Consider the following 57,671-nt stretch of genomic DNA (forward strand, 5'->3'; position numbering starts at 1 on the left):
CCGCTACGAACGCAAGCCCGAGCACTTCCTGGCCTTCGTCGGCATCGCCGCCACCCTCATCTGTCACCGCCGACTCGCCAAATGAGATGACGTCTAAACCGCCAGGCCGGAGCCCCATGAGGCTCGCCTTCGTGAAAAATGTTGCGCCGCCCTGCCTCATTGTTCGTCGGCCTGGAATCCTTGGTGGATTTCCTGGCATTCAATGCATTCGGGATCGCCCGCGTGTGCTGGGTTGACGAAATGCCCGGTGTCGGCGTGATGCTGGTCCCGACGCATGCACACCAGGTCGTGGTGGGTCAGCCCGGTGCGGGTGCCGTCGCGCAGGAACGCGCGCAGCGCCTCAATGAGCTTGGGGACGCTGCGGTCTGGCACATTGCAGACCGGCCCTGCGTAGTCGCCGTCGGGGTCGATCAGTTCAACGCCCCAGCCGTGGTTGCTGTCGCCCAGCGGTCCGTGCATGTCCCCGACCGACAGAACGCCCATCCCTTCGATCGGGACGTAGATGGAGAAGCAGCCGCCACCGGTGTGCTCGACGTAGGCAGTTCCGAACGCCTCGCGCAGTGCCGCCACGGCCTCATCCACGCCCGGCCATTGCTCGTGGCTCATGGCGGGTCCAGCGTGTCCAGGGGCCGCCAGTGCCGGTACCGGACCACCGTCCCGGGCGTCGGCTTGGCCCAGTGGTCATCGGTGCCGCGCAGCTCTGGGTTGAGGACGTGGAACCAGTCCCCGAAGTATTCGGCGACCGGTTCGCCGCAGCCGCACACCGCGACGGCGGTCTGCCCAGCGGTGACATGGTCCAGGTGAGCGCCCGCCAGACACACTGCCGCACGGCAGCGCCAACCGGCCAAGCGTTCGCCATCCCAGACCATCCGTAGCAGCGGACTCAAGGTCGCTCGAAGACTCGTTCGCAACGTCGACAGAAACATGATTGATCGCCTCCAGCGGGGCAACGATGTCGTTCAGGCGGTCAGGAGGAGCCACGCCGGAAACCACTCGATTCACGGAGCGATACCGGGTGGCTGAAGTGCGTGCCCGGCGCTCGGCTTTCAGCTCTTCGCCTGGCTATGAACCGCCTTGGTGGCCGAGCCGTCGAGCCGCGAGCTCTTGCGGCATTCACCGGACGCGCACCAGCGTGGAGGCGTCGAAGATGGCGGGAGAGGCTCCATCATCGGAGACGTGGTAGAGGTAGATCTCGTCGCCGTGCTGGACAGGGTCTTCCAGCAGTTCTTGCCAAGCGCCGGGACCATCCATGTACCAGGGCGCGTAGCTGTCGCCAGCGGTCAAATCGGAAACGAAAGCGCTAGGCTGGTCGTCGTTTTCTCCGAGCGTGATCGTCCGCACAGTGGCCTCCTTTCACATATCGCAGGAGCCGGATTGGGCGGTCAAGCGGTGAGAGCGTATTTGATGCGCTCGCCCGCCCATTCGGCGATGTTCGAGGGGACGGCGTTGCCAGTGAGTAGCCCATCTGGCGTGGCACCGTGGGGGACTTTGTCCCGGTCGGCCCTGGGAAACCGGGTGACGAACTTCCAGCTGTCAGGGAACCGTTGGGCGTATGCCTTTTCCGGGGTGGTGAACATCCGCACCCGGCAGCCATCGATGGTCCGGTCGTCGCCGGGCTGGACCAGCATGTGGTGGGTGCCCGCGGCGGTGATCGTGGCGACCGGGCCGTCCAGCGATTCCGACATTTTGTGCCGCCGCAGGATCGCCACGAAGGGGCGACCGTCCCAGCGGGTCAGGCCGTGCCGGATCCGGGCTCGGGTGGCGGGAGCATACAGTCCGCGCCGGTGCCCGTCGGCGACCAGCCGCATCGGCAGCGACCAGTCGATCCCCGGGGCCATCGCGGTCGTGGCTGGTTCGACCCGGCCATGTCCGGCCGGGCAGAGGTAGTAGTAGGCGCCGTGCCTGCCGGTGCCGGGGTCGTAGTCGCCGATCAGGTGGCCAGCGATCATGGTCGCGGTCGGTTTCCAGCACCGCACGCCCTGCACGGGCCCGCACACGCGGCACCTCGCTGCGGGGCGCACCTCCAGATCGACCTCGATACCGCGCTGGGCCAGCACGAACACCAGGCGTTCGCGCACTTGTGGGGCGGCCGGGTTGCCGGGCGAGGAGATGTGCGCGGCGTTGACCGGGACGATCCGGGCGGTGTAGTTCATCGCCTCGAACACCTTCAGCCACGGCTCGAACAGGTCCCAGCGCGCGAACCGCAGGACGTTCTCTCCGACGATCACGGCCGGACGGTGGATCTCGGCGTAGCGGATCAGGCACCACGCTGTCGCCCGCGTCGCCGCCCACGGCTGCTGGCGCTGCTGGCGGACGGCGTTGCCGCCGGCAGGCGCCGCCTCAGTGCAGATCGGGCTGGCGACCAGCACATCGGCGCCCGGCAGGCTCAGCATGTCCAGCCGCGAGACGTCCTCGACAATGCCGTTCCCCGGCCGGTTGAGCAGAACTGTTTGCACTGCGGCCTGGAGATGGTTGACCGCCGCCAGCGTGTCGTAACCGGCCAGCGCGAACCCGGCCAGATCACCTCCACCACCGGCCATCAAGTGCACCGATGTCAGCACGCTGTCCTCCCCCGAGTACACAAAAGGCTCCGCACCGGCATCCCGCGCGGCGCGAATTGGTTGGGTCTGTCATCTCAGGTAGCGCGACCGCATTCACGCAGAGCGCCGCACCTTCCAGCTAGCGTGAGTCGGTGCCGCTTTAGCACGGTCGGCTTCCCCCGTCGTGGTTGGAAGACTCGGCGTCTTCCAACCTCTGTGAGGTGCGGTAGTGGGCCGGGTCCCCGTCGTCAGCTAGGCGATTTGGGCGATGATCGGTTGGCCGCACAAGTCGCAGATTAAGTCGTCTTCGGCGGTGCCGTCGGGGATGGTCCAGGGGTAGACCTCACCGATCACGTCAGCCCATTCGGGGAACCGATCCGACAGTTCCAGCCCGGTGCCGATCGGCATGCATGACACGCAGATCAGCTGTCCGGCCTGCCATTGCCAGGCGACGAGGTGTTTGATGGTGTCGCCGTTAGTGGACTGCCAACCCGATGCCGCAGGCCAGCCGAGGGTCATTAGCGCCTTCCTCCTTTCGTACGTTGCCGTTCGTGGCCGCGCGGACCGACCTGCGTCCCGACGCGATCAGGATCTCCACGGTTGGGTGCCATGCTCGCCCTCGTGGGTGGCGGTGATGTCGTTAGGGTGGTGATCGGTGATGGGCTGCCAGCCAGCCGGTTCGCACGACAACCACAGCAGCCCGATCTTGACCAGGTCTCCGACGCTGAGTTCCCTTGCAGGTTCAGGCGTGTTGCTCGATCACTGTCGGTAGTCGGACTTCTACGGTTGGGGGGTGGTCGTTTCCGGGGGTCTCGTCGGTGGATCCGCCGCGTTGGCCGGTGAGTGGTCGTTGTACTGGACCGCTCGGGAGGTCGAGGCGCCGGAGGGGTGTGGCGATCTGCTGCGGGAGTGGGCGGACATCGACGGGCGGGAACGGCGGCTGGGGATCGAGCGGGGCATGCCGATCCTGATCGACCCGGTGTGCAGGGTCGATCCTCGGTTGGCGGCGTTCTTCCGGCGGTCGCGGTTCGCGTTTCTGGCCGGGGAGAGCCAGAAGTCGTATGTCAAGGACTACCGGTTGTGGTTCACCTTCTTGTGGCATCGGGGCCTGTACTGGGACGAGGCTGACTGTGATGACCTGGACGACTATGAGGCGTGGCGGCGTCGGTCGCCGGACAATCCGCGGCGGATCGGCGGGGCGAAGTGGGCGCGGGAGCTTGCGGCGTTCAAGCTGCTGTATGACTGGGCGGTGGCCAGGGGCCACCTTGAGCGCAGCCCGGTGGCCACGTGCACGGTCGCTCGGCGGGACGGCACTCGGCTGGAGGTGGCGGCCAACCGGCCGAAGGATGTGCGGGCGTCGAACGTCAAGTGGGTGACGCCGCGGACGTTTCGGTTATGGCGGGATATCGGGCTGCGCGGGTATGACGCTCGGGGGTTGCCGGATCCGGGCTGGCGGGGTCGGAACGACGGCAGGAACTCGGCGTTCGCTGACCTGTTGTTCGACAGCGGGCTGCGGTTGCGTGAGGCGGGGTGTCTGCTGACGTTGGAGGTTCCGGAGGCGATGGCCGGTGCGTCCTTCTGTGAGGGGACGGTGGCGGCCGCGATCGCCAAGCGTCGCGAGCGGATGTTCTATGTGTCGGTCAGCGCGGTGGCCGCGGTGGCGGCCTACATGGCCACCGGTCGCCGGGCGGCTGTCGGCCGGGCGCAGCGTGCCGGCCGCTATGAGGCGCTGCGGGGGAAGCTGGTCATCACCAGGATCTCGTCGGGGCGGCAGCGCCGGGTGCATTTCGAGGATGCGTTGGGCAGGGCGGCCGATGCTCCGATCAACGAGTTGGATGCCGAGGAGCGACGTCGGTTGTTTCTGCGCGGCGGCGATGGGCTGGAACCGGTGCAGCTGTGGTTGACCGAGGGCGGGATGCCGATGGACTACACCTCGTGGGAGGCGGTGTTCGCGGCGGGCAGCGAGCGGTGCGCCCGGTTCGGCAAGCCGGTGTGGATCTCGCCGCACACCTGTCGGCACTCGTTCGCGTTGAAGATGCTGGTGACGCTGCACCGTGCGCTGGACCGGCGGTTCGGCTTGTCCCAGGGTGAACGCGACCATGTCCGGCGTGTCTACGGGGACGCGTTTCACCTGGTGAAGGACCTGCTTGGGCATCGCAGCGAGCAGACGACACGCATGATCTACTTGGAGCCGCTGAACGGCCTGCGGCTGGTGTCGATCCTGGACGACCCCGAAGCCGACGGGCTGGAGGCGGTGCTGGCACGGGTCGCCAGTGCGAGTCGTCTGGTGATGGACCTCGACCCCGGCCAGGCTGCCGTGGGCCATGTCGAGGATGACGCTGTCGGCGCTTTGAGCGGCAGTCCCTGGGGCGAGGAGTAACCCAGGTGGGGTCGGGGCGTGGGCAGCGCAAGGCCGCTTTGCCGCCCGGCGGTTATGTCCGCCCGGCCGCATTCGATGAGGGCGGCCTGGTGGTGACGGTGTTCGGCGAGTCCGGCGGTGTCGAAGGGCGCTATGACTTTTCGGTGCTTCCCGGTTCCCGGGACCTGCTGAGGGCGTGCGCTGCGGGGTTCGAGCGGCTGGCCGGGCCGGATCGCAACTGGCGGGCTGCGGCCACATGCCGAACCGGCTACAAGGTGATTCGCGCCTTTCTGCGCCACGTGGCCGACCTGGACCATCCCCCGGAGAAGGCGGGTGAGATCACGCCAGCGGTCTGGGCGAGCTGGCGATTGTCGCGACCCGACACCGTCCATGGGCGTGTGGGCATCAGCGTCACGCGCCAGTGGCTTCCCCACGTTCCGGGGATTGCGGCCGAGACCATCGCTGTCGCGGGCCGTCGCATTCCCAAGAGACCCGACCCGACCGAAGCCGCCTACACCCGCGAGGAGTTCGAGCGGATCCGGGCGGTCGCGGCGGTCACCTTCAACAGCGCGCTGACGCGCATCCGGCAGGGCCGCGCGCATCTGGGCCGTTGGCATGCGGGCGAGTTCGCGCCGCGCAGCGCCGATTGGTTGATCGGTGAGGCCCTCGACAGCGTGTTGCGGACCGGGGACGTGCCGCGAGGGCGAAGGCAGCAGCGCACCGTGCTGGCCCGTTATGTCCGCGCCTGCGGTGGGCGGGCGGCGGAGCAGACCTGGGGCCGGTTGTTGCTGACACTGCAGGAGGCGTATGCGCTGGCGGTGCTGTTGATCTGCGATCAGGGCTGGAACCGGGCCGTGCTGGACCAGATGCCAGTGCCCGACGACGCCCCCGGTATGGGCGAGAACGGCCTGGAGATCTACCGGACCGAGATCTACAAGCGCCGGCGCCCGGCCCATCTGCGCTACTCCTCGGCCAACCTCGTCGACCATGGCCCGGGCTCGGCTGGTCGGCTGATGCGCCAGGCGATCGAGGCGACCGAGCCGGCCCGGCTCACGCTGGAGCTGCTGGGCAGGCCGACCGACCGGCTGCTGATCAGCCGCCGCGCCACCGACGCCGGTCCCGGCAAGGGGGTGTTCCACCTCGGCGTGCCCAACCAGTTGGTCCAGCGACAGTGGGCCACCCGCTCTGGTCTGGTTGAGGACCTGTCGGACGGGACCGCTGCGTTCACGGTCAGCCTGCGCCGCCTGCGCCGGACCGTGCAGGTGCTGGTGCGCCGGGAACCCGCCCAGAACACCCCGGCCACCCACGAATCGGTCTACCTGTTGCGTGATCCCGCCGTCCGAGACGAGCTTGAGCAGATCGTCGTTCGCGGGTTGACGGACGCGGCCGCGCACGCCGCCGCCACCGTCCAGATGCGGATCCATCTGGGCGCCTCCGCCGACGAACTCACCGACGTCATCGACGACCCGGCCAAGCTCCGCGCAGTCGCCGAGGGGGCATTGGACACCGCGACCGGCGCCTGCCTGGACTTCACGGCCAGCCCCTTCAGCGAACCCGGCCAGCCCTGCACGGCCTCGTTCCTGATCTGCCTGGCCTGCCGCAACGCGGTCGCCACCCGCCGCCACCTGCCCCGGCTGGCCTACCTGCACCAAGCGCTGGAAGCGCTGCGCGCCATCGTGCAGGCTCCGGTCTGGGAACAGGACTGGAAGATCCACTACCTCCGGCTCAGCCACCTGCTGAACGGCCACACCACCGCGGCGGAACGCGCCGAGGCGACCCGCCGTATCAGCGAAGACGACCGGCTCCTGATCGACCGGCTGCTTCGCCGCGGATACGACGCGTCATGACCTCTGGCACCACGCCACAGACGGCGCACACCGAGATGAACACCGAGATGAACACCGAGATGAACACCGAGATGAACACCGAGATGAACACGGGGGTGCGCGCCGGGGGCCGGGCCGCTGAGATCCAGCCCGCCGACCATGAACCCTTCGCCACCCCACAGCGGCTCCCGGCGAGTATCAGTGTCGCGATCTCCCGGTTCGGCGAGGACGTGTGGGACCTGGCGCCCCTCAGTAACCGCCACCACGAAACCGGACGCAGCCTCAACTGGTGCACCTTCCCCGAGCCGCTGCGCCTAGCCTTCAAACGCGCCGGATGGGCGTTGGTGAACCTGCCCACCCCACCGGAGTTGCTGGAGCGTGCGGCGAGGTCCCGCGCCGAGCAGCCCAGCGCCGCCACGATCGCGGCCACGGTCGAAGCGTGGCGACGCTACGCCCGCTGGCTCGCCGAGCGAGGCGTGATCCGCCTGGCCGACGTCGATGACGACTGTCACCAGGACTACGCCCTGCACATCGCGGGCTTGGCGGTCTCGCAAGGCACACGCGTGCGCGCCCTGTATTCGGTGAGCCTGCTCTGGGGTTTCGCTCCCCGCCTGCCACGCACGGACCGGGTGGTGATGCCGCCATGGGAGACCCAGGGCATGCGGGACTTCCTGCCCACCGACTCAGGCGTTAACGAGAACACCACGCCACCGATCCACCCTGCGGTCATGTCACCGCTGCTGATCTGGGCACAGCGGTTCGTCCAGGACTTCGCCCCTGACATCCTGGCCGCGCTCGCCGAACAACAACGTCTCCAAGCAAACATCGGCGCCCGAACCACTCCCGCGGCCGGGGCCCGCCTGCGCGCACTGTTGGATGAGCACACGCGCACCGGTACGCCTCTGCCCGGCGAGATCGTCAAAGGCCGCCGATCAATCGCCAAGTCCTACCTGGCCGGTCTGACCGGCGCCAGCCTCGCCCAGGTCAACAACATGATCCGCCGCCACGTCCAGAGGCGAGATCTACTGAAAGTGGCCGACAGCGCACCCCTGAACGTCCCGATCACCGCCCTGCTGCACGGCGTCCCCTGGGCGACCGGCATCAGCTACAACGAGGCACGTTTGCTGGCCACCCGGCTGGCTACCGCGGCGATGATCATCGTTGCTTACCTCAGCGGCGTTCGTCCTGCCGAAGTCCTGCATTTGCGAGTCGGCTGCTGCCCCGCCCCCGACCCTGGCAGTGGCCCTGGCTGCGGCCCTGGCGGCGACGGGGTCGTGCGGTTCCGGCTCCACGGCGAGCAGTTCAAAGGCACCTGCACCAGCAGCGGCACTCCCGCGCCCGAAGGACGACCGCGCCAGTGGACCGTCTTGCCGATCGTTCACACCGCCATCGCCATCCTGGAACAGCTCACCACGATCGGCTTCCTGTTCCCGCTGAGCCCCCACTGGCTCAGCGGCCCACCCACCGTCCGCGGACACGGCCGTACTAACACCAGCGGCCCACCTGCCAACGCCGACCCCGGGCCCAACGGACCCCATGGTCGGCGCCGCCGCACCGGCCAGGTCATCACCGCCAAGACCGCCGGCCAGCGGATCGCCCAGTTCATCACCTGGGTCAACGACTACGCCCAACAGCGAGGCCTGGTCGCCGAGGCCATCCCGGCCGACCCCGAGGGCCCCATCGGACTGTCCCGGTTTCGGCGCACCCTGGCCTGGCACATCGCCCGCCTCCCCGGCGGCCGCCTGGCCCTGGCGACCCAGTACGGACATCTGCGCCCCTGGGCCTCGACCATCACCGACGGCTACTGCGGCCAGGCCCGGCACGGCCTACGCCGAATCCTCGACATCGAAACCGCCCGCACCATGGCCGACTACCTCAGCGACCTCGCCGACCGCCTCCAGCACGGTGAAGGCATCTCCGGCCCGGCCGCACACCAGATGCTCACCGCCGCCACCGACGGCGCAGCCCGCTTCGAAGGCATGTTCCTCACCCCCAAACAAGCCAACACTCTGCTCGCCGAACCACGCTTCAACGTCTACGACAACCCCGAAGCGTTCCTGACCTGCAACAACGATCCATCCAAAGCGTTGTGCCACCCCGACCGGGCCCGCAACACCAGCCGTGACCTACCACCGGCGATCGACCGATGCGACCCGGCCTGCTCCAACATCGCCCGCACCGACACCCACATGGCGGGCATCCGCGAGGAGATCGACCAACTCACCGAGGAAGTCACGAACCCGTTGACCCCCATCCCACTTCGTGACCGGCTCCGCCAGAGGATCTCCGCTCTCCAAGCGATCATCGACCGGCACGAACAGACCCGGATCGTTTCCACCACTCCGGAAGTGCAGCGATGACCCACGACGAAGAGCGAGAAGCCATCACCGCCGCCATGCACCGCCTCCTCGCCGGAAAGCCCCTGAGGTCCTCGGGCGAGCTGACCATCGTCGCCCTTGCCGCCGAAGCCGGGCTGAAACGCAACAAACTGACCCACAAACATGTCGATCTCAAGGATCTCTTCAACGCCGAACGCCGCGCACGTCTCGGCATCCCAGACTCTGAGCTGAAACTCCACGAACAGATCGATCGTCTGAAGGCCAAAGTCGCAGCACTACGCACCGAACGCGACGACTACCGGACCGCGAGCGAAACCTTCGCCCGCGCCATCCACGTCCTCACCGTCGAGAACGACAATCTCCGCAAGGAGATACGCAAACACGAGGCACCGAAGGTCACCTGCCTGCCGTCTCGGTGAGCGAGGTACTGTCGGCGGCGCGTTGATTCCACAGCTTGCGGGCCCAACGTTCAGCGAGCCATCGTCGGCTGCCACGCTTGGCTTCCCAGCCGGCGACTGGCGGCGCGTTACCAGTGCAGGCCCGATGCCACTCGATGAGACGCCGCTCCAGCGTGAGCGCGTCCCGATGGCTCACAGTTGGAACCCACTCGACCGTCGCATCGAAGCGTTTGAGCTGGTGAATGACGGTGACCTCCCACTCATTGTCTGGATCATGCCCGTCGATCAAACCCTGTTCCTTTGCTAGGCGCACGGCGAGAGACTTCGCCGAACCGATATAGAGCATCCGACCTATTGACGACCATACATAAACGCCAGGGTCAGTGGGTGGTTCACCAGAAAGCAGGTGTCGTTTCGTCCCGAAGTGGTTGTCGAAGGCCGGTCTCAGTTCATCGACCAGCAGGACAAGGTATGGGAGTTCAACCGGCATGGCCACACTATAGGTCGAAGCACCGACGTTTCTCCCTGGACGACATCTCATTTGGTGAACTGGCGGCAGCCGGCGCTCGCAGGGATGGTCGAAAGATCAATTGAATTCAAGGCGGTAGATTTCAGCCTCAAGGCCGCCTCACCTCCGTCGTGTGGTGATCTGGTGACCTTTGTTGAATTTGATGAAGCTGGGTCTCAAGCCATCGGCTGAGATCGGCCTCATAGACGCGAGTTTCGGCTTCGAGTGTCCGCTCGACGAGATCTTCGAGCATCTCGGTTCGGCGGCTATGGAGCATGCGAGTATACGCCTCAAGGCCGCTGTTCTCCATGAGGCCGATATCCTGTTGGCTGCGCAACTGGTCCTGGAGCAGGTGCCAGTTCATCTCGCGGTGCTTTTCCAGCGCGTAGTCATACGCGCTGGGCGGACCAAACAGTTGTAGGGCCTTCATGATGACCGGTAGGCATCCGAGGATGGTGATGAACAAGAACAGCAAGAGCCGGGCCCACTGCAGCCGGCTGTCTCCCTCGGATGCCTTGTCCAGTCCCTTGAGCCGGATCAGCAGGCCCGAATCACCGCTGTTGGCGCGCTCGAACACCTCTTGTTGGTCCTTTTGCGCTGCGCGTAGGCGTTGCAGTTCGCCTTGCACTCCAGACAGAGTCTGCTTCGCTTCCTGGACTTGCCCGGGTCGATTGCCCGCCGTGATCTTGGCCCGCAGGTCGCCCTCCTGCCGTTCCAACACGCGTATGCGCTGACCGCTGGGGCTGTCGGCCAGCTCTTTCTGGAATCGGAGGGAAGCGTCAGCCTGTAGCTCACTCACCGCCACCTGGACTTCCCTGTCGAACACCTGGAGCACCAGTGGGGCGGACATAACCGCGCCGATCAACAGTGCCAGAAATACGCGGGGCAGCATTCCGAGCAGCGTTCTTGGTGTGCTCTGGCTACGTTGCAGCGAGACCACTAGATATCGGTCCAGGTTCACCATGATGAGGAACCAAACCGCTGAGAGGATGACCGCGGCCCAGACCGGCGTACCCCCCGCCATGCGCAAGGCGAGGAACATCGAGGCGGTGACGAGGGTCCCAGCAGTCAGAATGGCACCGCCAATGCCAACATATTTCGCGCGGTCGGCCGGGGCGTGTTCAAGAATCCCCGCTTCTGTGCCCGAGAGCCAGATCAGGAAGTCGCTGGGAACTGTGTGTCCGGCTGACCACCTTGAGTGCCGCCGCCCACCGGGTGCCCGCCCGGGGAAGCGGGCGGGCGGATGCATGGCGGCAACCGGCGGGTCGGGGGCCCGTTGGCCTCCCGTGTCCATTGGCAGATCGACACCGGGTGTCTCAGGGGGAGGCTCACCCTGCGGTGGTGTCTCGCTGGTGGCCGCTTCGTGCTCAGCCTGACCTGCCAACGCGTGGTCGACGGCATCGACGATGTCCTGGATACGCTGGTCTTCTGCTGGATCGTGGGAGAGTCGTTCAGTTGCGTGGCGAAGCCGCCGAGCTTCGTGCTCGGCGTCGTATCGATCGTCGAACTGGTCCCGAAGGAGGGACTCAAACTCATCACTCATCACCGTCTCCCCCCTTGCTTTCCCGTTCCATGCGAGGAGGGTCCTTTCGCGCGTGGAGGAGCTCTTCAGCCCGCCGCTGAACCTGACCGCGTGCGTTGGACAGGTGGGATCGGACCGTCGCCGGTCTCTTACCCAAGGTCTGCGCGATCTCGGCTGGTTCCAACTGCGCGAACACCGCAAGCTCGTACACCTCGCGCAGATGGCCGGGGAGTTCATCGAATGCCTGAGTGGCGGCCTCCAGCATTGCTTGCTTCGCTGGCAACCGTGGCTTGGCGGTGTTCGCTTGCGGGATCACGTCCAGTGACCCCGAAGCCGAACTGTCCAACGTCGTAATGTCTAGGGGTGTCTCACCGAGCCTGGCCACCCGGCGGGAATGATCGATGATCTGATGTTTCACGATCGTGCAAAAGTAGCCCAGCTGATTCTTCACTGGCCCCTTGCTGATCAGGCGCTTCCGCAGTGCGAGCAGGCTGTCCTGGAGGATCCCTAGGGCATCGTCGTGGCACAGTCCCTGGCTGCGGGCCAGTCGATAGAATCCGTCCCCCCGTTGCTGTTGGAACACTTCGATCTCCCGGTCAACCTGTCGGATCCGCTCGGGATCCTCGTCGGGTCCGGCGGGTGCAGCCACGGCCTGGCTCCAGTTCGGCTCCGGAGGAGAACTTGCACGCGAATTGCTCGATGTGAACCTCCCATCGGGCCGTGCTGTCCGTCCAGAGATTGGGCAATCTGGTTGGGATCACGGCTGTGCTGACGGGATGGCCGACCGGGTGACCGGAATCGGAGACTCGGTCGCAGGTTGGTCTCCAGGCTTGGCCGTCCAGAGGAACCCCAGCACCACGAGAGACAAGGTGACGACTGCAACGAAGGTCATACCTCCATTCCGGACAGCACAGAAGTACGACGCTTGCTCTGCATACGTCAGGATGAAGGCCAAGAGCGCGATGATGGTGCTGATCGCGCTGGCCAGCAGTACGAGCAGGACCGCTACCCCCATGGCGAGCTCCCTTGTTCCAGCGATTGGTAATGACCCTTCGCTGAGTTGACGAACACCCGTTGGGTCGCAGGTCAGCCAGGTGGCCACCCCTACACGCCGGAATCAGAGTGTCGCGGGGGATTCGCCGGTAGATCCGGGAGGAGCATGCCGGGCCAAATCTTGAGGAACTCGCGTAGCCTGCCGTTGACATCAGCCTGGTCATCGTCCAGACAACGCACTCACCGAGGAAGACTGCCGAGTTTCGTGGTTGGTGCCAACACTGCGACTGCCGCAACCGAGCAGCGAATACCCGCACGCTGCTTGACGCTAGAGGCAGCCGCCGGGGAGGTCGTCCGCTGAGGAGGAGGATCTGCGGGCCGACGCCGCTGTCCGAGCGGCGCGCGCCGAGCGGTAGCGGCTCCTGGACGGCATTCCCGGCACATCCCGCTTCGTGCCGTGCCCGCGGTTGCGGCAGGTCGGCAAGCCACCAGCAGCCATGATCACCACGCCGAAGATGCCACACACTATTAGTCAGCAGCGACCTCACCCGCCGACAACACCTGACCTTCACGCAGGCAACATCACCTGCTGCAACACGCTGAGCTTCTGGGGAAGCTGAGCGAGCGAAGGCGGCGGCGGTAATAGTCCGCGCTCAGTTCGTGGAGCTCGTTGCCGATCTGGAACGCTGTCTCGGCGAAGCGAACCGGCTTAGTGGCTTCGTTGGCTTCCATTGGGAATTCGAAAACCTTCACCACAGGATGGCCTTGCTGGTAGCCGTCGAAACCCAGATGTCTCCCCGCTGCATCCTTCGATACGTTATGAAAAACCTCGACCGTCACGGTGACATTCACAATTTCCCCTTTTCTGAAGCGGTAACTCCCGACGGCAATACAGAGCGTCACCGGGCTGCGTCTTTTTGTGGCCACATGCTCGGGAGGGGGCCGCGATCTCGGCCTATCTGGTCTGCCTTGGCGACGCCCGGCTCGGCTCGCCACCGCCTCCATGCGGGCGGTGCATTGCGCGGGTTACAGCGGGGGCAGGGAGGTGACGATGGCCTTCGGATGGGCGGCCCGCGCCCGCTCTAGGCAGGGAGCGCAGAACGCTGCGTCCGTTAGGGCGGGCTGTGCGTCGGGCCTGCTCTGGTCGAGCTCAGCCCAGGTGAGGATTGCCACTGGTGTGGCCAGGTCATCGGGCTCACCGGGGTGTGTGTCGCCCTGGCACCACACTTCCGACCAGGTCCATGCCTTCCACCCGATCGCGTACATGCCGTCGTGGTCGGGTTCGATCCGTTCGGGCTCGTACCCTTCCTGGCTTTGGGTTCCCGGGACCCGGCAGATGATCACGTCACCGTCCCAGAACAACTCCTCGGCGTCGTCGTAGGACTCTCGCTGCTTGGTTTTGGTGACGGCTTCGACGACTCGTTCGGCGACCTGTCGGGTGAAGCGCGGGCATGCGGCGCCGTTCCCCGACGTCCAGGTCGCCACTTCGGCGGGGAAGACATCGTGACCATCGATCGTCACATATGCCTTGGCCCAATTGCTCATGACGTCACTCCTCTCTGCTCTCTCCAATCGGCTGAATACGGTTGATCGACATGTCGCTGAGACGCCACCGCACGGGTAACCCGAAACGGGCGCACATGCGCCCTCAAAGCGTTGATTTGCCGCCGCGTAATTCGTAGCGCTTATTCTTTCGCATCAGGGTGCTGGCTGTTGTTACGCGGCTTCGGATCGGTGGGGCGCCGTGTCAGGCACGGCGCCCCACCGAGACCCGCGCTGGCCGAGAAGCTAGGCCGCCAGGAGCGCCGGGTCGTTCTGCACGGTGGCCAGGGTGTGCAGGGTGGTGTGGTCCAGCTCGTCGACGCCGCCGGTGACGGCGCGAAGCATGTTCCGTTCGGCGCGTTCCGCGCCGCGGACGGTCTGCTCATGGTGGGTGTAGGTGTTGACCGCTTGGACCACGCCCCAGGCGGTGCCCTTCCAGGGCGCGACGCGGTTGTCGTGGTTCCACAGCCGGGCGAGGGTGTCGCGCTTGTTCTCGGCCAGGGTGCGCGAGCGGCCCGGCTCGTCGGGCATCGGCACGTGAGCGTCCAGGAACGCCGCCCATTCGGCGTCGCTGACGCGGGTGTTGCACAGCGCGGTGACCTCGGCGGCGAAGTCGTCGGCGACCTGGTAGATGATGTTGAGCGCCTCGCGGGCCTCGCCGATGCGCAGCTTGGAGTGCCGCGAGTGCTTGATCTTGATCTGCTGGCCGGCCTCGCCGAGCCCGGCGGCCATGGTGTTGTCGCACACGATGCTGGTCACGGCCCGCTTAAACGTGGTGGCCAGCGACCCATCGAAGGACGTCGCGCCGAACAGGTGGGGACGGAACTCCACGCCTTCGGGGGTGGTGACGTTGTCGGGGACCTCGACCGACACCCATGCGACCGCGCCGTTCTTGAGCAGCCCGGCGGACCCAATCGACAGGTCGTCGTCCAGCAGCGTGGCGATGGTGTTGATCAGCCACTCGTTGTATTCGTGCGGCTGGTAGGAATCGGTGAAGATCCCCATGGTGTGGCCGGTGTCGGAGCGCTGGATTGCCTTGCGATCCGGGAGGGGGGCCAGCTTGAGCACGCCGGTGTCGGTGACCGCTTCCACCGTGCCGGGGATCGGGACGTGCCCGTTAGGGGTCCACTCCATCCCCGAGGAGGGGACGTAGATTGGCTGCTCGACCGGTTCCCAGTGGAACAGACGACGGCTGACGTCGCCGACCGGGATGGCGCCCGGGTAGTGGTTGGGTTCGGTGCCTTGCAGGTCGGCCCGGTAGTGCCAGGCCGTGCCGCGCTTGTCGGTGAATCCGATCAGCGTGTTCTGGTTCAGCCATTGCAAGGTCTCTTTGGACATGCGGGACTCTCCCCTTTCTGCGGGAACGGCCCGGGGCGCCGCTGACCCAGCGTGGGCAGCCCAGCAAGGGGCGGGCGGGTTGCGTGGGCGGCCCGTGTGCGGGCAGCGGCGCCCCGGGGGAACAAGCACGCCCCCGTGGGCCCAGCCCTCGGGGCGTTAGCAGTCAGCCGGTGCGGCGCAGGGCGGGTTATTCGCGCCGCTGGGCCGCACGTGTGGACGCGCGGTCAGGAATGGAATTGCCAGATGCCCGGGTGGGGCGCGTCCAGCGGGTAGGACGGTGTATGGTCGCCGTCCGGGCAGACCGGGTCATCGCGCAGGTAGGTCCAGGCGTGACCGTCGTCGTTGATCACCGCGCGGCACCCGTCCCGGGTTCACCGGCGCTGCACCGGGTGGAAGACGATGCCGTAAAGGAACCCGGGCTCGCAGCGCACCAGCAGCGACAGCTGACCGTCGCGGGTGACGTAGGTCCGGGCACCCAAGCCCATTGCGAACAGCCGGGACAGGCCGTGCTGCCAGGACGTGACCGCCTCCCGGTATTCCGGCGAGCCGACGCCGAAAGCGGCGCCGAGCCGGTCACAGTGCGCGCTGGCGGCGGCGATGACGTCGGTGGCTTCCCGCGCGACGGTTAGCACATGCTCATAGGGGCGTTGATCGACCCGCTCTACCGGTGGGACGGGCGCGTCCGGGTCCGGATAGGTGCACGGCATTACGTCGATCAGCTCCAACGCCAGCAGGGCACGGGCGGCGAAGGCGTCAGCCCGGTTCAGCGCCGCGTCGCTGATCGCCTCCCATTGCGTCTGTGGGAGGGCGAACTGGCCGGGGATGAGCTGGCGGTCGCGGTTGTAGTCGTCCAGTGACTCGCCCAGCGGCGCCAGCAATACGGTGAACACCGCGCGCACCACCGTGGCGACGATCTCCGCAGGACTACCGGCGGCCTCGATTTGTTTCCTGATTGCGGTCAGCTCGTCACCGGTCAGGGCCCGCTGTGCGCGATAGGTCGTGGTTGAAGGCATTGGCACTCCCTTCCGGAGCTTGGGACCGAAAACGGTCCATGGCTGGTCATTCGCAGAGTCGGCGCGACGGGAGGAGTCGCCTCCCGTCAGCGCGATCTCCCGCCCCGCCATGTCCACACCTGGTGAGCGGTCACCGGCTCCGATTCGCCCTGGCGGCGAGCCGTGCCGGTGGGCATGAGAAGGGCCAGCAGGCGTGTGGCTTTGGGTCTCGGCCTATTCGCGGACCTCGTCCGGGCAGCCGGTGACGATGCAGGCAGTGCGGGACCGCCCCTCAGGTCGAGATGGGATACAGACATCCACGACGTGACACCGAGCGCTTGTGGGTGGCAGTGCAGCGCGGCCTTGGCCGTCATGCCCGCGTCCGGACCAGGGCGATTCACGGCGAGCAAGGGACCTTGTCGCCGCCGAAGATCCGCACCTGGTATTCCTGGTCTTCATCCAGGACCACGATCGGCAGCTCCGTGACTCCGTCGCGCTGAGCGCGGGCGACGCGATGCCACCCGTCGATGATCATTGCTGAGCCGTCGGCCTCGCGGAGCCGCACCGCGATGAGCGGGCGATCCAGATCCACGGCGGGGATGTGGTCCTCGTCCAGGGCGATCGCGGCGAGCCAGCCGAACCACGGCCGTGGGTCGAACCGGTGGACCGGCAGGTCGGCTGCGATCTGCTGGGCCTTGGTGATGTCCCACCGGAAGGCCAGAAACTGAAACACTTCGCGATCGCTCATCGGGTCCCTCCGTTTGTCTGTTGGCGATCGATAGCGGCGTCTCCTGGACGCTCGCCGGGGCATGGATGCGCCCGACGTCACGCGGGCTGTGGCCGAACAAGGGGCCACCAGGTCTGATCGGTCACGGTGTCTGGCTGGTCAGGGGGGACCAGCGGTGGCCGTCCCAGATCTCCCAGCGGGCGCCGTCGGGCACGGGCACGTCGGCAAGATGGGCGATCAGGGCAGCGCGCTGGGCATCTGTTGCCGGCGGGTCGACCTCAACCACGTTGGTCGGGTAGCGGTCCATGACGACCGCGCGGATCAGGGTCCGCCCCAGCTCTGCCGCGGTGGCGAGGCGCCGGGCGAGGTCGTACTCATCGACGAGGCAGTCCAGCAGCCCACCGACGTCCACCGGTTCGCCGCCGTGTCGGCACTGCGCGGCGAAGGCTTCCATGTCCCGCCACGTGAAGACGTTGCCTGCTCCGGGCTGGAAGATCGTTGGACCGCCGCGACCGTCGTTCTCGGCGACGCCGACGACTCGCTGGCCTACTGCCAGCACGGCGGTGAAGGAAACGCCGTAGGAGTGCATGGCCTCACGAAGGCTGATGACATGCAGGTCGGTATGCGGCACGCTCAGGCCGCTGTGCGGTAGTTCGATCATCAACAGTCACCTCCTGTCCTGGGGTGTGCGGTCGGCTCGTGCCAGGGGGTCGGTTGGTTCAGCTTCACCAGAACCAGCGGTTGACGCCGGGCACGGTCATGGCGACGGTGGCGCGGCAGTTGCGGGCCTGGCGGGCGGTCATCGCGTTCCGGAACCGCCGGGCGGCGACCCGTTCTGCCTCACAGGCGCACGCGGCGCTCTCGACCGGGTGATGTATCTCCACGCATAGCCCGACGGCTCCTCAGCGACGTTCAGCGTCACGGTGTACTCGTTCACGGATCCCGTCTTCCCTGCGTGCGGTAAGCGCGTTGCGTAGGGACGGGGGGGAGTTGAACCCCACCTTTCTGGGCTTCCGCCCAGGACCACGTTCCCGACAGCGGCTTTCGCCCCTTCGAGTTCCGTCCCCACGGGGCACTCCACCGAGGGAGCGCGCCCGCTCGGCCAGGAAGGCCGGGTTAGATCCGCACCTCGGCGGTCAGCGGGGCTTGGCAGCGCGGGCAGAACAGCCCGTCGCGCGCCCATCCGTCATCGTCGGCGCGGGTCAGGTCGGTCCAGGGGATGCGGTCGTGTCCGGTGTCCAGGGTGAAGTCGCAGGCGGTGCAGGCGATATTGACCTCGGTGGAGTTGACCGCGATGACGTAGGCCGGTTCCTCGCACGTGATCGCGCGCACCTCGACGGCGGCTTTCATGAACCCGCGCTCGCCGGACTCGATGGTCAGGAACCGGCGTCCGTCGGCGACATCCCACAGGGTGCCGCCGAGGTCTTCGGACAGATGGTTCTCCCAGTTACAGGTGCAGAACGAGTAGTCGGTGGACACCTCGTCGGCGTCGATGCCCAGCGCGGTCGCCAGCGCGTGGTGCAGCACCTTCTGTGAGTCGCGTTCGTGGAGCAGGCTGTACCACCGTTCGGACTGGTAGTAGGCGTGCTCGTCGACGTAGGCGTCCAGCGCCTCGTTCAGCGCGTCCTCGACCTTGCGGTCGACCGGCCCGATCGACTCCAGGAACTCGCCGGTGTCCACCGTGAAGGTCACATCGTCGAGGCGGTGGACGTCAATGCTCACCTCGATCGTGGTCATGTAATCCCTCCCGCAGATGGGAGGTCCCGCAGGCCCCGTCCCCCCTGTCGGGACCTGCGGGACCGGATCGGAAAGAGTGGGTTCGCGGGCTTGCGGCAGCAGTGGCCCGGTGTAGGACCCGACGTTGCGGGCTCAGGAAGCGTCCGCCTGTGCGAGCGCACCAGCGCGGGAGCTCATGCGAAGCCGGGTTCGATCAGGTCGCCGTAGAGGCACGGCGGTTCGTGATCGTCGTAGTCGAAGGCCGTGATGAATTCGGTGACCGGCTCCGGAACCGTCGCGCTGACCGACCGGTAGCCGTCACCGCTTGGCGCATCGATGTCGACGAACACCTTGTCGGTGACGGTGACCAGCACCGGGCCGGACGGAACATGCACACGGACCCGGGCCAGGACGTAGCGCGCGATGGGGCACGCGCACGGGTCTCCCGGGCGGCCGGTGACCTGCGCCGCGCGCAGCCTGGCAGCGACGGCTGAGTGAGTGTTTCCCAGCTTGCTCAGCACCTGCGCCAGCCACCGATCAGTGATCGCATCGTTGATGGGCACTCAAGAAACCCCCATTTCGTCCAGGCCGGCGGCGCGGCCAGAGCTGAGCGTTGGTGCACCGATCGGCCGGGTCCCGCAGGTCCCCACCCCCTCGCCAGGGACCTGCGGGACGATCAGACCGGCTCGTACCGCGCCCGCGCGGGCGCATGAGCCGGAACCTTCGGGAGTAGCTGTCGGCGTCAGGCGGCTGCCCGGTCGACCAGGTCGAGGTAGTAGCCGCCGTCGAACGCCTGCACGAACCGCTTCACGGCCTCGGACTGCTCCACGCCGACCTCGCGGTACCCGCCGGTGTCGGATTCCTCGATCTCCACGACGACTGCACCCTCGTAGACCCGGACCTTCACCTGGGCCGACGGCACCCGCTTGCGCGCATGGTCGGCGACGTACCGGGCCAGGGGACAGTCATACCGGCTGCCTCGCTGACCAGTGATCTTCGCTTCGCGAAGGGCGGTGTGAATCTGATCGGGGCCGTCACCGAGTTCGGCCAGTAGCTCAGACAGCCACCGCTCGGTGATCGCGTCGCCGGTGGGTGTGGACATGATGGATACCCCCTTCTTGGTTGACCGCTCGCACGGGACGCGAGCGGCGACTGCGCGCCTTGATCTGGTCACCGACCGGACGCACTCATGCCTCCGACAATTCGGAGACGGTTCGTCCAGACCGAGAACCGGGATTGGCGGACGCGGAGAGATGAGCGCCGTGGCGCTCCGTGGTCGGCCCCGTTGTCGAGGAAATGCCCGGAGTCGGCAATGGCGCAGAGGAACGGGCGTCTTCAATCACCGACTGCTGCTCTGTCACGTGCTCCTGCACCAGATGGATTTAGCTACGCGGCAATAGCTGAGCAGTCTTCACATTCGTCATCCGGAGGACAGATCTTCACGGGCTTCGCTCGGGCTGGTTCGCCAAGAATGTCTTGCACGCGGCGCACGATCTCCACGGCTTGGTCGTCCGAGCCGTGCCAATCGCTGAAAGCACCGCCTTCGTGGTTCTCTTTATGTGAAATCCGCCAGCGATCCGCGTCCCACTCTCTGATAACCCGTGCTACTTCGTTCAGTTGCTCTCGTAGCTGAATCAGCCGCTCGTTCTCGTTCATTTGCTATTGGGCACCTTGATGGGTTGTTCTCCTTCGGGTACGAGAAATCACTCCAAATCCCACGCTTGCCAACGGAAGGGTGCGCGGGACAGTTGGCGGGAAGCCGGTGACGGCCACAGTCCGATGTCAGTCGAGCCAGGGACAGGCGTCCCAGAGCACAAAGCGGGTGCCGCAGCACCAACACGACGGTGCGGCACCGGTCGTCAGGGCAGTACCGCAAGCAATCCGGTTCGTCACAAACGGGATCTCGAATGACCGCGACCCGACGATCTCGCACACCTCGTGGCCGCACTCCAAGCGGCTTAGCGCAATGCAGCCCTTCCCGCTGGCCTCCTGATCTGGAGCCCGGTAGGTGGCGGCGACCTCGGCAGCGTACGCGCCGTCGGCCGTGTCGTCGCTTTCACCCCAGTCGGCCAGCAGACTCGCCAGCGTCTCCACCGCGTCGCTCGGGTCATCGGTGACGTACGGATCAGACTCGGGCAGACAACCGAGGGATGAGTCGTACACGTGGTAGTGCCGCACGGCCCGTACTGGACTTGATGATCTGGGTCATGCCGCTGCCGCTCCTTCGTAAGCCGTAGCGGCGGCGCCCAGCCAAGCACGGCACAGGTTCTGGTGCCGGGTCGTGGTCGCTGAATACGACACCGGCGGGATGACCGTCCGTCCGTCGGCACGCACCCAGGCGATCGGTGTGGCATAGGAGCGGACGGTGTAGACGATCCCCGGCCCGCGAGCGTCACTGTCGTACTGGCGCGCCCAGGGCAGCGGCAACCGTCCCGTCGAGGACGGTGCGTAGGGCACGGCGCTCATGGCGCCGTGAGTATCGAACGGCTGAAGGCGGGCCAGGGGGCCGTCAGGGCCGCCAACGCCGGAGCGGATGGACACCTTGCCCATCACGATCACCTCGCAAAATCGCAGGGGAGGACTCCCGCCCGGGGGGACGAGGCCCCGGGCGGGAGGCTGGGCTGGGTTACTGGACGGGGCTGTCCGTCCGGCGGTGGCGCAGGGTGATGTAGGTCTCGCGGCCGAACGCGCCAATCGCCAGGGCCAGGTGCAGGGCAACCATGTGCAGGTGCAGGATGATTGCCAGTTCGGCCAGCAAGATGGCGACCGGGGCGATCAGGTGGGCGCGGTGGTGGTCGTCGTGGTGCAGGTGAGGGTGAAGCAGGGGCCGCAACGGGACCGCCTCCTTTGCGGAACTGAGGGGTTGTTCGCAGGTCGGCGTTCACGCAGGCCGTTGGCCGCGTGATGCGTTGTGCTCGGGAGCCGGTGGCGTGGACTGGCCGCGTCCACTAGCCGGGAGACTGCGCGCCGCCTCGTAACTCCGCACCTCACACCGCCCGCAGGTTCGCGGGTGGTGTGCCGGAAGCCACCTAGAACGGAGTCAAGTTCGAGACTCGCCGAGCACAGTCGAGGCCGAGGGGCCCTGATCTCGGCCCGTAAGCCCGTCCGCCTCTCACCGGGCGGATGAGCCAACCCCAGCCCGGGTGACCGGGCACGGTCACCCCGGCGGGGTGTCTATGGGGATCAGTCGACCGGCCGCGCTTCCGCGGGCAAGCCGAGCACACGGTTGATCTTGCGGACTTCTCGCTGGGCGCAGCGTTCGCCCCGGTAGATCAGCCCGTCGTGGACGAGTACACCGGTGGCCGGGTTGCGGGTGTACACCCGCCACGGCGACCGGTCCTTACCGACGCGTGGTGCGGACATGGCGATCCTCCAGTGGGACGGGGCAGGGCCGGGAGACACGCGACATCCCAGCCCCGCAACCTGGGGTCAGAGCCGCACGGCCTGGGCTTGGACCTGGTAGCGCTGCCCGCCGATCTCGGCCTTGCCGGTGGCGTAGTAGCCGGTCCGGCCCGAGGAGAACGTCTTGGGCGCCAGGTTCTCGGCGATGGCCGCCAGCACGGAGACCGCCTCGTCCCGCTTGGCGTGGACCTTGACCTTCGGGTCGGCCTTCGAGCCGATCAGCACGGCCTGGGCCTGCGCCTGGTACCGGTCACCGTCCACGGTGATCTTGCCGGTGGCGTGGAAGCCCTTGGACCCGCTGGAGAAGGTCTTGGCCTTCAGGTCGTCCTTGACCATGTTCGCGAGCGCCTGCTGCACACTCACTTCAGCCTCCTGAACGGCGGGGCCCAGGCCCGATGCCCAGGCCACAACCAGGTGGCGTGTCGGAAATGCCGTCCAGGAGCTGCGCTGCCGCCGCCCGTCCGCCGACCTGGGACGGTCTGCTCCTCCAGTGCCGGCGATCAGGCAGACGGGTTGTCCAGCCACGTTCCCAGCGCGCGATCCCTGGCCCGCCGGACCGCGCGGCCGGGAACAGTGGTGGGCGTCCCGCAAAAGGTGCTGTGCCGCTGGGGAGACCGGGACGCATCCCTCCCCGAGCGGGGGCCAGAGCCACAGCTAGCCCGATATCCGGCGGTGACGAACCCGCACGCGCCATGGCACGTGCGGCATGCGCCGCCCCCCGTTTCGGGCTCTCACTTGAATACGGGCACCGAAATGGCCGAACCGTCGGCGACATTCAAAATTTTGTGTTCGCCCGGCGAACGGCTTTCTCCGGTACCTCGTATTCCGTCTCCCGTGTGCGTGCACAACGGGGACATGCCGCGCGCGATACGCGCGGACGATACCGTGAGCGGTGCACAGTCAGCGCGTTGTCCGCGCTGTGCGTGAAATCCGCTTCTCACTCTAATACGGGCGCCGGAACGGCCGAACCGTCGGCACTCTTCAAGATTCTTTTTGCCGGATGAGCCGGAACGGCTACGGTCTAGATTCCGCCGTTTGGTGCGTGCGCGTCTATGTGCGCAGACTGGCCAGTCAGGGTATGGAACAACGGTCGGACCGGTGGCAGGCTCTCAGAGCAGTTGTGACCCCTTAGGGCATGCCCTAGGGGGTCTGGTATCGCGCGGAGAGCCCGTTACAGGCTTTCGGTTGCCGCATCGCGCGTAGGGTACCCGCCCGCGTACGGATTTTGATCACCTGGCGTCAAAACATGGAGGTGACGCCAATAGCTGATCTCTCCGGTGATCAGCCGATCGTCACGGATCACGTCGTACGTCTCTGTGACGCACTGATCATGACTGTCCGTTCGGCATTCGTGATTGAGTTCGTAAGTGATCATGCTCGGGGCCACCCAGGCCAGTAGGGAGGGACCCCTAGGGGTCCCTCCCTACTGCCCTCCTTTACTCTGCCTGCTCCGCGTGACCAGTCGTTTCGCTCGGGCGCATGCTCTTGTGCACCATTTCGTCGCGCGCGTCGTCAAGACGCTCGGAAAGCGTCTCCCACTCCCGACGTCCCTTGTCCCGCGTGCGACGGACGTTCCAGCGTGAGCCGTAGGCTCCGCCGTGTTCGGCTTGCGCGACGGTAGAGAGAATGCCCGCACGCTTCAGATCGTCCGCTTCGCTAGCCAGGAAGATGATCTTTGCCAGCGTCGGGAACTCGCTACCGTCACCCCATGCTTTGCGCATGATCGCTTCGCTGAGCTGTGAGACGCCGTTCGCCGTTGCGAGTGCCGTCACGTTCTCAGCGTGCGGGACTCCGCGCATGCGCTGAGCGCCGGGGGTTTCGGTGATCTCGTCTGGCGGAACGTCCAGCCGGTACCCGTTGCGCGCCGCAGCGTCCCGCACTGCCCAGCGCAGAAGAGTCTTGCGCGTGATGATCGTGGTCTGTCCGTCCTTACGGCGGTACTGCCACGCTGCCACTTCGCGGGAGTCGACCCACAGCGAAGCGGTAGGGCAGGACTTCAGCACGTCCCGCAGACGTGAGGCGAACATCAGAACGGCATCTTGCGTGACGTCGTCCGAGACGTCATCGGTGCCGTAGACGCCGTGCCCGCTTCGCGTGACGGTTGCGCTTCCGTCCATGCGCTTACGTGACCGCGTTCCGTCGACCGCGCGGCAGTAGCCGCGTGCCAGCGTGCGCACGTCCGCCCAATCATCGGGGGTCACTCGGGACATGTCCTCTGGGGTGAGATCATCACCCGGAACGTTGATCGGGATTGCCCTTCCCGGAATCCAGTTCGACACGATCCGACTCCGATCGTTTCGTGACGCTTGCGCGTCACTCTTGTGTTCTGCTACCTACTATTAAACCTCCCATTGTCCGGGAATGCAATATGTCCGGAGTCGCTATTTCGAGGCCATTGACGGCCGTGTGACCAGCCATTTTGCGGAGCCGTGCGCGCCACACATTGATCATTCTCGGAGGATTGATGATCGGCGCAGGGTCCATTCTAGGGCTATATCAAAGAATAATGGCAGCAAGACCTTCCCTCTCATAACAACAAAAGAGACACTCCATTGGCTTTCATCAAACCCCCGTCCCGCCTCAACCAAGCCACCTCCGCTTCTGGGTAGTCCTTCTGACTAGCCAGTCGCGGTTTCATAGAGGTGTGCTCAGACGTCCTGAGCTGGTCAAATGTGCCAGTTCTCCCACCTGATCCTAAGTGGGCGGGCTATTGGGTCCCCTAATAGGGGGGCGCTGCAGGTTCCTAGGTCCGTTTGGTGAATACAGCGGGAGGGCACACGAATGGTGGCCGAGCTCCTGTTCTCTGCGCCGATTGCATCTGGGCGCGTTGCTGATGGCCCGGCCTGAACTGGCGGGCTGCCTCCAGGTAAGCCGCGAGCCACGTGCGCGAGAAAGCGCCTGCATTGATAGGACGGTAAATGCCTAGGCTGTCCCGGTCGGCTTTTTCTCAGGCTTGGGGAGCCTATCTCACGCCCAGCACGGCGACCAAGAGCGGCCGGCTTGGGCTGATCGAGCCCTCGCGCAGGCCTTGGGAAGTTCTTTAGGAGACAACTTTACTCGGCCAAGCCAGAATCAGTTCTTGGGTTTCGGAGGCTTCGACCACACAGCTGCGGGGATTGCCGGAGGCAAGCCCCGTCCCCCTGGCTCGTCACGGCGTGCACGGTCTACCGCAAAGCGGGCAGTCACAAGATGCTGCATCCGTGGTGGCCATGAACGCCGATGTTTACTGGCGAGCGCTTCTCACCGTTGGGTGGGCCGAACGAAGCCGACCAGGTCGGCGCGCCGGCCATAGGAGTCGACGGCGATGCCGGGACGGCACGTGGTGCACCGGGCGTTGATCATTTGGTGGGCGTTGAGGACGATGCCGACGTGTCCGGGATTGCTGGGGCTGCTGCCCGGGCCGGAGTTGAAGAAGACCAGGTCTCCGGGTTGCTGGTTGCCCCGGCGGATGTGGGTGCCGTGGCGCCATTGGTCGAAGGTGGTGCGGGGGATGCTGATGCCGGCGGCGCGGTAGGCCATCATGGTCAGCCCGGAGCAGTCGTAGGCGTCAGGACCGTCGGCTCCCCAGATGTAAGGTTTGCCGAGCTGCGCGCGGGCGTAGGTGATCACCTTGGCGGCTGTGCCGCTGGCGGGCTGGGCGGGGACACCGCCGGGCTGGCAGGAGACGTTGTTGGCCGCAGTGATCGTTTGGACGCTGTCGTGGGCGTAGCGGCGGGCCCAGTTCAGCACTTTGCCGATGTATTCGGTGGAGCCGTTGTAGCGCAGCAGGGCGTTGGGGATGTTGGTGGGGGCGCCGTAGGCTTTGAGCATGTTGGCTGCCGCGGGGATGGCGTCGGAGGGGTCGTAGACGTTGGCCCAGCCGTCGCCGTTGCCGTCGATGGCGAATCCGCCGTCTCGTTCGCGGTCCTGCCAACGCTGGCGAGGTGGTCCGCCCCAGTTGTCGGTGGCCTTACCACCGATACCGATCTGCATGGGCCCGGCGGCTCCGGCCAAGTTGGCGCCGGAGCGCACTCCAGAGCCGGGCCGCAGGTCACGTCCGTGGTCGGATTCGACCTTGCCGACGCCAGCCAGGATCGTCCAAGGGATACCGGACTCGTTGCCGACCTTCCGATAAAGGGCCAGGTAGTTGGCGGGGATGGTGCCTTCGGCTTCATCTGAGGTGCCGGGCTGGGGTAGGCATCCGGCCGGGCTGGTGTCGCTGCCGGTTCCGGCGCCGAGGAACACCGCGACCAGGACCATGAGCGCTCCGGCAGCAACGGCCAGCCAGAGTTGGACCGCTCCGGTGTCACCGCTCAGGGCGCGCCGCCCGACCTTCTTGCGGCTAACCGGGGCTCGCATCGGTGTCTCCGGCATTCCCAGCGTTGCCGGGTTGGATGTCGTGGACGGCCCAGCCGTCTTGGCCGGTCTTTATGGTGGTGACGGCGAGATGCTGAGTGCGCTGGCGGCGGCCCGCCGTGGTGGTGACGTCCTGCTGCAGGTCGATGAGAACGATGAGTGAGCTCGGGCCGATGGTGCGGATCTTGGTCGCCGTGGCGTGCGCGGCGGCGATCTCGTGGTCGCGTATGCGTTGCGTTTGAAGGGAAGGGGTGCTTGCCGCGCGAGCCAGCGCGGCGTAGAGCTCGGGTGTGGTCATGGGCCGCAGTCGTGCGAGGTAAGTCTGCGGTGGTCGGTCATATCGGTGGCTGCCGTAGGCCGTGGTGAAGCCGACCGCTAGCCGAATCGCGCCGGTCAGCTGCTGCTGGGTGAGCGGGAGCAGCTCGGTCACGTCGGCCGTTGCTGCGGCGGTGGGTGTCGGAGTGGGGCTGGCCGATGAAGGTGTGGTGCGGTGGTCGGCGTTCACCGGTGGCCGCAGTGCGCATGCTGTGAGCGTTGACGCGGTCAGGCAGGCGGCGACCGCCAGGCGGTGAGCGGAGAGGGGGCGCTCAAATCTCCTCATCGGTGTCTCCATGGGGCGGGAACGGGCGGGCGTAGCGAGCCAGGGTGCTGAGCCGCAGCCGCGGGGGTCCGCCGCGAGAGGTGGCGTGGAGCCAGATCGGTCCGGCCGGTCCCAGCTGCTCGTCTCTGATCGCGTCGGGTGTGGTGGTGAACACCGGGACGAGGGGCGTGCCGATGGCGGCGAGCAGGTTGGTTTCGCGTCGCCGGCTACTGGTCCAGATCAGCACGGGAGTGGTGAAGCCGTCGGCGGCGGCGAGGTTGGCGTAGCCGCGCAGCTTGTCGACGACCTTCTTCAAAGGGCGCTGGGTACCGGTGTCGTACTCGACGAAGAAGTCGACACATATGCCGTGTTCGCACCAGCGTCCGTATCCGTCGGGGCGGATGTAGGGCGCCCAGGTTTTGCTGCAGCGGCGTTCGGGCCACCAGTGGACCAGGTCGGCCGCGGGGTGATGGCGGGCGGCGGCGGCCAGGGCGGTGAAGATCCCGTTGACGCCGATCAGGTGCGCGAGCTGGGGCGACAGCGCCCAGGCCAGGATCCGGTCGCGGCGGTAGCCCAGGTCGGCGAAGGGGATGCCTTGGTCGGCGGCGATCACGTGGGCGCCGGCTTGGCCGATGGTGTAGTGCAGGGGCGCGGTCCCTTTGCCTGGGGGGAGCAGGGGCCGGAACCGCTCTACTGCTCCGAGGTTGGTCAGGCGGAGCATGCCGCGGCGGGCGCGGTCGGCGTTGGGGTAGGCGAGCTGGGCGATTTGCCCGGTGGTGAGGACGTGATGGTCCCACAGGGCGCGCAGGACATGGAGGTCGCGTTGGGTCAGTCGGGAGGCCAGCAGCATCGGTCCCAGCTGCTTGAGTCCACTGGTCGCTTTGGCGGCGTCGGGAGCAGACGGGGGAACCGGCGGAACGTAGCGGGTGGTCATCGTCTTCCCCTCCTCGTCGGGGATGCGGTAGCCGCAGCGGGCGGGCGGGTCAGATGGACGTGACGTCGGGGGCGGGAGGCGGTTCAGCGCGGGGATCGGCGCGTGGGTCGTCGGCGCGTGCCCGATGTGGACGCTGCTGAGGGCGGGCGCCGTAGGTTTCGGCCGAAACGCGGCGGATCAGCTTGGCGCGCCCGGGGACGGCGGGTGGGAGCGGCCGGGTGCGCAGGGTGAAGGCGGAAGTCTCGGCCGCGTTGACGATCAGCCGGGTGCCGGCTTGGAAGGCGTCCAGGTGGGCGAGGTCGTGTTGGGAGAGGTTGGGGGCCATGTGGCGTTCGAGCGTTCGGGCGTCTTCGGGGGAGACGGCGAAGAAGACTTTGTTGCGGGCGTTGGCCGAGATCGCCTCGCGCAGCTCCCGCGATAGTTGCGCCAGGTCTTGGTGGGCGAGCACGACCGACAGCCGGTAGGCGCGGGCCTCGGCGAGCAGGTCGGCCAGGCCGTGCGGGAGGGTGAGGAAGTTGTGGCATTCGTCCACGTAAAGCGCGCTGTCGGCGCGGGCGCTTTGGCCGTGGCGGGTCCGGTTGGACACCGTTTCCCAGATCTTGGCCAGCATCAGCGAGCCGAACACCGCGCAGGCGTCGGCGCCGAGGATGCCTTTGGGGGCGCGGATCAGCAGCAGTCCACCGTCCAGCACCGTGGTGGGGTCGAAGGTGGAGGTCCCCGATCCGAGGGTGGAGCGGATGAAGTCGCGCAGCAGGAACGCGCGCAGCTTGTTCAGCACGGGGCCGGTGGCGTGCGCGCGTGCTCCGGGGGACAGATCGTCGTACCAGGCCCAGAAGTCGGCCAGGATCGGGTCTCGGACTCGGGCAGTGTAAGGGGCCCGGTAGGCCGGGTCGGCCAGCAGCCGGGGGATGTCGGCCAGGGTGGCGTCGGGGGCGTGCCAGAGCGTCAGGCAGGCCGAGCGCAGGATGTCGTCGGTACGCGGTCCCCAGAAGTCCTTGTAGATCCGGTGGAAGATGCCGACCAGGTTGTCGCTGGCCAGATGCGCGTCGGGTCCTTGTAGGACGTTCAGCGCCGGGCGGCGACGTTGGTCGGGGTCGAACAGGACAACTTTGTCGGCGGCGTGCTCGGGCAGCCGGGCGAGTAGGTCGACGATCAGGTCCCCTTTGGGGTCGATGACGACCGCGCCGCGCCCGGCTTGGGCGTCGGCCAGGATCATGTGCGTCATCAGGGTCGACTTGCCAGATCCGGTGGCGCCGAGCACATGCATGTGGTGGCGTGCCTCGGCGACGCCCAGCGCGACCGGCCGCACGATCCCCGCGTCGCTCACACCCAGTTGCTTGGCGTCCGGGCCTGGCGTGGCAATGCCCGGAGGTGGCGGGACGGCTTTGGAGCCCGCCCTCGACAGGCCGGGAACGGCCGAGTCCCAAGGCAGATGCGCCAGCGCCGCTAGCTCGGTGACCGAGCACAGGTCGCCACGTCGCATCCACCGACGCGCCAACATCGTCTCGGGATGCCAGAGCCGATGGCGGCGCAGGTAGTTGTGCCCCGCGTAGAGCGCGTAGGCGGAGGCGATCGCGTGCGCGCGCCCGCGCAGCCCGCGCCTCAGTTCACGCCGCACCGCGCGGTCCCCCTGCCGGGGTGTCACCGTGCCGTCCGAACTTGATGTGGTCGAGGACGACTTCGCGGCGGTGTCGAGAGTGGTCACGGGCACGGTGTCCGGGCTGATGGCCAGCGCGTAACTGATCGTCATCTCCCATTGCGGTTCCCGAGCCTTGTCCAAGATGGCGCGTACCTCGGCGGCGCGCTCGGGGTGGGCCATGTAAGCGCTGGTTGTGGGACGCCGCGCTGCCGCGGACGGGGTGATCAGGTCGAACAACCATCCCCAGGGCCGCTGCGACGCGGTGCTGCCGCGCAGTGCGGCCGCGGCATGGTGGGCCTTGGCCAGCCGCCGGCCGGTGGCGGGCCGGGCACAGATCTGCACGATCGCGCGCTGACCTGGGGACAGCCCGGAGGCGGCGCCGACCAAGGCGCGGAGCGGGTCGGCGCGATGGTCGGCGCGCAGCGGCAGCCAGTCGGGACGGGCCATCCGCAACCGGCCGCCCACCGCGACAGCACCCGTTGGGAGGGGGGATGCCGAGGCCGGAGCGGTCTCAGTGCGGGCTGCGGGCCAGGCCGCCTCGATCGCCCGCTCGATGAATCCCAGCGGCACCGTGCCCGGCACCCACAACCGGATCTGGACGGCGGCGGTGTCCCACGCGTACTCCCAGGCCAGGTGCGGCTGCCCGGTCAGCAGCCGCTTGTAGGCCGGGCGCAGCAGGCCAAGGAGGTTGGCCCACAGCTCGTGTGCGGCATCCGGGTCCACCTCGGGCGGCGGCAGCACGGTGATCTGCCGCGCTCCCTCGGCGAGCCGGTCGTGCCGGCGCCGCCACCGCCAGTGCCGCACCGTCAGGAACGCCGTCACCGCGCAGACCAGCAGAGCGCCGCACAGCCACCCGTAGCTGCCCACAAAGTCCTCTGCCCTGTGGATAAGACTGTGGATGAACGCGTCCGGGTCGCGCAGGAACGGCGCTCCGGGTGGCTCGGTCGGCGAGGGACGCGGCGACCGGCTCTGGCATGCGTTCTGGGACGGCCGGAGCCGGACCAGGCTCAATGGCGTAGAGCTCATGGCTCGATGTCCAGTTCGTCGTCGGTGTCGATGGCCAGGTCCGCACGAGAGCCGGCGTCGAGTGCGGCCAGCTCCGCGGGGTCACTGGTGATCACGCTGTGCTCGGCGGGGGAGGCGATGGCCTGGAACGAGACCCGATGGGAGCCGGCCGCCAAAAGGCCCTCGCCGCGAGAGCAGGCCAGAAGGAACTGGCGTTCGCCCTCGGACAGGTTGAAGGCGTCCCCCACAGCATCGATGGCCTGCGGGGCTTGGCGGAGCAGGATCTGCGTGGTGGCGTTGGCCACCACGGCTTGACCGAGCCCGGTGCCGAGCAGGTCGGCGGCGTCCTGGGTGACGACCGCCAGGGCGCACCAGTACTTGCGCGCAGACTTGGCCAGGCGAAACAGGAACTTGGCGCCGTCGGGCTCGCGCATTAGCAGCCATGCCTCATCTACCACCACCAGGCGGCGCTTGCGGTCGCGCGGGTTGGACACCCGCCGCCAGACCGCGTCCAGCGCGAGCAGGGTGCCTGCGGCGCGCAGCTCGTCGGGCAGATCCCGTAGCGAGAAGACCAGCAGGTGCCCGTCCGGCCGGGTGGTCGTGGGGCCGTCGAACAAGTCCCGGTGCGTGCCAGTCACGAACGGAGCGAGCCGGGCGGCGACCTCACCAGCTCTCGGATCCTCGGTGTCGTCGCGCAGCGCAGTGGCCAGGTCGGCCAGTAGCGGGGCGGGCCGGGTCCAGGTGCGCGGGTCGCTGGTGATGCCCGCTCGGGCGTACACTTCCACGATCGCCCGGTCCAACGCCGCCTTGCTAGCCGGGTCCAGCGGCTCGTCCAGCAGCACGCCGATCAGGGTGTGCAGGAACAGCGCGCGGCGGGTGAACGCGTCCGTCCCGGCGTTGAAGGCGGGAAGGTCGAAGGGATTGAGGCGGACGCCGGGAGAGCCGAGCGAGATGTGGGAGCCGCCGACCGCGCCGCACAGCCGGGCGTACTCGTCCTCGGGGTCGATGACGGCAACCTCGACTCCGGCGTACAGCGACCGCAGTACCTCCAGCTTGGTCAGGTAGGACTTGCCGGCGCCGGAGCGGGCCAGCACGACCGAGTTGTGGTTGTCCAGGCCCCACCGGTCCCACAGCACCAGGCTGGAGGAGGCGGTGTTGATCCCGTACAGCACGGTCGTGTCGGTGACCGGCGCGTCCAAATCGGGCGAGCTGAACGGGAAACTGGCCGCGAGCGCTTGGGTGTCGAAGGTGCGGCGCATGCGCAGACCGTCGACGCCGATCGGCAGGGTGGTGGTCAGTCCTTGCAGCGGGCGGAAGGTGGCCGGGGCGGCGTCCAGCAGCAGTGAGGACGCCAGCGCCCGCACCTGCGAGCACTCGGCCTCCAGCGCCTCCTGGTCGGGGGCGTGCACGGTGAAGTACAGGCCGACGCGAAACAGCTTGGTCTGCCCGCGGGCGAGCGCGGCGGCCAAGCCGCGGGCGTCCTCTGCGGCTGCGGTGGCTTGGAAGTCCTCTAGGCGGCCGTGTTCGGCGTCGGAGCGGGCCGAGGATTCCAGCCGGGCGAGCTGGCGGCGTAGCCGATCGGCCGCCTCTGTCGGCGGGGTCGGCTCGATGTGTATCGCGACCTCGACCCGACCGGGGTAGGTCAGCAGCGGCTCCAACCATCCGGGGCCGACCTCTGCGGGGTACCCGGTGATCGCGAACGACGCGCAGACGCCGTCGGACAGGTTCAGGGTGCGCGTACCGACTTCGATTGCGTCCGGTCCCACCGTCGCCGGGCCTGTTTGCGGGCGTGTACCGGTGCCGAGGCGCAACCGCGAGCGTGCGGTTTTCAGCAGAGTCATCCCCATCCTCCAGCGGATGTGATCGTTTCGGCGGGTGCCGCCCGCTGATCCGTTGCCCCGGCCGGGGTGGTGTGCCAGGGGTTGCAACAGGCGGCCAGCACCGCGGTGGCGTGACCGCCGGGCAACACGCGGACGGTGATGCCTGCGGCGGCCAGAGCACGCACGGCCTCGTCGGCGCGGCGCAGCACCCGTTGTGCGGCCCCGTCACCGGCACGGCCATGGTGCGGTTCGCGCAGCACGAGCAGCACTTGGCGGCGCAGCAGGTCCCGGCGCCGTGCCAGGTCGGCCAGAAAATCGGCGTGCTCGATCGCCGCCTGTTCCAGCTCCGGGTGGGCCAGCGTGGGCGCGTGGTCGCGCAACCCGGAGATCAGCGGGGCCAGGTCGACGTCCTGCGCGCGGACCACGATTTGCGCCGGGCCCGACAGCGAGTTCAGCCAGCGGCCGAACACCCCCACCAGTGCGGCCTGCTCCTGCGGCGTGCGCAATGCGAAACTCACCGTGCTGGCCTGGCACACCACCGCCGCGCCATCGGCGTCCAGGTCGATCACACCGTCAGCGGAGATCGCGGCTGCGGGTAGCCGCAGCGGCGCGGGCAGTGGCTGCTGCTTCTGCTGTGCCCAGGTGGGCGGCGCGGCGACCCCTTCGGGGGCAAGGACTAGGCGGCGCGGGGAGCGGGCGTGCCGGATCGCTGCCAGCAGCAGCCGATCCAGCCCCACCCCGTCGCGGCGACCCAGCGCCAGTACGGCGGCCGCTGCCCCGGACGGGAACGCCGCCGCAGCGAACACCGGCAACGGCACTAGGCCGCGGGTGGCGGTGAAGGCCAGCCACAGCACCGCACCGGTCGCGGCCAGGATGGCTACCTGGCGGGCGGTAAGGCCGGCCAGGATCTTGTCGGGGGTTTCCACATCGGCGGGGATTCGGACGCTGTGCTCGTCGGGCGGCATGATTGGTCACCTCCGTCAGCTGGGCCGTTTCCACGGGCGGTGCGGGTCGGGCTGATATGGAGCCGGAGGGGGCGGGCGCGTTGGCTGGGGTGGCGGTGCGCGCCAGTCCCCGGCGTGCGGAGGTGTCCAGGTGGTCTCCGGGCGGCCCCAGCGCTGCTGCTCACCCACGCTGTCGGGTGCCGGACGTCCGTGATGCACGCGCTCGTGCCAGGCCGGATCGGGCGGCATCCACCGCCCGTGCGCCGGTCCCCACCGTGGCTGCGCCATCTCGCCTGGCCCCGCAGGAGGCGGCGTTTTCGGCCCCGGGGGAAGGGGCGGAACTGACGGGCCCGTGGAGCGCCCCGCAGGCGGGGGCGGAGGAGGTGTTCTGCCCGCGCTGCCACGGGCCCCGGCGAGCCGTCCGAGCAGCCCGCGGAACAGGAAGAACGAAGCGATCATTTTGGCCGTCCGGGTGATCGGGCTGCGGCTGATCACGCCGCCCTGCCAGATCAGGCGGGAGATCCAGGAGGGGATGCGCACCAGCACGTACAGCAGGCAGATCGTCGTCCATAGGTCCACCTGGTCACCGGGGGTGCGAAAGCCCAAGATGGTGACCATGTCGGTGGTGAGCACGACCCGCATCGCGGCGATGAACACCAAAGCTTGGGCGACCTGGATGGCCAGCACGCCGAAGAAACAGCGCCACCACAACTTGGCCAGCCCCTCGGTCTGCGGCAGCGCGTGACACGCGAGTGCGAGCGGGGCGGCGGCGATCAGCAAGATGGTGAGCATGACCCGCGTGATGTAGATCAGCAGCAGGATCACGCCCAGCGACACCGCCCAGATGGTCACCAGCACGATGAACATCCCGACGTCTCCGGGGTTGAGCGAGTGGATGATGATCTTCTGGAGCTGATCGGCCGTCTGCTGCGGATCCACCCCCTGGCCCATCAGTGCAGCCGACAAGGCGTTGGCGAACTCGATCGACTGCCCGATCAGGATCAGGCTGGTGTTGGAGGCCACCATGCCGACCACCAGACGGGGCGCGATGTCCTTGACCGCGTAGGAGCTCTGCAGGGTCTGGCGGCCCATCAAGGTCAGCCCACCGGCCAGCACCAGCAGCACGTAACAGGAGTTGGCCACTACCAGCGACCCGGTCCACAAGCCCTGCACCCGGCTGGTCTGATCCAGCCGTGGAGTGACCAGCAGGGATTCGCCCAGAAGCCCGAACACCGGATTGATCGCGGAGGACACCAGGTCCTTGAACCAGTTGTTGATCGCCTGCTTGGCCTTGCACGCGACGTCGAACCACCCGCACCCACCCGAATCCTCTTCCGGACTGGTCGGCGTCCCCGGTGAAAAACTCGGGTTGGCCGGTGCGGAGGTACTCGGGCTGGGAGCGCCGGGCGCCGATGGACTTGGGCTGGTCGGTGTCCCCGACGGTGCCGGGGGCGAAGAACTCGGCGTCGGCGGCGGCTCGGCAGCCACTGCGCCCCGCGGCACGGTCGTCACGGTGGCCTGCGCGGGGACGGCGGCCAGTGCCACCGCGACCGACGCGGCAGCGCAGCAACAAAAGACGGCGAGCCAGGTGCGCAGAGCAGTGGACATCGCCGATCAGCCGCCCACGAAGCCTTTGAGGATGGTCACCAGGACCGGTGTCATCACCGCGCCGCCGTAGCCGATCGCGGCGTACTTCAACGTGTTCTTGGCCTTGCCCACCTCACCCGGATCGCCGCCGGCCAGCAGGTACCGGATGAAACCGACCGTCAAGAACAAGGTCGCCAGCGACACCAGCAACCCCACCAGCCACCTGGTAATCCGGTTGATCACCGTGTTCAGATCCTGCGGCGGCGCCGCCAGCGCATCGGCGAACGCGTCCGGCGCCGCAAACACCACCAGCAGGACCCCGACCAGCACAGCGGCGGTCGGTGGCGCCCACCGGGACAATTTGGAGCGCATCAGCCACCTCCTTGATGGACGTGACCGGGGCCCCGCAGCGGCCGGGGAGGATGCGGGCCGGGCCAGCGGAACCGTCATCTCCTTCCGGCCACGGTCACGCGGCCTCGAAGGAACGGGGACCCGGCCCGCACGGGGCGGGCGGATCGGCCCCTGCGGGGCCCCGGCGCCCTCAGGACGCCACACCCCCGCATAGAAACCTCTCAACAGGCGCGGCCCGCCGTCTCGGTCAGAGGGATCTATGCGAAATCTCAGCGCCGCGACCCCAACGGCCATACGCCGCCGCATAACAGCCCGTGGCACAACCAGACTTGGACCGGGCCTGCCGGACTTCGGCAAGGGGCCCGCTTCCCTCGCACCCGGCATGGCGCAGACGCCGACCGTCGGCGTGCCGCAGCGGCAACGGCAGATCGGCCGTCCGCGAGCACGGCAATGCGACCGGCAAACCGGCGCCGAACGGAACGGCGCAGCGGCAACGGCAACCTCGGTCAGCGCGCAACGGCACGGCAACGCCCGAGGTGGAGGCCGCTTCTAAGAGGTTCCTATGAGGCTCGTGCCGACAATCGCGTCCGTACTGGAAACCGGTCTGCACGCATAGGAGGGAACGAACAGGTGCGCGACCCCTACTGGCACGACACGACCCACGCCCTCTACGCCGGAGACCCCCGCCAGGTGCTGGCCGAGATGCCAGCCGGATCCGCCGACTGCATCGTCACCAGCCCACCACCATGGAGACCGCAGCCACGCGATACGGCCGCAGATGAGCCGACCCGCTACGGCCGCGAGCCCACACCGGCTCTCTACCTCGCCGCCCTTCGCCGCCTCTTCGCCCAAGCCCACCGCGTACTGGGCGAGCAGGGGACCGCCTGGCTGATCACCAGTGATCGTTATGCCGGCCAGACCGGATGGGACGGCCCGCCCGCAGGCCGCCACCGTCGCCGGATCCGCGACCACGCGATGACCGGCTTGCCTGCCACCTCCTTGATCGGCCTGCCCTGGCAGCTGGCCTTCGCGCTTCAAGACGACGGCTGGATCGTCCGCAACGTGATCGTCTGGAACCAGCCCACCATGGCCAAGACTTCAGCCGCGGACCGGCTCGCGCTCTCCTACGAGCTGATCCTCCTGCTGGTCAAAACAGATCAGTACACCTTCGACCGTGACGCCATCCGCCGCCCCCTGGACCGCTTGATCACTGAGCTCGGCCTCGACCACAACCCAAGCGCCGAACAGGAGCGGCAGAGTCAGGCGCCCCGGTGCGGCTGGCAGCGCATCAGGCGGCACGTCCACCAGCGCGGCAGCGGCAAGAGCGGCAAGGGGATCGGCTATTGCCGCACCCGATGCCGCGCGGCAGCCGACCCGCGGAAACGGCACGATCGTGAACCGTTCCCGCTCGCGCCCGTCGGCGACGTCTGGTCGTTGCCGCCTCGCCCGCAGCGGCACATCTTGCCGATCGAGGTGCCGCTCGCCTGTATTGCCACCGGATGCCGGCCCGGCGGCACCGTGCTGGACATGTTCACCGCGGACGCCACCACCGGTCTCGCCGCCCGGCACCTCGGCCGCTCCTTCATCGGCGTGGAACAGAACCCAGATCTATGCCGCATCGCTGAGCAGCGACTCCGGGGAGACAACCGCCATGGGGACGGTGATGCATGATGGGGCAGAGGAAACAGAACACTCACCATTCGGTAAGGTGCACGGCGCTGAACAGCCAATACGCTGCCGAAGCAGAGCCAGATGGGCCACGCGCCGATCTGACTTGCGATGTGGCCGATGACGCCGTGTCCGTAGAGCTGCCCGCCGAGCCACCCCCTCTGACGCCCGAGGCGGCACGCGCACTGCTCCGGCTCCTCCTCGACATCCGGCAGCGGCGCACGAACTGAGAAGCATCTCGTTCATCCGAGGGAAATCATGATCAAACTAGCGTTCTGGGGACGGTGCTCCACCGAAGACCGTCAAGACCCCGAAGCCTCCCACGCTTGGCAGTACTCCCGTGCCGAGCAACTCGTCACCCCTCGCGGCGGCGTGATCGTCGCCGAGTACTTCGATATCGACAAGTCCCGGTCCATCCCACCGGCCCGCCGCCCCCAGGCCAGCCTGCTCCTGGCCGAGCTGGCCAACCCTCACCGGGCCTTCGACGCCGTCGTGGTCGGTGAGCCACAGCGGGCCTTCTACGGCAACCAGTTCGGCAACACCTTCCCGTTGTTCGAGCACTACAACGTGCCGCTGTGGGTACCGGAAGTGAACGGGCCCATCGACCCCGCCAACGAAGCCCACGACATGATCATGTCGACGTTCGGATCCATCAGCAAAGGCGAACGGTCCCGGATCAAGACCCGGGTGCGGGCGACCATGGCGGCGCTGGCACAGACCTCCAACCGGCACATCGGCGGGCGCCCACCCTACGGATACCGGCTGGCCGACGCCGGACCGCACCCCAATCCGAGCAAGGCCGCCGACGGCAAGCGGCTGCACGTGCTGGAGATCGACCCGTACACCGCCGAGGTGGTCCAGCGGATCTTCGCCGAGTTCCTGGCGGGCAAGGGCTTCTTCGCCATCGCCGAAGGACTCACCGCCGACGGAATCCTGTCGCCGTCGGCCTACGACCGGGCGCGTAACCGGCACCGCTGCGGCCTGGCCTGGTCCAAGAGCGCTGTCCGCGTCATCGTGAACAACCCTCGCTACACCGGCCGTCAGGTCTGGAACAAGCAGCGCAAACGCGAAGTCCTCATCGACGTCCACGACGTCACCCTCGGCCACGAGACCAAGCTGGTCTGGAACACCCCGGACCAGTGGGTGTGGTCCAACGACATCGTCAATCCACCGATCATCGACGAGGAGACCTTCAAGGCCGCCCAGAAGTTGCTAGCGGCCCGAGGTCACGGACCGGCCCGGCACAAGCCACACCGTGCCCGTCATCTGTACATGCTGCGGGGCATCCTGCATTGCGGCATCTGCCACCGCAAAATGGAGGGCTCCTGGAACAACGGCGCGCCCTACTACCGCTGCCGTTTCCCCGAGGAATACGCCCTGGCCAACAGGATCATGCATCCACGCAACGTCTATCTGCGCGAAAGCGTCCTGCTGCCCCGTCTGGACCGGTGGCTGGGCCGCTACTTCGCTCCCCACCGCCGTGCCGACACCATTGCGGCGATCGCGGCCGCGCAAGGCGGCGGCGTCAGCGAAGACCCCAGCACGACCCTCGCGCGGCAGACCATCGACGAGTGCGACCGCAAACTCGCCCGCTACCGTGCCGCGCTGGACGCCTTGGACGAGGGCACCGACCCGGCGATGATCGCCGGGTGGATCACCCAGGTCCAGCAGCAGCGCACTGCCGCCCAAGCGCAACTGCGCCCTGCCCAGAGCCAGGAACACCTCACCGAGGCCGACATCGCCGCTCTCATTGAGGAGATCGCCGACTACACCCAGGCGCTGGCCACCGCCGATCCCGCGCACAAGGCCGACCTGTACGGCAAGCTCGGACTACAGCTCACCTACCACCCCGAGCAGCAAAAAGTGCGGGCCGAGGCGCATCTCGATCCCGCACTATATGGGGAAATGGTTGGTGTCCGAGGGGGGACTTGAACCCCCATGCCCCGTGAAGGGCACTAGCACCTCAAGCTAGCGCGTCTGCCTATTCCGCCACCCGGACCGGTTGCAGGCCGCAGTGGGGCTGCGGCGGGGTTCACCATACCAAAGGTGGCGGGGTGCGGCGAAGTCGAGCGGCGGGGCACCATGGGACGGTACGCGAGGACTCGAGGGGGTCGGTGTGGTTCAGCAGGTGAGTGCTGAGGATGAGGTCGTTCGGCTCTGCCAGGAGTTGATTCGGATCGATACGAGCAACCCGGGGGATCATTCGGGGCCCGGGGAGCGGGTGGCGGCGGAGTATGTCGCGGAGAAGCTGGCGGAGGTCGGGCTGGAGGCGCGGATTCTGGAGTCGCATCCGGGGCGGGCCAGTGTGGTGGCGAGGGTGGAAGGGGAGGACCGGGGGCGGGACGCGTTGTTGTTGCACGGGCATCTGGACGTGGTGCCCGCGCAGGCGGACGACTGGACGCGGGATCCGTTCGGCGGGGAGATCGCGGACGGGTGTGTCTGGGGCCGTGGGGCCGTGGACATGAAGGACATGGACGCGATGATCCTCGCGGTGGTGCGGCAGCGGTTGCGGGAGGGGCGGCGGCCGCCGCGGGACGTCGTGTTGGCGTTCACGGCCGATGAGGAGGCCGGGGGGAAGTGGGGGGCGCAGTGGCTGGTGCAGGAGCATCCGGAGCTGTTCGAGGGGTGCACGGAGGCCGTGGGGGAGGTCGGCGGGTTCAGTTTGACGGTGCCCGGGGATCGGCGGATGTATCTGATCGAGACGGCCGAGAAGGGCATGGCGTGGATGAACCTGCGGGCCCGGGGGACGGCCGGGCACGGGTCGATGGTGCATCCGGACAACGCGGTGACGGCGGTGGCGGGGGCGGTCGCGCGGTTGGGGACGCATGAGTTCCCGGTGCGCTTGACGAAGTCGGTGCGGGCGTTCCTGGAGCGGGCGTGCATGGCGTACGGGGTGGAGTTCGATCCGGAGCGGCCGGAGGAGTGTCTGGAGAAGATCGGGCCGCTGGCGCGGATGATCGGGGCGACGCTCAGGAATACGGTCAATCCGACGCGGCTCGATGCCGGGTACAAGACGAATGTCATTCCGCAGTCGGCCACCGCGCAGGTCGATGGGCGGTTTTTGCCCGGACATGAGGCGGAGTTCTTCGCGGTCGTGGATGAACTCCTCGGGCCGGACGTTCAGCGGGATTTCGTCCATCATGACCATGCGCTGGAGACCGACTACGAGGGGGCGCTCGTCGCGGCGATGGAGGCGGCGCTGACCTCGGAGGATCCGGGGGCCTTGCCGGTGCCGTACTGCCTGAGCGGCGGGACGGACGCCAAGGCCTTCGCGCGGTTGGGGATGCGGTGCTTCGGTTTCGCGCCGCTGAGACTGCCCCCGGATTTGGACTTTTCCGGAATGTTCCATGGCGTCGATGAGCGCGTTCCCGTGGACGGTCTGCGTTTCGGGGCGCGGGTGCTCGACACCTTTCTCGAGCGGTCCTGATTTTGCCCTCGCCGATGCGTTCCGTGGTGGTACCGTTACCCTTCGTCGAGGGTGATCTGGGCACGACGGAGGTTGATCGGTGGCAAGTGGCGCGGCGCGGGCAGGGGCGATCGTCCCCCCGCGCCGTGTCGCGTTTCTCCGGCGGCTGCTCATCCTCGGCGGGTTGTTGATCGGGGGCTGGCTGCTCGGGTGCGCGGGGCAGAGCGCGCATGCCGACGAGGTTCCGGCCGTGACGGTGCGCGTGGTCGTGAAGGCGCCCGTGCTGGAACAGACGATCGAGGTCACGACCGAGCGACAGGTGGTGCGGGCCGTCGTGGAGCGGCCGCCGGAACGATCCGCGCCGGTTGTCGAGCGCGTGAAGCCGGTCGTCGAGCGGGTGGTGACGTCGGATGCGTCGCCTTCTCGGAAGGTCACCGGTGGACGTGAAGTCGCCAAGGTTCGGGGCCCGGACAAGGGTGCCGTGAAGGTGCGCCCGATGGGGCGTTCGGGTGAGGTCTCTCAGGCGTCGGGCAGTGATGTGCCGCGGCCACAGCCGGTGCCTGAGCCGGCCAGTGATCCTTCTGTGGTCGGTGGTCCCGTGATGTCGGGCGTGCCGAGTGTTCTTCCTCGGGTGCCGGCACCGCCGCCGGTCTTGCTGGTCAGTGCCGGGGCCGTGGTGCGTTCGGCTGTTCGGACGGCCGTGGACGAGCCGTCCGTCGTGCCCGACTGACCCTCGATCAACTCTGCCGGACAGGTGTCCTGTCCATTCACCTCATCGAACGAGACCCGTGTGTCTCGTCATCCCCCCATTTCCTGGAACGGAGCATCATGCGAACGTGGGCAAAAGGCACTTCCCGAGCCGCGGTCCTGGCTGCGGGAGTGGTCGCCTTCGGCACCATCCCGGCCGGCGCCTACGCCGACATCACGAGCGGCACCGGGAGCGTTCTCGGCGGTAACCAGGTCTCCGCGCCGGTCTCCGCGCCGGTCGACGTGAGCGGCAACGGCGCGTCCCTGGTGGGCACCTCCCACGCCGGGTCCCGAGGCGGCGCGAAGGTCGGCAAGGGCGGTGCCGGCGGGCAGATGACGTCCGGGGCGGACGGCGTCGGTTCCGGCAACCAGGTCAATGCCCCGGTGTCCGCGCCGGTGAACGTCTGCGGGAACGGCGTGGCCGTGGTCGGGCACGCCGCCGCCGGCTGCGAAGGCGGCGCCAAGGTCGTGGACGGTGATTCCGGCGGCCGGTTCAGCGACGGGACGCACAGCATCCTCGGTGGAAACCAGGTGAACGCGCCGGTGTCCGTGCCGGTGAACGCCTGCGGGGTCGCCGCGGCCGTTGTCGGGCACGCGGCCGCCGGCTGCGAAGGAGGTTCCGTCGTGAAGAACGGCGGTCCCACAGGGTCGGGGCAGGAGACGTCCGGTGTGTTCGGGGTCGGCAGCGGCAACCAGGCCAACGCCCCGATCAGTGTGCCCGTCGACGTCTGCGGGAACGCGGTCGGCAACGCGGTGGCCGGGTGCGAGGGCGGCGCGTCCGTCCGCAACGGAGGTCACGGGACGGGCCAGCAGTTCACCGACGGAGCCTATGGCGTCATTTCCGGAAATCAGGCGAACTCCCCGATCAGCATCCCGGTGACGGCCTGCGGGAACGCCGCCGCGGTGGTCGGGCACGCCGCCGGGCTGTGCGAGGGCGGCGCCCATGTCAGGAGCGACTCGGGCGGCGACCAGTACACGTCCGGGGTCGGCGGCGTTCTCACCGGTAATCAGGGGAACGCGCCGGTCGAGGCCCCGGCGGACGTGTGCGGCAACGCCGCGGCGGGTGTCGGTCTCGCCGGCGCGTTGTGCGAGGGCGCCCAGGACGGCTACCACTCGACCCCGGGCGGCTACCACTCGTATCACCGGACGAGCGACGTGCCCGTGACGTGGACGAATCTGCCCGGTGGCCTGGGTGTCCCGTCGAACGGCCGGATGATTCCGGCGAAGCCGTTCGTCGCGTCGCTCGTGGACGGTCCGGCCGACAGCGGAGCGGGCGTGCCGGTGTCCGCGGTGGCGCGTGAGCTCGGGCCGGTCGAGCGGGTCGCGGCGGAGGAGAAGGTCGGGTCGATGTGGACGTTGGCCGCGTCCGCGCTGCTGGCCGCCGTCACCGGGGGACTGGCGCTGTCCCGCCGGGTCCGGATCGGCCGGCGGTGACCTCGGGGTCGCCGTGACCCGGCGGCCGTGAGAACGCTTCGCCCGTCCCGGAAGGCGCGATCCGGGACGGGCGAAGCCTTACAGACGGCGCTTCACGGTGTGTCACGCTGGACGTACGTAGTGCTACACTTCGGGCGGACCGCCTGTATCGGCCGAGTGAAGCCGCTCGTCCGCAGGGTGGTGGGGGCCGGTCAGAACGTGCGCACGACGCGGATGACCTTGCGGCGGAGCTGAATACGGCGACGGCCGTCCGGGTAGAGGCGCAACCGATCGATTTCCCAGCCGCCCCGCTCCGCGTGCTCGGTGAGGATCTGCCGGGCGGTATCGCGCGTGGTGCCGCGGGGCAGTGACAGGACGAGGTAGGTGTACTCCGCCATTGCGACCATTATTACCCGGATGACCGGGAGCGCGGCACCGTACCCTGGCGGCCCTGTCCGCATGGCCTCCGGCGGCATGTCATCCTGTCTGGGGCGTGCGGCGGTGAGAATCCCGTTCGTCTTCCGGGGCGGAGCGATGATCGCGGGGCCGGGGCGGCCACCCGCGGGCATGAACGCGCCGTCCCGCGACGTTGTACGAAGTCTGTAAGAGAGAGCCTGTTCAAGAGGACGAGACAGCGAGGTTGGAGCGACTGTGCCAGCCAAGAACGGCACCGCGAGCAGTGGCCGGGGCAACGGCTCCGGTACCCGCCTGGTGATCGTCGAGTCGCCTGCGAAGGCGAAGACGATCGCGGGGTACCTGGGGCGTGGCTACATCGTGGAGTCCAGTATCGGCCATATCCGGGATCTCCCGGGCAGCGCCTCGGAGGTGCCGGCCAAGTACAAGGGCGAGCCGTGGGCCAAGCTCGGTGTGAACGTGGAGCGCGAGTTCGAGCCGCTGTACGTCGTCAACTCCGACAAGAGGAGCCAGGTCCAGAAGCTGAAGAAGCTGCTGGCCGAGGCCGATGAGCTCTACCTCGCGACGGACGAGGACCGGGAGGGCGAGGCGATCGCCTGGCATCTCCAGGACGTCCTGAAGCCGAAGGTCCCCGTCCACCGGATGGTCTTCAACGAGATCACCAAGGACGCGATCCAGCGCGCCGCCGCGAACCCGCGCGAGCTGAACATGCGTCTGGTGGACGCGCAGGAGACCCGCCGCATCCTGGACCGCCTGTACGGGTACGAGGTCAGCCCCGTCCTGTGGAAGAAGGTCATGCCGAAGCTGTCGGCGGGCCGGGTCCAGTCGGTGGCGACGCGGTTGGTCGTCGAGCGGGAGCGGGAGCGGATCGCGTTCGTCCCGGCCCACTACTGGGACATCGCGGCGCAGTTCGACACCGGCAAGGACGAGGAGCCCAAGGCGTTCAAGGCCGGGCTCGTCTCCGTCGACGGCAAGCGCGTCGCGCAGGGCCGTGACTTCGCGTCCGACGGCACTCTCAAGACCCGGGACGCGCTGCACCTGGACGAGCCCGCCGCACGGGCGCTGGCGGAGCGGCTCCGCGGCAGGCCGTACGAGGTCAAGTCCGTCGAGCGCAAGCCGTACACCCGCAGGCCGTACCCCCCGTTCCGGACGACGACCCTCCAGCAGGAGGCGAGCCGGAAGCTGAACTTCTCCGCGAAGTACACGATGTCGGTGGCGCAGAAGCTGTACGAGAACGGCTTCATCACCTACATGCGAACCGACTCGATCACGCTGTCGGAGACGGCGATCACGGCGGCGCGGCGGCAGGCGGCGGCGCTGTTCGGCGGCGAGTACGTGCCCGACAAGCCGCGCGTGTACGCGTCCAAGGTGAAGAACGCGCAGGAGGCGCACGAGGCGATCCGTCCGGCGGGCGACACGTTCCGTACCCCGGCGGAGACGGGCCTGTCCGGCGACCAGTTCCGGCTGTACGAGCTGATCTGGAAGCGGACGATCGCGTCGCAGATGAAGGACGCGGCCGGCCAGTCGGTGTCGATCCGCGTGATCGGCGAGTCGACGCAGGGCGAGCGGGCCGAGTTCGGCGCGACCGGTAAGACGATCACGTTCTACGGGTTCCTCAAGGCGTATGTGGAGAGCGCGGACGACCCGTCCACCGACCGGGACGACCAGGAGCGGCGGCTGCCGAACCTGGCGGAGGGCGACCCGCTGACCGCGAAGGCGGTGGACGCGGAGGGCCACTCGACCCGCCCGCCGGCCCGCTACACCGAGGCGAGCCTGGTCAAGGAGCTGGAGGAGCGGGAGATCGGGCGCCCGTCCACCTACGCCTCGATCATCGGGACGATCCTGGCCCGCGAGTACGTGTTCAAGAAGGGCACGGCGCTCGTCCCGTCGTTCCTGGCGTTCGCCGTGGTGAACCTGCTGGAGCAGCATTTCGGCAACCTGGTCGACTACGACTTCACCGCGCACATGGAGGACGGTCTCGACGAGATCGCCCGCGGCGAGGCCGAGCGCGTCCGCTGGCTGACCCGGTTCTACTTCGGTGACGACGGCGAGGAGGGCCTGAAGGAGCTGGTCGGCGACATCGGCGACATCGACGCCAAGGGCGTCAGCTCCTTCCCGATCAAGGACTCCGACATCGTGGTGCGGGTCGGCCGCTACGGGTCGTATCTCGACCGGGACGGCCAGCGCGCCAACATCCCCGACGACATCGCGCCGGACGAGCTGACCGCCGAGAAGGCGGAGGAGCTGCTCGCCCAGCCGTCCGGTGACCGGGAACTCGGCACGGACCCGGAGACCGGGCACACCATCGTCGCCAAGTCGGGACGCTACGGCCCGTACGTCACCGAGATCCTGCCCGAGCCGCCGCCGCCCGCCGAGGGCGAGAAGAAGAAGCGGACGAAGAAGGCTGACGCCCCCAAACCGCGCACCGGTTCGCTCTTCAAGTCGATGTCGCTGGACACGGTCACGCTGGACGACGCGCTGAAGCTGCTGTCGCTGCCGCGCACGCTCGGCGAGCTGGACGGCGAGCAGGTGACGGCGCAGAACGGACGGTTCGGCCCGTACATCAAGAAGGGCACCGACAGCCGTTCGCTCGCCTCGGAGGAGGACCTGTTCACGGTCACGCTGGAGCAGGCGAAGGAGCTGTTCGCGCAGCCGAAGCAGCGGGGGCGTCGGGCCGCCGCGGCCGCGCCGCTGCGTGAGCTCGGCGTCGACCCGTCCAGTGAGAAGCCGGTCGTGGTGAAGGAGGGGCGGTTCGGCCCGTATGTGACCGACGGGGAGACGAACGCGAGCCTCCGTAAGGGCGACGAGGTCGAGTCGATCACCATCCAGCGCGCCGCGGAGCTGCTCGCGGAGCGGCGGGAGAAGGTGGCCGCGGGAGGCGGGAAGAAGAAGGCGGCACCGCGCCGTCGAACCTCCGCAAAGTCCAGTTCCTAGGGACATCCGCGCCGATACCCTGATCGATATGACCAGAACGGGCGCATCCCGGCCGCACCCCGCCGCGTCACCGCCGCCGGGAGATTCGTCGCTTGCGTTGACCAGGTCGTTTCGGCGGCTGCGGACCGCCCTGGCGGTGTCGGGCCTCGGGCTCTGGCTCGCCGTTCCCGCGTTGACGGCGATGGCCGCGGCGCTGACCCGCGACGATGACGCCGCGGTCCGCGTGCAGGCGGTGGGTGGCGTCCTGGCGTTGCTGCTGTTGCCCGCGCTGCTGCTCGCCCCGGTCGCCGGGACGCTCGCCGCCCGGGTCGACCGGCGGCTGATGCTGATCATCGCGGATGTGCTGCGGCCGGCCGTCCTGGTGACGGTCCCGCTGGTGGACACGCTCGTGTGGACGATGGCGGCCGCGTTCCTCGTCGCGTGCCTGAGCCTGCTGTGGACGTCGTCGGCACGCGCCTCGCTGCCCGCGCTCGTCGCGGAAGGAACCGAGAACGACGAGTCGCGCGCCGCCGCGCACCGGGTGGCGGCCCGTGTCCTGTACGGCCCGGCGCCCGTCGCCGCGCTGCTGTTCGTCGTCCTCGCCCTGATCGCGGAGGGGACGCTCGGCCGCGACTCCCGCGACGACCTCGCCCTTTACGTGACGGCCGCCGTTTTCCTGATCTCGGCGGTGGTCGTCGCCGCGATCCGTGCCATTCCGGCGACGGAGCCGATCCACGCCCCGGCGCCGCTTAAGTTGATCTTCCAGGGGCCGGGGACGGCGGCGGCCCGCGGGTTCGGCCTCGCCGTCGCCACGGCCGCTCTCACGTCGGAGGCGATCGTCGCCGTCGCCCGGGTCCGCACCGGCGAGCTGGGCGGCGGGAACGCGGGCTACGGCACCGTCCTCACCGGCCTCACGCTGGGGGTGGCCTTCGGGTTGTTCCTCGGCCCGCGCGTCCTTGTGCCGTTCAGCCGCCGCAGGCTCATCGGCCTCGCCGTCGTCGCGGCCGCGGTGACGCTCGTCGTGACCGCGCTCGTCCTGAACCTCGTCGTCGTGGTGTTCACGACGGGTCTGCTGGGCGTGTTCGCCGGGGTGGCGTGGGCGAACGGCACCGCCGCGCTCGCCGACCCGGACGCGCCGGACGACACCCGTCCGTCCAGCTATCTGCGTTCCGTCGCCGTCGTCACCGGGGTGGTGGTGTTCGCGGCCGTGCCGCTGATCGCGGGGGCGGTCGGTTCGCACCGCCTCGCCATCGGCGACGGGTACGACTTCGACGGGACGGCCGCCGCGCTGCTCATCGCCGCCGTCGTGGGTCTGCTGATCGGCGTCGTCGCGTACCGGCGGCTCGACGATCGGCGCGGCATCCCCCTCGTCCCCGACCTGCGCGCCGCGCTGAACGGCGAGGTCTACACGCCGCCGGAGCAGGTCTCCGCCGCCGACCAGCAGCCCGTCCAGCGCGGGCAGCGCGGCGTGTTCATCGCGTTCGAGGGCGGTGAGGGCGCCGGGAAGACCACGCAGGCGCGGCTCGCCGCGATCTGGCTCCGCGACCACGGCTATGACGTCGTCACCACCCACGAGCCGGGCGCCACCAAGATCGGTATGCGGCTGCGCGCGATGTTGCTCGACCGTGACACCACCGGGCTGTCCGACCGGGCCGAGAGTCTGCTGTACGCAGCCGACCGCGCCGACCATGTCGCCAACGTGATCAAGCCCGCGCTGGATCGGGGTGCGATCGTCGTCAGCGACCGCTATGTCGACTCGTCCCTCGCCTACCAGGGGTTCGGGCGGCAGCAGCGGGTCGAGGACGTCGCCCGCGTGAACGCCTGGGCGACGGGCGGTCTCGTCCCCGACCTGACCGTCCTGCTGGAGATCCCCTCGCAGGACGGACGCGACCGGCTGTCCGCGCCCGCCGACCGCATCGAGTCGCTGCCGGACGACTTCCACGAACGCGTCCGCGCCGGTTTCCGCGCCCTCGCCGAGGCCGACCCGGACCGCTACCTGGTCGTGGACGCGAGCCGTCCGCAGGCGGAGCTGAGCCGCGAGATCCAGTACCGGATCCGCGAGATCCTTCCCGACCCGATTCCCGCCGGGACCGAGGACGTGACGAGCACCTTCCCGGCCATCACGGAGTTCTGACCCCGCTAGCCTCGTAGCCATGAGCGTCTGGGATGACCTGGTGGGGCAGGAGTCCGTCGTCGCGCAGCTGTCGTCGGCCGCGGAGAGCGACGGCGACCTGGCGCACGCGTGGCTGTTCACCGGCCCTCCGGGTTCCGGGCACATCACCGCGGCGCGGGCGTTCGCGGCGGCGCTGCAGTGCCAGCAGGTGCCGCGCGGGTGCGGGCACTGCCCGTCCTGCCACCAGGTACTCCAGGGCACGCATGCGGACGTTGAGGTCGTCCGCCCGCAGGGGTTGTCGTTCAGCGTGGCCGACGCCAGGGAACTGGTGCTGCGCGCCGCGTCGACGCCCGGTGGTGGGCGCTGGCGCATCGTCCTGTTCGAGGAGGCCGAACGGGCGGGGGAGCGGGCGGCGAACGCGCTGCTGAAGGCCATCGAGGAGCCGTCGCCGCGCACGATCTGGTTGCTGTGCGCGCCGTCGGTCGAGGATCTGCTGGTGACCATCCGGTCGCGCTGCCGCCAGGCGGTGTTGCGGACGCCGCCGACCGCGGCCATCGCCGACCACCTCGTCCAACGTGACGGGGTCGATCGCGACACCGCCGAGGTGGTGGCGCGGGCCGCGCAGGGGCATATCGACCGTGCGCGCCGGCTCGCCTCCGATCCGCGGATGCGCGAGGTGCGGGACGGCGTCGTGGCGGTCCCGCGCCGCCTGACCGGGGTGAGCCCGGCGGTCGCCGCCGCGGAGACCCTGGTGGACGCGGCGAAGGCGGAACGCGACGCGCAGACGGCGGAACTCGACGACGCCGAGATGTCGGCCCTCCGGAAGGCGCTGGGGGAGAGCGAGAAGGGACGAATGCCACGCGGCACGGCAGGCCCCCTCAAAGACCTCGAGGCCCGGCAGAAGTCCCGGGCGACGCGGCTGTTGCGCGACGCCCTCGACCGGACGCTCCTCGACCTCGCGTCCTACTACCGTGACGTGCTGGCGCTCCAGTTGGGGGCGGCGTCCGAGCTGGTCAACGTCGACCTCGGGCCTGAGTTGCGGACGGCGGCGGGCCGGGACCGTCCCGAGGACACGCTCCGCCGCCTGGACGCGATCATGGTCTGTCGGGAGCGGCTGGACGCGAACGTCAACCCCCAGCTGGCGTTCGAGGCACTGACACTGGCGCTGCGCACCGGCTGAGGCTTCGCGCGCGGGCGGCACGGGGTCGGATCCGTTCCGGGAGCGGAGACGACCGAAATTCGCGACTTACATAAAGTCTTCCTTTTCGTTACATAACCGTACGCATCTCTCAACGGGCACTCACGTACCTTCTGCTCGCTCAGGCCGACCCCGAATGTCCGGGTCAGCTCCCCACGGCCAGGAGGTCTGCTTTGCGGCGAGTTCTGGTTTCCGCCGCGTGTGCCGTCACCACCCTGACGGCCCTCGCGATCCCAGCGTCAGCGGCTCCGAATCCGACACACGACAGAGGTGAGGTCTCGGAGTACGTCGTCCTCTACAAGGAGGACGTCTCCCCACGAAAGGCCCACCGGGCGGTCAAGGAGGCCGGGGGGAAGATCGTCCACGAGAACCGGGATGTGGGCCTAGCGACCGTCGTGTCGGACAACCCCGAGTTCGTGCGGGACGCGATGGACGAACGGGCCCTGGACGGCGTCGCGCACAACCGGATCCTCGGCCAGGCACCGACGACGCGTAAGAAGGCGCCGCGGGAGGCCCAGAAACCCGAGGAAGTCGTCGGCACGAAGAACGCGCCGGCTCCTCCCGGGAAACCGTCCAAGGACGCCGAACCGCTGGCGGGTCTCCAGTGGGACATGAAGCAGATCCACGCGACCGAGGACGGCTCGTACAAGGAGGAACCGGGTGACAAGCGCGTCCTGGTCGGTGTCCTGGACACCGGCGTGGACGGCGACCACCCCGACATCAAGGCGAACTTCAACCGCGAGCTGAGCCGCAACTTCACCCGCGACATCCCCACCGACGCGGACGGCAACGAGGTCGACGGTCCGTGCGAGTTCAGCTCGTGCGTCGACCCCGCCGACTGGGACGACAACGACCACGGCACGCATGTCGCGTCCACGATCGCGTCGCCGCGCAACGGCATCGGCATGTCCGGCGTCGCGCCGAACGTGTCGATCGTCAACCTGCGCGTCGGCCAGGACTCCGGCTACTTCTTCGTAGGGCCCACGGTGGACGGCCTGACGTACGCCGCCAAGAACGGCATCGACGTCGTCAACATGTCCTTCTACGTTGACCCTTGGCTTTGGAATTGTGGCAATAATCCGGCCGACAGCCCCGAGGACCAGTTGGAGCAGCGCACCATCATCAAGGCCGTGCAGCGTGCCCTGGACTTCGCGCACGAGCGCGACGTCACCCTGGTCAACTCCGCGGGCAACGAACGCGTCGACTACACCAAGACGAACGTGGACACCGGCAGCCCCGACTTCCCGTCCAGGCCGGGTGAGAAGCCCTACGAGCGGACGATCCCGGCGAGCTGCAAGGTGATGCCGGGCGAGGGCGACCATGTCATTCCGGTCGCGGCGACCGGGCCGAGCACCCGCAAGTCGTACTACAGCAGCTTCGGCCGCGGATACGTCGCGGTGGCCGCGCCCGGCGGCGACAAGGTCGACAACCCGGACCAGCGTCCCGACGACCGCGGCGGGATCTGGGCCGCCTACCCCGAGCGTCTCGCCAAGGCCCGCGGCGAGCTGAACGACGACGGGACGCCGAAGGTGCCGTTCATCGTCCGCAGCTGCAAGGGCGACGACTGCGCCTACTACCAGTCGCTCCAGGGCACCTCGATGGCGTCGCCGCACGCCGCCGGGGTCGCCGCGCTCATCGTCAGCAAGTACGGGCACCGGGACCGCCGCCACGGCGGCCTCAGCCTGGACCCGCGCGCCGTCGAAGGGATCCTGCGCGGCACCGCGACGGTGAAGGAGTGCCCGAGCCCGCGGACCGTCGAATACGTCTGGTACACGCTGCGGGACGGCACGTGGGTGAAGAACACCTCGACGCAGACCTGTGAAGGGTCGGAGGGCCGGAACGGCTTCTTCGGCAGCGGCATCGTGGACGCGTTGAACGCGGTCCGCCGCTGACACGGGTTCTCACCTGGCCAAGGGCCCCGACCGCGATGGTCCGGGGCCCTTCGCATGGTCGTTCTCGTGTATTTCCGCGACGAAAGCAACCTGGGAGAGACGACGGCGTCTCTGAGACATGGAAGGTCAACTCCCCGACCGTCAGCGGTCGCTCGTCCCCCAAGTCCTGACACGGTCCGACAGGAGTGGGCGCGTCCCCACCGGAGGCCGTGGGCGCGTCCCCTCCGGAGGTCCCGCCCATGAAGAAGGCTGAGGCAGTGGCGACCGAGCGTCCACCAGAACCGCCGCGGGCGCGGAACGGGCCCCGTCCGCCGGACGCGTCGAGAACCGCCGCCTCCGGTGACGCGGCGTCGGAGGTCACCGATCTGTACCGCGGGCATGCGCTCGGGCTGACGCGCCTCGCCCTGGTCATGGTCGGTGACCGGGGAACGGCCGAGGACATCGTCCAGGACGCGTTCGCGGGCCTCTACAGGCGATGGCCGCGCCTGCACGACCGCGACAAGGCGCTCACATACGTGCGGTCCGCCGTGCTCAACCGGTCGCGGACGGTGCTGCGGAGGCGCCGGATGCCGCTGCGCGTCGTCCACCAACCGCCCGTCTGGTCGGCCGAGGCGGAGGCGCTGGTCGCCGAGGACCGGCGGGAGGTCATGGAGGCGCTGCACCGGCTCCCCGTCCGGCAGCGTGAGGCACTCGTCCTCCGCTACTTCTGTGATCTGTCCGAGGGGGAGATCGCGGCCGCGATGCGGGTGAGCCGGGGCACCGTCAAGTCGACCACGTCCCGTGCGGTCGCCGCGCTGGGACGCATGCTGGAGGAGAAGCCGTGAACGGGCCCGAAGCACGTCTCAGGGACGCGTTGCGTCATGTCGGAGAGATCGTCCAGCCCGGGGACGTTCCGCCGCCACCGCCGTTCCCGGCCAGGCGGACCAGGGCGTTCGCGCGTCCGATGCTGGTGGTCGCCGCGACCGTCGTGGCCGTGGGCGGTGCGGCCGTGGCCGGCAACGCGATTCTTGATCGGCCGGGCGGCGAAAAGTTCGTGGGGGCCGCCGTCGAGCCCCGCGAGCACAGGATCTCGGTGTTCCTGTGCGCGAAGACGTCGAGCGAACGGACCTGCGAGGGGAAGGAGGTGACCGAGCAGCAGAGGCAGGACATCGACCGGAGGGTGCGAGCCCTGCCGGGTGTGCGGGGCGTCGAGTACGAATCCCAGGCGGAGGGATACCGGAGATTCACGGAAGAGGGCGACTGGAAGGACTTCCCGGACGAGGTCCGGGCGGGCGACATCCCCGCATGCTTCCGGGTTCGGCTCTCCTACCGTGTCGACGTGAAGTCGATCAAGGCCGTCCTGGAGGCCGTTCCCGGCGTGGACACCGTCATCGTCGAGTCCTGAGCGGCTGCGGCATGATGGAGGAATGTCGTACCGCGTCACGTTCGTCTGCACGGGAAACATCTGCCGTTCCCCGATGGCCGAATGGGTCCTGCGCCACCATGTCGAGGACGAGGGCCTCGATGTGGAGGTGGACAGTTCGGGCACCGGCGGCTGGCATGTCGGCGACGACGCCGACGAGCGGACGGTCGCGGCGCTACGCCGTGCGGGTTACCGGTCGGCGCACATCGCCCGGCAGTTCGAACCGTCCTGGTTCGCCCGGTACGACCTGATCATCGCTCTGGACGAAGGACACCGCCGGGCCCTGCTGTCGATGGCGCCGGACGCGGCGTCCCGGGGCAGGGTCCGGCTGCTGCGCGAGTTCGACCCCGACGCGGACCCGTCCGACCTGGACGTCCCCGACCCCTACTACGGCGGTCGCGCCGACTTCGACCTCGTTCTGGAGCAGGTGGAGGCGGCGATGCCGGGCCTGCTGGAGGAGATCCGCACCGCGCTCAAGGAGCACTGAGGAACCCGTTGCGCGACCGACTCGAACGGCTCCTCGGCACGCGTGTGGACGGCGTGCGCGACCTGGGTTCCAGCCATGCGTGGACGCTGCACCGCGCGTCCCTGGCGGACGGCCGCGAGGTGTTCGTGAAGGCCGCGTCCGACCAGGCGGGCGTGTTCGCGGCGGAGGCGGCCGGGCTCCGCTGGCTGGCCGACGCGGGCCGCGGGACACCCGTCCCGGAGGTGGTCGCGGCCGACGACCACATGCTCGTCCTGCCGTGGCTGCCGTCCGCGTCGCCCGACCCGTCCACCGCGGAACGGTTCGGGCGTGAACTCGCCGTGCTCCACACCGGCGCCCGTCCGTCCGTCCAGGGCGCGCCGTGGGACGGCTACATCGCAGACCTTCCCCTGGACAACACCCCGGATGACCGGGCATGGTCCCGTTGGTACGCCGAACGTCGCCTCGAACCGTTCCTGCGACTGGGCGCCCGGCACCTGTCGTCCGCCGACGTCCGCCTGGTCGAACGCGTCATGAACGACGTCGAGGCGCTCGCCGGGCCACCCGAGCCGCCGAGCCGCGTCCACGGCGACCTGTGGTCGGGGAACGTCCTGTGGACGGACGGCCGCGCGCTGCTGATCGACCCGGCGGCGCACGGCGGCCACCGGGAAACCGACCTGGCGATGATGGCCCTGTTCGGAACGCCGCACCTCGACCGGATCCTCGCCGCCTACGACGAGTCCGCGCCACTGGCGGACGGATGGCGCGAACGGGTCCCACTGCACCAACTGCATCCGCTGCTCGTGCACGTGGCGCTCTTCGGCGCGTCCTATCGCGCCCGTCTCGTGGACGCCGCCCGCTCCGCACTCGGCTGACTCCACGTCTTCTTGTCCGGCCGGAGATGAGGTAGAAACGACGGGCAAGGCGGACAAGCGCCAGAGCTGCGGAAAGGCAGGTGCGACCCGATGGAGAGCCCACCCTGGAGGGGCGCCGTTCCCCTCGCCGTCGCCGCCGCGGCGGCGCTGTTCGTCGCCGGCGGCATGGACCTCGTCCATCGCCACCAGCGCACCCCCGAGAAGCCGCGGCACGACGCCAAGCCGGCCTCCGAATCCAAGGAGACCGAGCCGCGGTTCGTCGTCGGCGTCGCCGCGTCCGGCGCCGCGCTGATCGTCCGCGACGTCCGCACCGGCGATGACGTCGGCCTGCCCGTCGCCGCTCCGGCCGGCCGCCGCTTCCACCGCGTCGACGCCGTGAAGGACGGCTCCTACGTCGTCGCCACCTACGCCGACCGCACGGTGAAGTTCCACCGCCTCACGCTGGACGACGACGGACGTCCCGAAGCCCTCCAGGACGTCCCGAAGGCCACCGTCCCCGGCGTGTCCACCTCCTGGTCGGACCTCGCCGTCAGCCCCGACGGCACCCGCATCGCCTACGTCACCTACCAGCGCACCCGCGGACGCCTCGACGTCATCTCCACCGAAACCGGAACCGGCAAAGTGTGGACGACGAAGCTGCCCGCCCGTGTCGGCAGCCTCTCCTGGTCCGGCACGACACTCGCCTTCGTCTGGAGCCCGGTACGCCCGTCCGGCGAGACCCACCAGCTCCGCACTCTCGACACCAACGCCGCCTCAGGCGACCTGAAGGTGAGCAAGGCCGTCCTGAACCTGCCCGAAGGCGGCACCACCGCGATTCTGAACCCGGACGGCAAGACCGTCGTCGCCGGAATCATGAAGAACTCCCACCTCACAGTGCAGACGTTCACCCTGACCGGAAAACCCGCCAAGGTCCTGTGGCGCCGGCCGGTGAAGAACGAACTGACCGCCCTCGACATCTCACCCGCAGGGAAGACGATCCTCGCCACCGCCGGAGACCTCTATAGCAAGGGGGCCCGAGCCGTCCCCGGGGAGGACCTCGCCGACGCCACCTGGTGAACTTCCCGTCCCGGACACCTAAAGTGGATCGCACGGAACCGGGCGAACGGAGCAAACCCGTGGGCATGGTGATGGCCGTCAGCTTCACCCGTTACGGTCGCCTTTACTACCTCGACCCGGGCCCGCACTCCCCGAAGGTCGGCGACAAGGTCCTCGTCCCCACCGACTCCGGCCCCGAGGTCGCCGAATGCGTCTGGGCCCCGCAATGGGTCTCCGAGGACATCGACGGCCTCCCCGAATGCGCCGGCCCCGCCACCGATGAACACCTGGCCCGCGACGACACCAACCGCCGCCGCCGCGCCGAAGGCCGCGCGATCGCCAAACGCCTCATCCGCAAACACGAACTCCCCATGAAGGTCATCGGCGTCGACTACCTCGACACCGAGAACGTCTTCAAGATCTACTTCACCGCCCCACAACGCGTCGACTTCCGCGCCCTCGTCCGCGACCTGGCCCGCGGCATCAAGGCACGCGTCGAACTCCGCCAGGTCGGCCCCCGCGACGAGGCCCGCCTCCAGGGAGGCATCGGCCCCTGCGGCCGCGACCTGTGCTGCGCCACCTTCCTCAAGGACTTCGAGCCCGTCTCCGTCCGCATGGCGAAGGAACAGGACCTTCCCGTCAACCCCCTGCGCATCGCCGGCGCGTGCGGACGCCTCATGTGCTGCCTCAAGTACGAACACCCGCTGTACATGGAGTTCAAGGAGAAGGCACCCCGTCTTGGATCACGGGTGAGCACCCCCGAGGGCGAAGGCCAGGTCATCGGCTACAACGTCCCCGGTGACCGCGTGACCGTCAAGGTAGGCTCCCGCCGCTGCTCCTGCCCCTCCGCCTCCGTCTGCTCCCCCCGCCGCCAACACGACGCCATGCACAACCCACCCGAGCCCGACTGACCCCGTCCCCGCCTCGCAACCAAGCCAGGCCGACAACGACAGTGGCATGGCAGGGCCAGGACGGTGGAGGGCATCACGCACCGGTTCCGGCAGAGGTCGCATCGGTGCGGGCAGTACGCGGTACGCCAACGCGGGCGCGTGGATGACGACGAAATGTCAGCGCTCAGGCGCGCTCGGCGACGAAATACAGGTCGGGAAGGCGGCCTGGACGGGCCATCGCCGCTGACCAGGGGGCTGAGCTCAACGGTCTCTCTCTGGCCTTGGCCTGGCATTTGATAGAAGGTCGCCGCCAACCTTGGCAGATTTGCACCCTTGCCGGGGGCTTCATCCTTCTGGATGATTCGGAAACCCGCCTCATCCTGGGCGTTCCCATTCACCCGCCACCCAGGAGGCCCCGTGAGACCCAGTCCGCTGATCCTTTTGGTCTGCGGAACGGCAGCCATTGTCGCCGCAGCTCCCTACCTGGCGCCCTCGGCTCCCGAAACCGTGGCCGGTCCAGCTCCGGTTCCCGCTCCCACACCCGTCCCCGACCCCCAAACCGCACGCGCCCCCCAAGCCGACTTCGTGGACGACTCCGCGTCCGACCCCAAACGTCGCCGTGCTTCCACGAGCCCCACCCCGACGCCGAGCCGAACGGCCGCCGCCGCTCCCCGCCGTGCGGCCGCCGCTCCCGCACCCCCACCGGGCGCCGCACCCGGTCCCGGGACCGACCGCGGTCCCCGTCCCGGGCCCGGTTCCAGTTCTGGCCCGGGAGTCGTGCCGGAACCCAAACCAGAACCCGAACCGGAACCGGAACCGGAACCCACGCCGAACGAGACCGTCGAGCCCACCCCGACCGTGACCGCCATCCCCATCGCCGTGCCGAACACCGAGGGCGGCCAGCCGATCTACGCGAGCGGCGGCGTCCGCTGCACCCTCGGCTTCAACGTGCGCAAGGACGGCTCGTACTACTTCCTCACGTCGGGCGGCTGCGCGGAACCGGGCCTGAAGCTCTACCTGGATTCGGGACTGAAGATCGAACTCGGCACCGTCGTCTCCGTCGCGAACACCATCGGGCTCGCCCGCTACGTCAGCCCGAAGATGGAACGGCCCGGCAGCATCCGCGGCGTGGGCGGAGCGCATGACATCACCGCCGCGCGCAGCCCGAAGGTCGGCGAGAACCTCTGCCGCCTCAGCCCCCTCACCGGTGTGCAGTGCGGCACGGTCACGGCGGTCAACGTGAGCGTCAACCACCCCGAGGGGACGATCACCGGCCTGACGAGGACGAACATCTGCGCGGCGTCCGGCGAGCGTCCGGGCGCCCCCTTCTTCACCGGCACCATCGCGTTGGGCCTCGAAGCCGCTGGTGGCGGCGACTGCAACAGTGGCGGGTCATCCTACTTCCAACCCATCGACAAGGTGCTCAGCGCCTTCGGTGTCGACGTCTACTAGGAGCCGATCGGCAACACAAAAACCGTTTGTGCGCGGGGACGTGTTCGACCTAACGTCCGACGCGTGAATTCACCATTGCCGGACGGGCCGGTGAGGTTGCTCGGAATCGACGACCTCCCCGCATGTCAGGACCTTGCCGAGGCCCGGGACTGGGGACGCGAAGAGCACAAGTGGCGGTTCCTGTTCTCGGTCGGCGACGTGTACGGCATCGACGACCGAAACGGCGAACTCGCCGGGACGGTCGTGTCGACCGCCTACGGCAAGAACGTCGCCGCCATCAGCATGATGCTCGTCGCCGAACGTCACGAGCGACGCGGCCTGGGCAGCCGCCTGATGCGGCACGCAATGGACCACACAGGCACCGCCAGCTTCTGCCTGACCGCCACCGACTAC

At 68.4% G+C, this 57,671-nt stretch carries 57 protein-coding genes, 1 tRNA gene and 1 pseudogene (1 of these 59 running past the window's edge); 22 read left to right on the top strand and 37 right to left on the bottom strand.

Features of this window, described 5'->3' with window-relative positions; all coding sequences use genetic code 11:
* Positions 1-85, top strand: a pseudogene (locus BZB76_RS25235) (IS5/IS1182 family transposase); the annotation flags it as partial.
* A 71-nt stretch (positions 86-156) separates the two neighbouring features.
* Here BZB76_RS25235 and BZB76_RS25240 read toward each other — a convergent pair.
* The 5 genes from BZB76_RS25240 to BZB76_RS25260 form a co-directional block, all read right to left on the bottom strand.
* On the bottom strand, positions 157-606 hold the full coding sequence (locus BZB76_RS25240; RefSeq protein ID WP_147449531.1) for a hypothetical protein: 450 nt from the start codon (positions 604-606) through the stop codon (positions 157-159).
* A complete protein-coding gene (locus BZB76_RS25245) occupies positions 603-821 on the bottom strand; it encodes a hypothetical protein (RefSeq protein WP_117404325.1) in 219 nt (72 codons plus the stop codon). Before BZB76_RS25245 ends, BZB76_RS25240 begins: the two co-directional genes overlap by 4 nt.
* 292 nt (positions 822-1,113) lie before the next feature.
* Positions 1,114-1,341, bottom strand: a complete 228-nt coding sequence (locus tag BZB76_RS25250; protein ID WP_117404327.1) for a hypothetical protein — start codon at positions 1,339-1,341, stop codon at positions 1,114-1,116.
* Between the two features lie 41 nt (positions 1,342-1,382).
* The gene (locus tag BZB76_RS25255; protein WP_147449532.1) at positions 1,383-2,561 is read right to left on the bottom strand and encodes a DNA cytosine methyltransferase; all 1,179 of its coding nucleotides are present in this window, start codon (positions 2,559-2,561) and stop codon (positions 1,383-1,385) included.
* Positions 2,562-2,792: 231 nt separating this feature from the next.
* Positions 2,793-3,059, bottom strand: coding sequence for a hypothetical protein (locus BZB76_RS25260; protein WP_121436949.1), 267 nt, complete (start codon positions 3,057-3,059; stop codon positions 2,793-2,795).
* A 313-nt stretch (positions 3,060-3,372) separates the two neighbouring features.
* Here BZB76_RS25260 and BZB76_RS25265 point away from each other — a divergent pair, with 313 nt between their 5' ends.
* Genes BZB76_RS25265 through BZB76_RS25280 form a run of 4 tightly spaced genes read left to right on the top strand, consistent with a single transcriptional unit; the run spans position 3,373 to position 9,483 of the window.
* Entirely contained in the window at positions 3,373-4,920 is a 1,548-nt protein-coding gene (locus BZB76_RS25265; protein ID WP_211343185.1) for a site-specific integrase, read from the top strand.
* Between the two features lie 5 nt (positions 4,921-4,925).
* Complete coding sequence (locus tag BZB76_RS25270; protein ID WP_147449533.1) at positions 4,926-6,746, top strand: hypothetical protein; 1,821 nt, start codon at positions 4,926-4,928, stop codon at positions 6,744-6,746.
* Positions 6,743-9,085 carry an integrase gene (locus BZB76_RS25275; RefSeq protein ID WP_121436951.1) on the top strand — a complete coding sequence of 781 codons (2,343 nt, stop codon included), beginning with the start codon at positions 6,743-6,745 and terminating at the stop codon, positions 9,083-9,085. The genes BZB76_RS25270 and BZB76_RS25275 overlap by 4 nt, the downstream gene beginning before the upstream one ends.
* Entirely contained in the window at positions 9,082-9,483 is a 402-nt protein-coding gene (locus BZB76_RS25280; RefSeq protein WP_121436952.1) for a hypothetical protein, read from the top strand. The genes BZB76_RS25275 and BZB76_RS25280 overlap by 4 nt, the downstream gene beginning before the upstream one ends.
* On the opposite strand, the gene BZB76_RS34295 is transcribed toward BZB76_RS25280, so the two are convergent.
* The 30 genes from BZB76_RS34295 to BZB76_RS25400 form a co-directional block, all read right to left on the bottom strand.
* Complete coding sequence (locus tag BZB76_RS34295; RefSeq protein ID WP_147449534.1) at positions 9,461-9,952, bottom strand: GIY-YIG nuclease family protein; 492 nt, start codon at positions 9,950-9,952, stop codon at positions 9,461-9,463. The two genes, BZB76_RS25280 and BZB76_RS34295, sit on opposite strands and share 23 nt — an antisense overlap.
* 127 nt (positions 9,953-10,079) lie before the next feature.
* Positions 10,080-11,513, bottom strand: coding sequence for a DUF4407 domain-containing protein (locus BZB76_RS25285; protein WP_121436953.1), 1,434 nt, complete (start codon positions 11,511-11,513; stop codon positions 10,080-10,082).
* Positions 11,506-12,141 carry an RNA polymerase sigma factor gene (locus BZB76_RS25290; RefSeq protein WP_121436954.1) on the bottom strand — a complete coding sequence of 212 codons (636 nt, stop codon included), beginning with the start codon at positions 12,139-12,141 and terminating at the stop codon, positions 11,506-11,508. The genes BZB76_RS25285 and BZB76_RS25290 overlap by 8 nt, the downstream gene beginning before the upstream one ends.
* Positions 12,142-12,249: 108 nt before the next feature.
* Positions 12,250-12,507: a hypothetical protein gene (locus BZB76_RS25295; RefSeq protein ID WP_121436955.1), complete on the bottom strand. Its 258-nt coding sequence runs from the start codon at positions 12,505-12,507 to the stop codon at positions 12,250-12,252.
* A 560-nt stretch (positions 12,508-13,067) separates the two neighbouring features.
* On the bottom strand, positions 13,068-13,388 hold the full coding sequence (locus BZB76_RS34300; protein ID WP_147449535.1) for a hypothetical protein: 321 nt from the start codon (positions 13,386-13,388) through the stop codon (positions 13,068-13,070).
* A 123-nt stretch (positions 13,389-13,511) separates the two neighbouring features.
* Positions 13,512-14,030 (bottom strand): hypothetical protein, encoded by a 519-nt coding sequence (locus tag BZB76_RS25300; protein ID WP_121436956.1) that lies wholly within the window; start codon positions 14,028-14,030, stop codon positions 13,512-13,514.
* A gap of 243 nt (positions 14,031-14,273) precedes the next feature.
* On the bottom strand, positions 14,274-15,365 hold the full coding sequence (locus BZB76_RS25305) for a DUF932 domain-containing protein (RefSeq protein WP_121436957.1): 1,092 nt from the start codon (positions 15,363-15,365) through the stop codon (positions 14,274-14,276).
* Positions 15,366-15,589: 224 nt separating this feature from the next.
* Positions 15,590-15,715: a hypothetical protein gene (locus tag BZB76_RS36460; protein ID WP_281273910.1), complete on the bottom strand. Its 126-nt coding sequence runs from the start codon at positions 15,713-15,715 to the stop codon at positions 15,590-15,592.
* Between the two features lie 21 nt (positions 15,716-15,736).
* Positions 15,737-16,378, bottom strand: a complete 642-nt coding sequence (locus BZB76_RS25310; RefSeq protein WP_121436958.1) for a hypothetical protein — start codon at positions 16,376-16,378, stop codon at positions 15,737-15,739.
* A 376-nt stretch (positions 16,379-16,754) separates the two neighbouring features.
* Complete coding sequence (locus tag BZB76_RS25315) at positions 16,755-17,105, bottom strand: ParB N-terminal domain-containing protein (protein WP_158581701.1); 351 nt, start codon at positions 17,103-17,105, stop codon at positions 16,755-16,757.
* A 121-nt stretch (positions 17,106-17,226) separates the two neighbouring features.
* A complete protein-coding gene (locus BZB76_RS25320; protein WP_121436959.1) occupies positions 17,227-17,745 on the bottom strand; it encodes a hypothetical protein in 519 nt (172 codons plus the stop codon).
* A gap of 64 nt (positions 17,746-17,809) precedes the next feature.
* Complete coding sequence (locus tag BZB76_RS34940; RefSeq protein ID WP_170180743.1) at positions 17,810-17,968, bottom strand: hypothetical protein; 159 nt, start codon at positions 17,966-17,968, stop codon at positions 17,810-17,812.
* 232 nt (positions 17,969-18,200) lie between these two features.
* Positions 18,201-18,821: a hypothetical protein gene (locus tag BZB76_RS25325; RefSeq protein WP_121436960.1), complete on the bottom strand. Its 621-nt coding sequence runs from the start codon at positions 18,819-18,821 to the stop codon at positions 18,201-18,203.
* A 173-nt stretch (positions 18,822-18,994) separates the two neighbouring features.
* A complete protein-coding gene (locus tag BZB76_RS25330) occupies positions 18,995-19,363 on the bottom strand; it encodes a hypothetical protein (RefSeq protein WP_121436961.1) in 369 nt (122 codons plus the stop codon).
* 179 nt (positions 19,364-19,542) lie between these two features.
* Positions 19,543-19,902 carry an immunoglobulin domain-containing protein gene (locus tag BZB76_RS25335; protein ID WP_121436962.1) on the bottom strand — a complete coding sequence of 120 codons (360 nt, stop codon included), beginning with the start codon at positions 19,900-19,902 and terminating at the stop codon, positions 19,543-19,545.
* Between the two features lie 284 nt (positions 19,903-20,186).
* On the bottom strand, positions 20,187-20,456 hold the full coding sequence (locus BZB76_RS34305; RefSeq protein ID WP_147449536.1) for a hypothetical protein: 270 nt from the start codon (positions 20,454-20,456) through the stop codon (positions 20,187-20,189).
* A gap of 126 nt (positions 20,457-20,582) precedes the next feature.
* Positions 20,583-20,978 carry a hypothetical protein gene (locus BZB76_RS25340; protein ID WP_121436963.1) on the bottom strand — a complete coding sequence of 132 codons (396 nt, stop codon included), beginning with the start codon at positions 20,976-20,978 and terminating at the stop codon, positions 20,583-20,585.
* Positions 20,979-21,005: 27 nt separating this feature from the next.
* On the bottom strand, positions 21,006-21,266 hold the full coding sequence (locus tag BZB76_RS34310; protein WP_147339715.1) for a DUF8033 domain-containing protein: 261 nt from the start codon (positions 21,264-21,266) through the stop codon (positions 21,006-21,008).
* A gap of 160 nt (positions 21,267-21,426) precedes the next feature.
* Positions 21,427-21,633: a hypothetical protein gene (locus BZB76_RS25345; protein WP_117404342.1), complete on the bottom strand. Its 207-nt coding sequence runs from the start codon at positions 21,631-21,633 to the stop codon at positions 21,427-21,429.
* Positions 21,634-21,983: 350 nt separating this feature from the next.
* Complete coding sequence (locus BZB76_RS25350; RefSeq protein ID WP_121436964.1) at positions 21,984-22,163, bottom strand: hypothetical protein; 180 nt, start codon at positions 22,161-22,163, stop codon at positions 21,984-21,986.
* A 66-nt stretch (positions 22,164-22,229) separates the two neighbouring features.
* Positions 22,230-22,565, bottom strand: a complete 336-nt coding sequence (locus tag BZB76_RS25355) for a hypothetical protein (RefSeq protein WP_147339716.1) — start codon at positions 22,563-22,565, stop codon at positions 22,230-22,232.
* A 1,073-nt stretch (positions 22,566-23,638) separates the two neighbouring features.
* Positions 23,639-24,481 (bottom strand): hypothetical protein, encoded by an 843-nt coding sequence (locus BZB76_RS25360; RefSeq protein WP_121436965.1) that lies wholly within the window; start codon positions 24,479-24,481, stop codon positions 23,639-23,641.
* A gap of 961 nt (positions 24,482-25,442) precedes the next feature.
* Complete coding sequence (locus BZB76_RS25365) at positions 25,443-26,540, bottom strand: C40 family peptidase (RefSeq protein WP_170180744.1); 1,098 nt, start codon at positions 26,538-26,540, stop codon at positions 25,443-25,445.
* Positions 26,524-26,967 (bottom strand): hypothetical protein, encoded by a 444-nt coding sequence (locus BZB76_RS25370; protein ID WP_121436967.1) that lies wholly within the window; start codon positions 26,965-26,967, stop codon positions 26,524-26,526. The genes BZB76_RS25365 and BZB76_RS25370 overlap by 17 nt, the downstream gene beginning before the upstream one ends.
* Positions 26,968-27,124: 157 nt before the next feature.
* Complete coding sequence (locus tag BZB76_RS25375) at positions 27,125-28,051, bottom strand: replication-relaxation family protein (protein ID WP_121436968.1); 927 nt, start codon at positions 28,049-28,051, stop codon at positions 27,125-27,127.
* 49 nt (positions 28,052-28,100) lie between these two features.
* The gene (locus tag BZB76_RS25380; RefSeq protein ID WP_147449537.1) at positions 28,101-30,716 is read right to left on the bottom strand and encodes a type IV secretory system conjugative DNA transfer family protein; all 2,616 of its coding nucleotides are present in this window, start codon (positions 30,714-30,716) and stop codon (positions 28,101-28,103) included.
* Complete coding sequence (locus tag BZB76_RS25385; protein ID WP_211343186.1) at positions 30,713-32,536, bottom strand: VirB4 family type IV secretion system protein; 1,824 nt, start codon at positions 32,534-32,536, stop codon at positions 30,713-30,715. The genes BZB76_RS25380 and BZB76_RS25385 overlap by 4 nt, the downstream gene beginning before the upstream one ends.
* Positions 32,533-33,480, bottom strand: a complete 948-nt coding sequence (locus tag BZB76_RS25390) for a PrgI family protein (protein WP_121436971.1) — start codon at positions 33,478-33,480, stop codon at positions 32,533-32,535. The genes BZB76_RS25385 and BZB76_RS25390 overlap by 4 nt, the downstream gene beginning before the upstream one ends.
* A 15-nt stretch (positions 33,481-33,495) precedes the next feature.
* Positions 33,496-35,067: a TrbL/VirB6 family protein gene (locus BZB76_RS25395; RefSeq protein WP_147449538.1), complete on the bottom strand. Its 1,572-nt coding sequence runs from the start codon at positions 35,065-35,067 to the stop codon at positions 33,496-33,498.
* 6 nt (positions 35,068-35,073) lie between these two features.
* Positions 35,074-35,376: a pilin gene (locus BZB76_RS25400; RefSeq protein ID WP_211343187.1), complete on the bottom strand. Its 303-nt coding sequence runs from the start codon at positions 35,374-35,376 to the stop codon at positions 35,074-35,076.
* A 651-nt stretch (positions 35,377-36,027) separates the two neighbouring features.
* On the opposite strand from BZB76_RS25400, the gene BZB76_RS25405 reads away from it, so the two are divergent.
* A complete protein-coding gene (locus BZB76_RS25405; RefSeq protein ID WP_170180745.1) occupies positions 36,028-37,068 on the top strand; it encodes a DNA-methyltransferase in 1,041 nt (346 codons plus the stop codon).
* A gap of 255 nt (positions 37,069-37,323) precedes the next feature.
* On the top strand, positions 37,324-38,997 hold the full coding sequence (locus BZB76_RS25410) for a recombinase family protein (RefSeq protein WP_121436974.1): 1,674 nt from the start codon (positions 37,324-37,326) through the stop codon (positions 38,995-38,997).
* On the opposite strand, the gene BZB76_RS25415 is transcribed toward BZB76_RS25410, so the two are convergent.
* A tRNA-Leu gene (locus BZB76_RS25415) sits at positions 38,976-39,064 on the bottom strand. The genes BZB76_RS25410 and BZB76_RS25415 overlap by 22 nt on opposite strands.
* A gap of 129 nt (positions 39,065-39,193) precedes the next feature.
* On the opposite strand from BZB76_RS25415, the gene BZB76_RS25420 reads away from it, so the two are divergent.
* The 3 genes from BZB76_RS25420 to BZB76_RS25430 all read left to right on the top strand — a co-directional run bounded on the left by BZB76_RS25420 (position 39,194) and on the right by BZB76_RS25430 (position 42,652).
* Positions 39,194-40,492 carry a M20/M25/M40 family metallo-hydrolase gene (locus BZB76_RS25420; RefSeq protein ID WP_121437433.1) on the top strand — a complete coding sequence of 433 codons (1,299 nt, stop codon included), beginning with the start codon at positions 39,194-39,196 and terminating at the stop codon, positions 40,490-40,492.
* Positions 40,493-40,655: 163 nt separating this feature from the next.
* A complete protein-coding gene (locus BZB76_RS25425) occupies positions 40,656-41,201 on the top strand; it encodes a hypothetical protein (protein WP_147449539.1) in 546 nt (181 codons plus the stop codon).
* A gap of 98 nt (positions 41,202-41,299) precedes the next feature.
* On the top strand, positions 41,300-42,652 hold the full coding sequence (locus BZB76_RS25430) for a chaplin (RefSeq protein WP_121436976.1): 1,353 nt from the start codon (positions 41,300-41,302) through the stop codon (positions 42,650-42,652).
* 191 nt (positions 42,653-42,843) lie between these two features.
* Here the strand turns inward: BZB76_RS25430 and BZB76_RS25435 are convergent, their stop codons facing one another.
* Positions 42,844-43,029 (bottom strand): DUF5703 family protein, encoded by a 186-nt coding sequence (locus tag BZB76_RS25435; protein WP_067895592.1) that lies wholly within the window; start codon positions 43,027-43,029, stop codon positions 42,844-42,846.
* 253 nt (positions 43,030-43,282) lie between these two features.
* On the opposite strand from BZB76_RS25435, the gene topA reads away from it, so the two are divergent.
* From topA to BZB76_RS25495, 12 genes are all read left to right on the top strand, one after another.
* Complete coding sequence (topA, locus tag BZB76_RS25440) at positions 43,283-45,979, top strand: type I DNA topoisomerase (protein ID WP_170180746.1); 2,697 nt, start codon at positions 43,283-43,285, stop codon at positions 45,977-45,979.
* Between the two features lie 97 nt (positions 45,980-46,076).
* Positions 46,077-48,092, top strand: coding sequence for a dTMP kinase (tmk, locus tag BZB76_RS25445; protein WP_246007204.1), 2,016 nt, complete (start codon positions 46,077-46,079; stop codon positions 48,090-48,092).
* Between the two features lie 19 nt (positions 48,093-48,111).
* Positions 48,112-49,251 carry a DNA polymerase III subunit delta' gene (locus BZB76_RS25450; protein ID WP_121436978.1) on the top strand — a complete coding sequence of 380 codons (1,140 nt, stop codon included), beginning with the start codon at positions 48,112-48,114 and terminating at the stop codon, positions 49,249-49,251.
* A gap of 191 nt (positions 49,252-49,442) precedes the next feature.
* Positions 49,443-51,161, top strand: coding sequence for a S8 family peptidase (locus tag BZB76_RS25455; protein WP_121436979.1), 1,719 nt, complete (start codon positions 49,443-49,445; stop codon positions 51,159-51,161).
* 239 nt (positions 51,162-51,400) lie between these two features.
* The gene (locus BZB76_RS25460; protein WP_121436980.1) at positions 51,401-51,985 is read left to right on the top strand and encodes a SigE family RNA polymerase sigma factor; all 585 of its coding nucleotides are present in this window, start codon (positions 51,401-51,403) and stop codon (positions 51,983-51,985) included.
* A complete protein-coding gene (locus tag BZB76_RS25465) occupies positions 51,982-52,545 on the top strand; it encodes a permease-like cell division protein FtsX (RefSeq protein ID WP_121436981.1) in 564 nt (187 codons plus the stop codon). Before BZB76_RS25460 ends, BZB76_RS25465 begins: the two co-directional genes overlap by 4 nt.
* A gap of 22 nt (positions 52,546-52,567) precedes the next feature.
* Positions 52,568-53,050, top strand: a complete 483-nt coding sequence (locus tag BZB76_RS25470; RefSeq protein ID WP_121436982.1) for a low molecular weight protein-tyrosine-phosphatase — start codon at positions 52,568-52,570, stop codon at positions 53,048-53,050.
* Between the two features lie 8 nt (positions 53,051-53,058).
* The gene (locus BZB76_RS25475) at positions 53,059-53,901 is read left to right on the top strand and encodes a fructosamine kinase family protein (protein WP_246007205.1); all 843 of its coding nucleotides are present in this window, start codon (positions 53,059-53,061) and stop codon (positions 53,899-53,901) included.
* A gap of 90 nt (positions 53,902-53,991) precedes the next feature.
* Positions 53,992-54,957, top strand: coding sequence for a WD40 repeat domain-containing protein (locus BZB76_RS25480; protein ID WP_121436983.1), 966 nt, complete (start codon positions 53,992-53,994; stop codon positions 54,955-54,957).
* A gap of 65 nt (positions 54,958-55,022) precedes the next feature.
* Positions 55,023-55,847 (top strand): PSP1 domain-containing protein, encoded by an 825-nt coding sequence (locus BZB76_RS25485; protein ID WP_121436984.1) that lies wholly within the window; start codon positions 55,023-55,025, stop codon positions 55,845-55,847.
* Positions 55,848-56,603: 756 nt separating this feature from the next.
* On the top strand, positions 56,604-57,278 hold the full coding sequence (locus BZB76_RS25490) for a S1 family peptidase (RefSeq protein WP_121436985.1): 675 nt from the start codon (positions 56,604-56,606) through the stop codon (positions 57,276-57,278).
* Positions 57,279-57,341: 63 nt separating this feature from the next.
* On the top strand, positions 57,342-57,671 hold the beginning of the coding sequence (locus BZB76_RS25495) for a GNAT family N-acetyltransferase (protein WP_170180747.1). The gene runs 507 nt beyond the window's last position; only the first 330 of its 837 coding nucleotides appear in the window; it begins with the start codon at positions 57,342-57,344; its stop codon lies off the right edge, out of view.

This window comes from Actinomadura pelletieri DSM 43383 (assembly GCF_003634705.1).
Lineage (GTDB): Bacteria > Actinomycetota > Actinomycetes > Streptosporangiales > Streptosporangiaceae > Spirillospora > Spirillospora pelletieri.

Coding starts and splice junctions, on each gene's coding strand:
- BZB76_RS25240 (WP_147449531.1), bottom strand. CDS start 606: ATGAGCCACGAGCAATGGCCGGGCGTGGATGAGGCCGTGGCGGCACTG.
- BZB76_RS25260 (WP_121436949.1), bottom strand. CDS start 3,059: ATGACCCTCGGCTGGCCTGCGGCATCGGGTTGGCAGTCCACTAACGGC.
- BZB76_RS25275 (WP_121436951.1), top strand. CDS start 6,743: ATGACCTCTGGCACCACGCCACAGACGGCGCACACCGAGATGAACACC.
- BZB76_RS25280 (WP_121436952.1), top strand. CDS start 9,082: ATGACCCACGACGAAGAGCGAGAAGCCATCACCGCCGCCATGCACCGC.
- BZB76_RS34295 (WP_147449534.1), bottom strand. CDS start 9,952: ATGCCGGTTGAACTCCCATACCTTGTCCTGCTGGTCGATGAACTGAGA.
- BZB76_RS25285 (WP_121436953.1), bottom strand. CDS start 11,513: ATGAGTGATGAGTTTGAGTCCCTCCTTCGGGACCAGTTCGACGATCGA.
- BZB76_RS25295 (WP_121436955.1), bottom strand. CDS start 12,507: ATGGGGGTAGCGGTCCTGCTCGTACTGCTGGCCAGCGCGATCAGCACC.
- BZB76_RS25300 (WP_121436956.1), bottom strand. CDS start 14,030: ATGAGCAATTGGGCCAAGGCATATGTGACGATCGATGGTCACGATGTC.
- BZB76_RS25305 (WP_121436957.1), bottom strand. CDS start 15,365: ATGTCCAAAGAGACCTTGCAATGGCTGAACCAGAACACGCTGATCGGA.
- BZB76_RS25310 (WP_121436958.1), bottom strand. CDS start 16,378: ATGCCTTCAACCACGACCTATCGCGCACAGCGGGCCCTGACCGGTGAC.
- BZB76_RS25315 (WP_158581701.1), bottom strand. CDS start 17,105: ATGAGCGATCGCGAAGTGTTTCAGTTTCTGGCCTTCCGGTGGGACATC.
- BZB76_RS25320 (WP_121436959.1), bottom strand. CDS start 17,745: ATGATCGAACTACCGCACAGCGGCCTGAGCGTGCCGCATACCGACCTG.
- BZB76_RS25325 (WP_121436960.1), bottom strand. CDS start 18,821: ATGACCACGATCGAGGTGAGCATTGACGTCCACCGCCTCGACGATGTG.
- BZB76_RS25335 (WP_121436962.1), bottom strand. CDS start 19,902: ATGTCCACACCCACCGGCGACGCGATCACCGAGCGGTGGCTGTCTGAG.
- BZB76_RS34305 (WP_147449536.1), bottom strand. CDS start 20,456: ATGAACGAGAACGAGCGGCTGATTCAGCTACGAGAGCAACTGAACGAA.
- BZB76_RS34310 (WP_147339715.1), bottom strand. CDS start 21,266: ATGAGCGCCGTGCCCTACGCACCGTCCTCGACGGGACGGTTGCCGCTG.
- BZB76_RS25350 (WP_121436964.1), bottom strand. CDS start 22,163: ATGTCCGCACCACGCGTCGGTAAGGACCGGTCGCCGTGGCGGGTGTAC.
- BZB76_RS25365 (WP_170180744.1), bottom strand. CDS start 26,540: ATGCGAGCCCCGGTTAGCCGCAAGAAGGTCGGGCGGCGCGCCCTGAGC.
- BZB76_RS25375 (WP_121436968.1), bottom strand. CDS start 28,051: ATGACCACCCGCTACGTTCCGCCGGTTCCCCCGTCTGCTCCCGACGCC.
- BZB76_RS25380 (WP_147449537.1), bottom strand. CDS start 30,716: ATGAGCTCTACGCCATTGAGCCTGGTCCGGCTCCGGCCGTCCCAGAAC.
- BZB76_RS25385 (WP_211343186.1), bottom strand. CDS start 32,536: ATGACTCTGCTGAAAACCGCACGCTCGCGGTTGCGCCTCGGCACCGGT.
- BZB76_RS25390 (WP_121436971.1), bottom strand. CDS start 33,480: ATGCCGCCCGACGAGCACAGCGTCCGAATCCCCGCCGATGTGGAAACC.
- BZB76_RS25395 (WP_147449538.1), bottom strand. CDS start 35,067: ATGTCCACTGCTCTGCGCACCTGGCTCGCCGTCTTTTGTTGCTGCGCT.
- BZB76_RS25410 (WP_121436974.1), top strand. CDS start 37,324: ATGATCAAACTAGCGTTCTGGGGACGGTGCTCCACCGAAGACCGTCAA.
- BZB76_RS25430 (WP_121436976.1), top strand. CDS start 41,300: ATGCGAACGTGGGCAAAAGGCACTTCCCGAGCCGCGGTCCTGGCTGCG.
- BZB76_RS25435 (WP_067895592.1), bottom strand. CDS start 43,029: ATGGCGGAGTACACCTACCTCGTCCTGTCACTGCCCCGCGGCACCACG.
- BZB76_RS25450 (WP_121436978.1), top strand. CDS start 48,112: ATGAGCGTCTGGGATGACCTGGTGGGGCAGGAGTCCGTCGTCGCGCAG.
- BZB76_RS25460 (WP_121436980.1), top strand. CDS start 51,401: ATGAAGAAGGCTGAGGCAGTGGCGACCGAGCGTCCACCAGAACCGCCG.
- BZB76_RS25470 (WP_121436982.1), top strand. CDS start 52,568: ATGTCGTACCGCGTCACGTTCGTCTGCACGGGAAACATCTGCCGTTCC.
- BZB76_RS25480 (WP_121436983.1), top strand. CDS start 53,992: ATGGAGAGCCCACCCTGGAGGGGCGCCGTTCCCCTCGCCGTCGCCGCC.
- BZB76_RS25485 (WP_121436984.1), top strand. CDS start 55,023: ATGGTGATGGCCGTCAGCTTCACCCGTTACGGTCGCCTTTACTACCTC.